Annotated in this window: 50 protein-coding genes (2 of these 50 only partly in view); 10 read left to right on the top strand and 40 right to left on the bottom strand. The window is 67.4% G+C overall.

Going from position 1 to position 57,671, the window contains the following annotated elements; translation table 11 throughout:
* On the bottom strand, positions 1-2,036 hold the 5' end (the start) of the coding sequence (locus AP428_RS05775) for a non-ribosomal peptide synthetase (protein ID WP_054927818.1). Its footprint begins 7,636 nt before the window's first position; only the first 2,036 of its 9,672 coding nucleotides appear in the window; its start codon is at positions 2,034-2,036; its stop codon lies beyond the left edge, outside the window.
* Positions 2,037-2,303: 267 nt separating this feature from the next.
* On the opposite strand from AP428_RS05775, the gene AP428_RS05770 reads away from it, so the two are divergent.
* Positions 2,304-4,049: a cyclic peptide export ABC transporter gene (locus AP428_RS05770; RefSeq protein ID WP_027812364.1), complete on the top strand. Its 1,746-nt coding sequence runs from the start codon at positions 2,304-2,306 to the stop codon at positions 4,047-4,049.
* A 183-nt stretch (positions 4,050-4,232) separates the two neighbouring features.
* Here AP428_RS05770 and AP428_RS05765 read toward each other — a convergent pair whose 3' ends face one another.
* The 7 genes from AP428_RS05765 to AP428_RS05735 all read right to left on the bottom strand — a co-directional run bounded on the left by AP428_RS05765 (position 4,233) and on the right by AP428_RS05735 (position 11,036).
* Positions 4,233-5,258, bottom strand: a complete 1,026-nt coding sequence (locus AP428_RS05765) for an ABC transporter substrate-binding protein (RefSeq protein ID WP_054927806.1) — start codon at positions 5,256-5,258, stop codon at positions 4,233-4,235.
* Positions 5,255-6,055, bottom strand: coding sequence for a siderophore-iron reductase FhuF (fhuF, locus tag AP428_RS05760; protein ID WP_054927805.1), 801 nt, complete (start codon positions 6,053-6,055; stop codon positions 5,255-5,257). Before fhuF ends, AP428_RS05765 begins: the two co-directional genes overlap by 4 nt.
* Positions 6,052-8,142 carry a Fe(3+)-hydroxamate ABC transporter permease FhuB gene (fhuB, locus tag AP428_RS05755; protein WP_054927804.1) on the bottom strand — a complete coding sequence of 697 codons (2,091 nt, stop codon included), beginning with the start codon at positions 8,140-8,142 and terminating at the stop codon, positions 6,052-6,054. Before fhuB ends, fhuF begins: the two co-directional genes overlap by 4 nt.
* Positions 8,139-8,987 carry an ABC transporter ATP-binding protein gene (locus AP428_RS05750; RefSeq protein ID WP_053526398.1) on the bottom strand — a complete coding sequence of 283 codons (849 nt, stop codon included), beginning with the start codon at positions 8,985-8,987 and terminating at the stop codon, positions 8,139-8,141. Before AP428_RS05750 ends, fhuB begins: the two co-directional genes overlap by 4 nt.
* Complete coding sequence (locus AP428_RS05745; RefSeq protein ID WP_054927803.1) at positions 8,987-9,994, bottom strand: TauD/TfdA family dioxygenase; 1,008 nt, start codon at positions 9,992-9,994, stop codon at positions 8,987-8,989. Before AP428_RS05745 ends, AP428_RS05750 begins: the two co-directional genes overlap by 1 nt.
* Before the next feature lie 45 nt (positions 9,995-10,039).
* A complete protein-coding gene (locus tag AP428_RS05740) occupies positions 10,040-10,282 on the bottom strand; it encodes an MbtH family NRPS accessory protein (RefSeq protein ID WP_006476052.1) in 243 nt (80 codons plus the stop codon).
* An 85-nt stretch (positions 10,283-10,367) separates the two neighbouring features.
* Positions 10,368-11,036, bottom strand: coding sequence for an RNA polymerase factor sigma-70 (locus AP428_RS05735; protein ID WP_027812956.1), 669 nt, complete (start codon positions 11,034-11,036; stop codon positions 10,368-10,370).
* Between the two features lie 293 nt (positions 11,037-11,329).
* On the opposite strand from AP428_RS05735, the gene AP428_RS05730 reads away from it, so the two are divergent.
* A complete protein-coding gene (locus AP428_RS05730) occupies positions 11,330-11,581 on the top strand; it encodes a hypothetical protein (RefSeq protein WP_054927802.1) in 252 nt (83 codons plus the stop codon).
* A gap of 46 nt (positions 11,582-11,627) precedes the next feature.
* Positions 11,628-11,765 carry an HHHH-motif protein gene (locus tag AP428_RS37120; protein ID WP_011545368.1) on the top strand — a complete coding sequence of 46 codons (138 nt, stop codon included), beginning with the start codon at positions 11,628-11,630 and terminating at the stop codon, positions 11,763-11,765.
* Positions 11,766-11,988: 223 nt separating this feature from the next.
* Here the strand turns inward: AP428_RS37120 and AP428_RS05725 are convergent, their stop codons facing one another.
* The 8 genes from AP428_RS05725 to AP428_RS05695 form a co-directional block, all read right to left on the bottom strand.
* Positions 11,989-13,014 carry a fimbrial protein gene (locus tag AP428_RS05725; protein ID WP_027812955.1) on the bottom strand — a complete coding sequence of 342 codons (1,026 nt, stop codon included), beginning with the start codon at positions 13,012-13,014 and terminating at the stop codon, positions 11,989-11,991.
* Entirely contained in the window at positions 13,011-13,757 is a 747-nt protein-coding gene (locus tag AP428_RS05720; RefSeq protein ID WP_054927817.1) for a molecular chaperone, read from the bottom strand. The genes AP428_RS05725 and AP428_RS05720 overlap by 4 nt, the downstream gene beginning before the upstream one ends.
* A gap of 16 nt (positions 13,758-13,773) precedes the next feature.
* On the bottom strand, positions 13,774-16,227 hold the full coding sequence (locus AP428_RS05715; RefSeq protein WP_054927801.1) for a fimbria/pilus outer membrane usher protein: 2,454 nt from the start codon (positions 16,225-16,227) through the stop codon (positions 13,774-13,776).
* A gap of 121 nt (positions 16,228-16,348) precedes the next feature.
* Positions 16,349-16,861, bottom strand: a complete 513-nt coding sequence (locus tag AP428_RS05710; protein ID WP_011545365.1) for a fimbrial protein — start codon at positions 16,859-16,861, stop codon at positions 16,349-16,351.
* 467 nt (positions 16,862-17,328) lie between these two features.
* A complete protein-coding gene (locus AP428_RS34740) occupies positions 17,329-17,628 on the bottom strand; it encodes a hypothetical protein (RefSeq protein WP_226133410.1) in 300 nt (99 codons plus the stop codon).
* A gap of 88 nt (positions 17,629-17,716) precedes the next feature.
* A complete protein-coding gene (locus tag AP428_RS05705; RefSeq protein WP_054927816.1) occupies positions 17,717-19,177 on the bottom strand; it encodes an efflux transporter outer membrane subunit in 1,461 nt (486 codons plus the stop codon).
* Entirely contained in the window at positions 19,177-22,317 is a 3,141-nt protein-coding gene (locus tag AP428_RS05700; RefSeq protein WP_054927800.1) for a multidrug efflux RND transporter permease subunit, read from the bottom strand. Before AP428_RS05700 ends, AP428_RS05705 begins: the two co-directional genes overlap by 1 nt.
* 15 nt (positions 22,318-22,332) lie before the next feature.
* On the bottom strand, positions 22,333-23,535 hold the full coding sequence (locus tag AP428_RS05695; protein WP_011545361.1) for a MexX/AxyX family multidrug efflux RND transporter periplasmic adaptor subunit: 1,203 nt from the start codon (positions 23,533-23,535) through the stop codon (positions 22,333-22,335).
* Positions 23,536-23,686: 151 nt separating this feature from the next.
* Between AP428_RS05695 and AP428_RS05690 the strand changes: the two genes are divergently transcribed.
* On the top strand, positions 23,687-24,334 hold the full coding sequence (locus AP428_RS05690; RefSeq protein WP_011694295.1) for a TetR family transcriptional regulator: 648 nt from the start codon (positions 23,687-23,689) through the stop codon (positions 24,332-24,334).
* Positions 24,335-24,672: 338 nt separating this feature from the next.
* Complete coding sequence (locus tag AP428_RS05685; RefSeq protein ID WP_011694294.1) at positions 24,673-25,938, top strand: M23 family metallopeptidase; 1,266 nt, start codon at positions 24,673-24,675, stop codon at positions 25,936-25,938.
* A 171-nt stretch (positions 25,939-26,109) separates the two neighbouring features.
* Here the strand turns inward: AP428_RS05685 and AP428_RS05680 are convergent, their stop codons facing one another.
* From AP428_RS05680 to AP428_RS05595, 19 genes are all read right to left on the bottom strand, one after another.
* Positions 26,110-26,835, bottom strand: a complete 726-nt coding sequence (locus AP428_RS05680; protein ID WP_011545358.1) for an amino acid ABC transporter permease — start codon at positions 26,833-26,835, stop codon at positions 26,110-26,112.
* A gap of 2 nt (positions 26,836-26,837) precedes the next feature.
* Positions 26,838-27,560 (bottom strand): amino acid ABC transporter permease, encoded by a 723-nt coding sequence (locus tag AP428_RS05675; RefSeq protein ID WP_011545357.1) that lies wholly within the window; start codon positions 27,558-27,560, stop codon positions 26,838-26,840.
* 94 nt (positions 27,561-27,654) lie between these two features.
* Positions 27,655-28,470: an ABC transporter substrate-binding protein gene (locus AP428_RS05670; RefSeq protein ID WP_006476062.1), complete on the bottom strand. Its 816-nt coding sequence runs from the start codon at positions 28,468-28,470 to the stop codon at positions 27,655-27,657.
* A gap of 457 nt (positions 28,471-28,927) precedes the next feature.
* Positions 28,928-30,232: an MFS family transporter gene (locus AP428_RS05665; protein WP_011545356.1), complete on the bottom strand. Its 1,305-nt coding sequence runs from the start codon at positions 30,230-30,232 to the stop codon at positions 28,928-28,930.
* Positions 30,233-30,466: 234 nt separating this feature from the next.
* Positions 30,467-32,146 carry a SpoVR family protein gene (locus AP428_RS05660; protein ID WP_011694280.1) on the bottom strand — a complete coding sequence of 560 codons (1,680 nt, stop codon included), beginning with the start codon at positions 32,144-32,146 and terminating at the stop codon, positions 30,467-30,469.
* The gene (locus AP428_RS05655) at positions 32,143-33,411 is read right to left on the bottom strand and encodes a YeaH/YhbH family protein (RefSeq protein WP_006476064.1); all 1,269 of its coding nucleotides are present in this window, start codon (positions 33,409-33,411) and stop codon (positions 32,143-32,145) included. Before AP428_RS05655 ends, AP428_RS05660 begins: the two co-directional genes overlap by 4 nt.
* Before the next feature lie 125 nt (positions 33,412-33,536).
* Positions 33,537-35,459 (bottom strand): PrkA family serine protein kinase, encoded by a 1,923-nt coding sequence (locus AP428_RS05650; protein WP_006476065.1) that lies wholly within the window; start codon positions 35,457-35,459, stop codon positions 33,537-33,539.
* 543 nt (positions 35,460-36,002) lie between these two features.
* Positions 36,003-37,769 carry a methyl-accepting chemotaxis protein gene (locus AP428_RS05645; RefSeq protein WP_054927815.1) on the bottom strand — a complete coding sequence of 589 codons (1,767 nt, stop codon included), beginning with the start codon at positions 37,767-37,769 and terminating at the stop codon, positions 36,003-36,005.
* 299 nt (positions 37,770-38,068) lie between these two features.
* Positions 38,069-39,004: a ribokinase gene (gene rbsK, locus AP428_RS05640; RefSeq protein WP_054927799.1), complete on the bottom strand. Its 936-nt coding sequence runs from the start codon at positions 39,002-39,004 to the stop codon at positions 38,069-38,071.
* Positions 39,001-40,032, bottom strand: a complete 1,032-nt coding sequence (locus tag AP428_RS05635; protein ID WP_011545351.1) for a LacI family DNA-binding transcriptional regulator — start codon at positions 40,030-40,032, stop codon at positions 39,001-39,003. The genes rbsK and AP428_RS05635 overlap by 4 nt, the downstream gene beginning before the upstream one ends.
* A gap of 35 nt (positions 40,033-40,067) precedes the next feature.
* Entirely contained in the window at positions 40,068-41,087 is a 1,020-nt protein-coding gene (locus AP428_RS05630; protein WP_006476069.1) for an ABC transporter permease, read from the bottom strand.
* Complete coding sequence (locus AP428_RS05625; protein WP_054927798.1) at positions 41,084-42,697, bottom strand: sugar ABC transporter ATP-binding protein; 1,614 nt, start codon at positions 42,695-42,697, stop codon at positions 41,084-41,086. The genes AP428_RS05630 and AP428_RS05625 overlap by 4 nt, the downstream gene beginning before the upstream one ends.
* 145 nt (positions 42,698-42,842) lie before the next feature.
* Positions 42,843-43,793 carry a sugar ABC transporter substrate-binding protein gene (locus tag AP428_RS05620; RefSeq protein ID WP_011545349.1) on the bottom strand — a complete coding sequence of 317 codons (951 nt, stop codon included), beginning with the start codon at positions 43,791-43,793 and terminating at the stop codon, positions 42,843-42,845.
* A gap of 252 nt (positions 43,794-44,045) precedes the next feature.
* Positions 44,046-44,357: a hypothetical protein gene (locus AP428_RS37375; protein ID WP_231691681.1), complete on the bottom strand. Its 312-nt coding sequence runs from the start codon at positions 44,355-44,357 to the stop codon at positions 44,046-44,048.
* Positions 44,358-44,533: 176 nt separating this feature from the next.
* Positions 44,534-45,460, bottom strand: a complete 927-nt coding sequence (locus tag AP428_RS05615; protein ID WP_027807388.1) for a CysB family HTH-type transcriptional regulator — start codon at positions 45,458-45,460, stop codon at positions 44,534-44,536.
* A gap of 75 nt (positions 45,461-45,535) precedes the next feature.
* Positions 45,536-46,594: a sulfate/molybdate ABC transporter ATP-binding protein gene (locus tag AP428_RS05610; protein ID WP_012328435.1), complete on the bottom strand. Its 1,059-nt coding sequence runs from the start codon at positions 46,592-46,594 to the stop codon at positions 45,536-45,538.
* Between the two features lie 13 nt (positions 46,595-46,607).
* Entirely contained in the window at positions 46,608-47,552 is a 945-nt protein-coding gene (gene cysW, locus AP428_RS05605) for a sulfate ABC transporter permease subunit CysW (RefSeq protein ID WP_054927797.1), read from the bottom strand.
* Complete coding sequence (gene cysT, locus AP428_RS05600) at positions 47,552-48,448, bottom strand: sulfate ABC transporter permease subunit CysT (protein ID WP_006476075.1); 897 nt, start codon at positions 48,446-48,448, stop codon at positions 47,552-47,554. Before cysT ends, cysW begins: the two co-directional genes overlap by 1 nt.
* Positions 48,449-48,571: 123 nt before the next feature.
* Positions 48,572-49,609: a sulfate ABC transporter substrate-binding protein gene (locus tag AP428_RS05595; RefSeq protein WP_011545345.1), complete on the bottom strand. Its 1,038-nt coding sequence runs from the start codon at positions 49,607-49,609 to the stop codon at positions 48,572-48,574.
* A gap of 264 nt (positions 49,610-49,873) precedes the next feature.
* Here AP428_RS05595 and lexA point away from each other — a divergent pair, with 264 nt between their 5' ends.
* The 3 genes from lexA to AP428_RS05580 are packed head-to-tail and all read left to right on the top strand — an operon-like array spanning position 49,874 to position 51,634.
* Positions 49,874-50,521, top strand: coding sequence for a transcriptional repressor LexA (gene lexA, locus AP428_RS05590; RefSeq protein WP_006476077.1), 648 nt, complete (start codon positions 49,874-49,876; stop codon positions 50,519-50,521).
* 25 nt (positions 50,522-50,546) lie between these two features.
* Entirely contained in the window at positions 50,547-50,882 is a 336-nt protein-coding gene (locus AP428_RS05585; RefSeq protein ID WP_006476078.1) for a hypothetical protein, read from the top strand.
* A gap of 29 nt (positions 50,883-50,911) precedes the next feature.
* Positions 50,912-51,634, top strand: coding sequence for a DUF2939 domain-containing protein (locus AP428_RS05580; RefSeq protein WP_054927796.1), 723 nt, complete (start codon positions 50,912-50,914; stop codon positions 51,632-51,634).
* 87 nt (positions 51,635-51,721) lie between these two features.
* Here AP428_RS05580 and AP428_RS05575 read toward each other — a convergent pair whose 3' ends face one another.
* The gene (locus AP428_RS05575; RefSeq protein ID WP_006476080.1) at positions 51,722-52,219 is read right to left on the bottom strand and encodes a universal stress protein; all 498 of its coding nucleotides are present in this window, start codon (positions 52,217-52,219) and stop codon (positions 51,722-51,724) included.
* A 331-nt stretch (positions 52,220-52,550) separates the two neighbouring features.
* On the opposite strand from AP428_RS05575, the gene nodI reads away from it, so the two are divergent.
* A complete protein-coding gene (gene nodI, locus AP428_RS05570) occupies positions 52,551-53,465 on the top strand; it encodes a nodulation factor ABC transporter ATP-binding protein NodI (protein WP_054927795.1) in 915 nt (304 codons plus the stop codon).
* 6 nt (positions 53,466-53,471) lie between these two features.
* On the top strand, positions 53,472-54,305 hold the full coding sequence (locus tag AP428_RS05565; RefSeq protein WP_054927794.1) for an ABC transporter permease: 834 nt from the start codon (positions 53,472-53,474) through the stop codon (positions 54,303-54,305).
* Between the two features lie 45 nt (positions 54,306-54,350).
* Here AP428_RS05565 and AP428_RS05560 read toward each other — a convergent pair whose 3' ends face one another.
* From AP428_RS05560 to AP428_RS05545, 4 genes are all read right to left on the bottom strand, one after another.
* A complete protein-coding gene (locus AP428_RS05560; RefSeq protein WP_006484198.1) occupies positions 54,351-54,773 on the bottom strand; it encodes a hypothetical protein in 423 nt (140 codons plus the stop codon).
* Positions 54,774-54,879: 106 nt separating this feature from the next.
* Positions 54,880-55,938, bottom strand: a complete 1,059-nt coding sequence (locus AP428_RS05555; protein ID WP_027809855.1) for a permease — start codon at positions 55,936-55,938, stop codon at positions 54,880-54,882.
* Positions 55,935-57,065, bottom strand: a complete 1,131-nt coding sequence (gene mnmH, locus AP428_RS05550; protein ID WP_053524145.1) for a tRNA 2-selenouridine(34) synthase MnmH — start codon at positions 57,063-57,065, stop codon at positions 55,935-55,937. Before mnmH ends, AP428_RS05555 begins: the two co-directional genes overlap by 4 nt.
* Before the next feature lie 64 nt (positions 57,066-57,129).
* A protein-coding gene (locus AP428_RS05545; protein WP_054927814.1) for a LysR family transcriptional regulator crosses the window boundary here: on the bottom strand, positions 57,130-57,671 show its 3' portion. It continues 412 nt past the right edge of the window; 542 of the gene's 954 nt are visible here — the last part of the coding sequence; its start codon lies beyond the right edge, outside the window; the stop codon is at positions 57,130-57,132.

Raw genomic sequence — 57,671 nt, 5'->3', positions numbered from 1 at the left:
CACGCTTCGTGACGGCCGATCACGTGATCGAGCGCTCGCTGCAGCGCGTCGCGGTCGAGCACGCCGTCGATCGTCCAGTGTGCGGCGATGTGATACGCGGCGCTGGCGTCGCGCGTTTGCGCGAGCACCCAGAAACGTTGCTGCGCGAGCGATGCCGCGCGATCGACGTACGGCGCGCCCGATGCGGCGGCATCGGCCGGTGCGCGGCGCGCGGCGATCGTGACCAGCGGTTCGCCGGTTTCGCGTTCCGCGCGATCGACCGTGTCGGCCAGCTCGGCGAGCGCCGGATCGGCGAACAGCGTATCGAGCCGCAGATTCACGCGCACGGCCGCACGGATCGCGGCCTGCAACTGCATCGCGGCGAGCGAATCGGCGCCCAGCGCGAAGAAACGATCGTCGCGCGACGGCATGACGTCGAGGCCGAGCAGCGTTTGCCAGAGGCCCGCGATCTGCTGTTCGGTCGGCGTGCGCGGCGCATCGCCGGCGGCTGGCGACGTGTCGCGCGCGGCGGCAATCCGCTCGCGCAGCGCGGCACGGTCGAGCTTGCCGTTCAGCGTGTACGGCAGCGCATCGCAACGCACGAACCGGTGCGGCTGCCACGCGGCCGGCAGTTGCGCGGCCACGTGCGCCTTCAACGCGGCATCGTCGGCCGCCGCGCGCAGCGCGACGCACGCGATCAGCCGCGTCGGCCCGTTGGCGGTGTCGGCGATCACGGCCGCATCGGCCACGGCCGGATGCGAGCGCAGGCACGCGGCGATTTCCGCCGGCTCCACGCGTACGCCGCGCACCTGGACCTGATCGTCGAGGCGGCCCAGATAATCGTATGCACCGTCGTCGCGCAAGCGTGCGAGGTCGCCGGTGCGATAGACGCGCGCGCCGGGCTCACCGTCCGCATCGGGAACGAAACGTTCGGCCGTGAGCGCCGGGCGGCCGTGATAACCGCGTGCGACGCACACACCGCCGAGCAGCAGTTCGCCCACTCCATCGGCTTCGGCGCCGTCGATGCGTGCGACCCGCGGGCCGATCACGCGGCCGATCGGCAGCGACGCATACGCGTCGTCCGCGGCCAGCACCGGCGTCTCGCCCGGTTCGACCGGCCACAGCATCGGCGAGATCACGGCTTCGGTCGGCCCGTAACCGTTGATCAGGCGCACCACCGGGAACGTGCGGCGCACGAATTCGAATGCCTGCTGCGGCAGCGCTTCGCCGCCGAACGCGAGCACGCGCAAGGCCGGCGGCACGCCGTCGCGCGCGGCGACGGCCGCGAATTCACGCAGGTATGCAGGCGGAAATGCGGCGACGTTCACGGCTTCGCGCACCATCAGCGTGTGAGCGTCGACCGGCGCGAACGGCTGCGGCGGCGCCACGACGATGCCGGCGCCGACCGCGAGCGGCGCGAGCCAGCATTCGTGCGCGGCGTCGAAGTTGACCGACGCGAAATGCAGCAGACGGTCGCCGGCCTCGATCGGCAGCGCGGCAGCAAGCGCGTCGCAATGCGCGGCGAGCGGCCCGTGCTCGACGACCACCGCCTTTGGCGTGCCGGTCGAGCCCGACGTATAGATCATGTAGGCGGCCGAACGCGGGTGCACATTCACAGTGTCGTCATCGAACCCGTGATCCTGCGCGACGCCCGATGCTTCGGCCGTCACGTCGAACGCGTGTTCGAATGGCGTGCCGAGCGCCGCGCGGCCGGCGGCGTCGACGATGCCGTGCCGCAGTTGCGCATCCTGCACGATCCAGTCGAGGCGCGCGGCCGGATGACGCGGATCGAGCGGCACGAATACGCCGCCGGCCTTGAGCACGGCCAGCAGCGCGACGAACAGTTCGCCCGAACGCTCGACGCACACGCCGACCCGCACTTCGGCGCCGACGCCGGCCGCGCGCAGTTGCCGGGCGAGCTGCGATGCACGTGCATCGAGCGCACCGCGCGACAGCCGCAGGTCGTTCTGGAAAGGCACCGCGATGGCGGGCGCGTCGGGCGCGACGCGCGCCAGTTCGCGGATTCGGTGATGCAGCGCAGTCGGGAAACTCGTCATGTGCATGAAGTCCTTCGGTCCGGCCGCTTCGGCCAAGTCTCGGGGCCGCTTGGGGCGGCTTCACTGGTGTGACGAACGGCGCGGCCGATTTTTTACCGTTTTGCGCGCAAAGTGCGTGCGGCCGCTTTTTTTGCCGATGGGACTAAATATTTGCGCGGCCCGTTCGTCTATCAGGGAGGAAAGCCGGAACGGGGCTCGCCCCGCCGCTTTCGCGTCAGATTTGCCGTTTCCGCGTTATTGCCTGCCTTCCCTTTACCGACGTTGCCGATGACAGCCGCCCACGAGCCTTCTTCCCCGCCGTCCCTCGACGCTTCCCCCGGCCGCCCCGCGGCGCGCCTGATCCTTGCGCTGCTGCGCGAAAGCCGCGTGTCGCTCACGCTGGCGCTCACCGCGTGCGTGCTGAACGGCGTCGCGAGCGTGCTGCTCGTCGCGACGCTGAACCGCGCGCTGTCGCAACCGGGCGCCGCCGACGCGGCGCTCGCGTGGCGCTTCGCGCTGTGCGCGGTGATCGCGCTCGTCACGCGGATCGTGTCGGGCACGCTGTTCGCCCGCCTGTCGCAGGACACGATGGCGCGCTTGCGCGTGCATCTGGCGCGGCGCGTCGGCGCGGCCGAGCTGCGCGACATCGAGCGGATCGGCGCGGCGCCCGTGCAGTCGGTGCTGACCGACGACGCGACCAACGTGTCGATGCTGTTCTTCGCGCTGCCGAACCTGGTCATGCACGGCTCGATCGTGTTCGGCTGCCTCGGCTACCTGGCGTGGCTGTCGTGGCCCGTGTGCCTGCTGGCGCTGGCCGCGATCATCGCCGGCTCGCTCGGCTATCACACCGGCGATCGCCGCGCGATCGCGGCGCTCGAAGCCGCCGGCCAGGCGCAGGACCGCCTGTTCGGCTATCTCGGCTCGCTGTTCTCCGGCGCGAAGGAGCTGAAGCTGCACGACGCGCGCGCCCGCCAGTTCGTCGACGGCCAGCTCGGCGCCGCGATCGGCGAAGTGCGCGACCACCGCCGCCGCGCGTTCAGCGCGTACGCGGTCGGGGTCGGCTGGATCATCTTCCTGTTCTACGTGTTCCTCGGCGTCGCATCGTTCTGGCCGCAGCTCGGCGTGCATGCCGATCCAGCCACGGCGGCCGGCTACGTCGTCGTGTTCCTGTTCATGCTCGTGCCGCTCGACGGTCTGCTGAACAACCTGCCGACCGTCAACGCGGCGCGCGTGTCGCTCGGGCGGATCGAAGGCGTGATGGCCGAATTCGGCGCGCTGCGCACGGTGCCGCCCGCGGCCGATGCGCCCGACGTGCCGCCGGCCGGCGCCGTCACGCTGCGCGGCGTCACGCACGCGTATTTCCACGAACGCGACGAACGGATGTTCAGCATCGGGCCGATCGACCTGACGATCAAGCCGGGCGAGCTCGTGTTCATCGTCGGCGGCAACGGCAGCGGCAAGACCACGCTCGCGAAGGTGCTGACCGGGTTGTACGAGCCCGAACAAGGCACGATCGAGGTCGACGGCCGCACGATCGGCTGGCGCGAGCGCGCGGCCTACCGGCAGCGCTTCAGCGCGGTGTTCAACGATTTCCACCTGTTCGATGCGCTGCTCGGCATCGTCGACCCCGACGATCCGTCGCGTGCGCAGGCCGATGCGCGGGCGAACGCGCTCGTCGCGAAACTCGCGCTCGATCACAAGGTGAAGGTGGTCGACGGCGCGTTCTCGACGCGCGCGCTGTCGACCGGGCAGCGCAAGCGGCTCGCGCTCGTCGTCGCGTACCTGGAAGATCGCCCGTTCTACCTGTTCGACGAATGGGCGGCCGACCAGGACCCGTCGTTCAAGGCCGTGTTCTACGAGCAACTGCTGCCGGAGCTGCGCGCGCGCGGCAAGGCCGTGATCGTGATCACGCACGACGACCGCTACTTCGATCTCGCCGATCGTCTGCTGAAGCTCGACAACGGGCGCATCGTCAGCGACACGCAACCGGCACGCCTGCGTGCACAGGATGGCGTCGATGCGCTGAGCGCGTAACCCGACAGTTGCTCAAAAAAATCGCCGGCACGCTGCATGGGCAGTGTGCCGGCGATTGTCGTTTCAGCGGGGAATGTGGCTGACGTGTGGCGAAAAGGAATGGCGGAAGCCACGCGTCGTCGGGCCGATCACGACGCCCTGCCCGTCAACGCGGCATCGCCTGCTGCTCGAAGCACGCCGCGCTCAACGCACGGCCGGCAGCTTCAACATCGTGTCGGTCATCACGTCGGCCAGCTTCAGCGCCGACATCGGACCGCCGAACCCCCAGATGTTGCGCTCGATCAGCGCGATCCGGTGTTCCTTCAGCGCGGGCACGAAGCGCCACACCGGCGAATCGAGTTTCGCCGACAACGGCACGTCCATCCCCGACGCGGTCACGAACAGCACGGCGAGGTCGCGCTGCCGCAGCAGATCGGCCGACGTCACGTACAACGTGCCTTCCCGCGTCGGCTTCTTCGGCCACGGCTCGAGCCCGAGCGCCCGCGCGAGGCCCGCCGACGTGCTGTTGCCCGTATAGGCCCAGTAACGATCGGGCAAGCCGAGATCCTGCAGCAGCGCGACACGCTCGCCGTGGCGGCCCGCGGCCGCGAGCCGCGCCGCATTGCGGGCGATGCCGGCGTCGAGTTGTGCTTCGACCGCCTGCGCGCGCGCGTCGCGCCCCGTCACCGCGCCGATCGTCCGGAAAATCTGCCGCATCCAGTCGAGCTGCGTGACCGGCACGCCGTCTTCCGACACGTTCGGGCTGAACTGGAACAGGATCGTCGGCGCGATCCGGTCGAGCGCGTCGAAGATCGGCGCGTGCCGGAAGCCGACGCCGATGATGAGATCCGGCTTGACCGCCGCGATCGCCTCGAGCCCCGGCTCCTGCCGCGAGCCGATGTCGGTCACGTGCGCGAGCTGCTCGCTCCGGTAGCCGAGCCAGCCCGGGTAGAACGCCGTATCGGCCATCCCGGCCGGCACGAGGTCGAGCGCGATCACGCTTTCCGCGAACATGAAGTCGAGCGCGACCACGCGCTGCGGCCGCACGGGCATTTTCGCGCTGGCCTGCGACACGACAGGGTTGCCGGCCAGCGACACGGCGCGTTGCGAACCGCCCGCGCCCCCGGCCACGGAGGCGGCCGCCGCCGATGCGGAAAACACACCGCAGCACGCGGCGCCGAACGCCGCCGCGAGTGCACCGAGCGCGTGCCGGCGGCCGGCGTGCGTCACCGGATCGCGTCCTGCTCGGCCAGCGCCGCGTCGTCCATCGTCAGTAGCAGGGGGCAGCTTCCACACAGTTGCGTTTCTCCAGGAATTTCGTAGCGCAGGCAGCACACGCGGCGCGCGCGAAACGGCGTCGGCAGCAGCGGCGAGCGCGGCACGGCATCGCGCACGGGCTGGCGCAGCGGATTCGATTCGCCGCGCACGCAGGTCGAACCGAACAGCCAGTTCGCGTCGCCCACGGGATCGGCCGCGCACGGCAGCGAGCGATACGTATCGAGCAGATAGTCGAGCAGGTTGCCCGCGTTGCTCCACAGCACGCGCGGCGTGACGCGGGCCATCGCCGCGAGCAGGTCGATCACCGCGCCGAGATGCGCGATGAGCCCCGCATAGCGCGGCTCAGGATCGTCGCACGGCGCGCCGAGCGCGTCGCTCGCGAAATACAGCGCGGCCGGCATACCGTCGTCGAGCGCGACGAACGTGCGCTCGGGCGTCATGTCGAGCGGCCGGCCGAGCGTCAGCGCGGCGACGACGCCGGCCGGCGCCGCGCGGCCGAAATAATATTTGCTCCATTGCGACATCAGCGCGCGCGCATGCTGCGCCGGATCGCCGCCGTAATGGTCGACCATCGCGCCGAGCACGGCGTCGCGATGCGCTGGCAACGCGCTGACGGGCACGACGACGCGGCCCGGCGCATGCGCATCGTCAGGCATGCCGAGCCAGACGACGTCGAGGTGCTCGGCGAACGGTTCCGGCGCGAACGCCGAAAAGCGCGTGGCGCGCGCGCCGTCGAGCGCCGGCGTCATCGCCCCGCGCGCCGGGCGCGGCGCCCCTCGAGAATCAGCAGACCGAGCAGGTACGGCGCGCCGATCAGCGCGGTCAGCACGCCGGCCGGCACTTCGCGCGGCGCGACGACGGTGCGCGCCGCGAGATCCGCAAACCCGAGGATCAGCGCGCCGCACGCCGCCGCGAGCCACAGCCGCGTGCGATGCCGGCGCGCGCCGAGCATCGTCGCGACGTGCGGCGCCATCAGCCCGATGAAGCCGACCGGCCCGACCGCTGCGACGGCCGCGCACGCGGCGAGCGTCGCGATCGTCAGCGCGAGCGGCCGCAGCGCGGCCACCGGCAGGCCGAGCGCAGCCGCCTGGTCGTCGCCGAGCGCGAGCATGTCGAGCGGTTTCGCGAGCCACGCGAACACCGGCACCGCGAGCACGCACCACGGCAGCAGCATCGACACCTCGCCCCAGCTGCGGCCATACGTGCCGCCGACGAGCCACACGACGAAGCGCGCGGGCTGCACGCTTTCCTGCGTGATCAGCCATTGCGCGAGCGTGGTCCACAACGCACCGATCACGATGCCGGTCAGCGCGACCGCGAGCGGCGCGTAGCGATGCCGGTGATTCAGCGCGAGCGTGATCGCGAGCGACAGCCCGCCGCCGATCAGCGCGGCGGCGGCCAGCGTCACGTGGCCCATCAGCGGCCACGTCGACAACGCGAACAGCGTGACGAGCCCCGCACCCTGCGTGACGCCGAGTACTTCGGGGCCCGCGAGCGGATTGCGCACGACGCTCTGCATCGCGACGCCGCTGACCGCCAGCAACGCGCCGGCGAGCAACGCGCACAGCAGGCGCGGCATGCGCAGGTCGATCAGCATCCGCGCGAGCGCATCGTGACCGGACAGCGCCGCCGACCAGCGCGCGGGCGACAGCCATTCGGGGCCGGCGGACACGCCGACGAAAACCACCAGCCCGCCCGCCACGACGAACAACGCGGTGCGCAGCGGCCAGCCGAGCCGTTCGAGCCAGCCGACGAGCCGCGTCGAGCCGCCACCCGCCGCGCGTTCGGCATCCGCATGCAGCACGCCCGACCACGCGGCGCCGCGCCGGATCATCGCGAGCATCAACGGCGTGCCGACCAGCGCGATCGCGACGCCGGTCGACAGCGTCGCGTCGAGGCCCGACGCGAGCACCGCGCTGTCGGTGACCAGCACGAGCGCGCCGCCGGCGAGCGCCGACAGCGGCACCAGCACGCCGAGCCGCGCCGCACGCGCGCCACGCACCTGGCGCAGCAGGTTCGGCGCGACGAGGCCGACGTACGACAGCGGGCCCGCGATGCTGACGGCCACGCTCGTGAACGCGACCGCGACGATCGTCGCGGCGAGCCGCGTCGCATCGACGCGCACGCCGGCCGCGGCCGCCGCATCGTCGCCGAGCGTGAGCGGATTCAGCGGCCGGATCACGAACGGCAGCGCGGCGAGCGGCACGACGAGCCAGCGCGCGGCGAGCGCGAGGCCCGTCGCGCCCGGCTGGTACAGGCTGCCGTTGGTCCACAGCGCGGCGCCCGCGATGTTCTGCTCGAAGAACGCGAGCACCAGTGTCGACAGCGCGGCGAACAGCAGCATGCATACGCTGCCCGCGAGCACGAGCCGCAACGGCGTCGCGCGCCAGCCGCCCGCCGCGACGATCGCGCACGCGGCCGCGACGAGCCCGCACACGAACAGCAGCGGCACCGTCGCGACGCCCGCCAGCGCCGGCACCAGCATCGCCGCGAGCAGGCCGAGCTGGGCGCCACCCGTCACGCCGAGCAGGTCGGGCGACGCGAGCGGATTGCGCGTGAGCGACTGGAACAGCGCGCCGGCGATGCCGAGGCAGCCGCCCGCGACGAGCGCGGCCGCCACGCGCGGCAGATTGAGGTCGAACAGGAACACGTGCGCGAGCGACGCGGCATCGCTGCCGGGCGCCGCGTCCCACCACACGCGCAGATCGGGGGCGATCCGCAGCGCCGCGAGCAGCGCGATCAACGCGACGAGGCCGAACGCGATCGCGCCGGCCCGCCCGCGGGTCGCCCCTCTGCCCGCCGCCGCGAGGCGCTTGCGCATCGCGAACGTCGTCATACGGCGAGATCCCGATCGAACACGCCGGCCGCCTGCGGCGCGCCGTCGGTCGACGGCCCGTAGGCCGGCACGCACATCGGCGCGCCCGTCTGCGGATGCGCGAGCTTCAGCATCTCGACGCCGAATGCCGCGCGCAGGCGCGCCGGGTCGAGCATCGCGTCGGGCGTGCCCTGCGCGACGAGGCGGCCCGCGCGCATCAGCACGATCTCGTCGCTGTACGCGGCCGCCTGGTTCAGGTCGTGCAGCACCCACACGATCGTCAGGCCGCGCGCGCGGTTCAGCGTACGCAGCGCATCGAGGATGTCGAGCTGGTGATGAATGTCGAGATAGGTCGTCGGTTCGTCGAGCAGCACGATCGGCGCCTGCTGCGCAAGCGCCATCGCGATCCACGCGCGCTGGCGTTCGCCGCCCGACAGCGCACCGACGTCGCGCTCCGCGTCGCCCGCGAGGCCGCTCGTGTCGAGCGCCTCGTCGATCGCCGCCTGATCGGCGCGCGACAGGCCGCGCAGGAAGCCTCCGTACGCATAGCGTCCGTACGCGACGAGCTCGCGCACGGTGAGGCCCGACGGAATCTGGTTGAACTGCGCGAGCATCGTCAGCTCGCGCGCGAGCGCGCGACGGCGAAACGACGCGAGCGGCTGGCCGTTCACTTCGACATGGCCGGCACGCGCGGGCTGCAGGCCCGCAAGCGTGCGCAGCAGCGTGCTCTTGCCGCAGCCGTTCGGTCCGCACAGCGCGGTTACGCGGCCGGCCGCGATCGACAGGTCCAGCCCGTCGATCACGACATGGTCGCGATATCCCACCGACAGCCCGCGCGCGGCAAGCGCGGCGGTACTACGCGTCATCAATCCTCCGTTCGGTCGCGCGGGACCGTGTAACTCTGCGCCATCGCGACGACGACCTTGCGCGGCCCCTCGAACGGGTCGCGGGCATGTGCGGTCAGCATGTTGTCGAGCATCAGCACGTCGCCGGTGCGCCACGGGAACACGATGCGCTGCTGGTCGAGCACGCCGCGGATCTGCGCGAGCGCATCGGCCTCCAGCGGCTCGCCATCGCCGTAATACACGTTGCGCGGCACGTTCTCGAGCCCGACCGCGTCGACCAGCGCTTCCTGCATGTCGTCGTCGAGCGCCGACAGGTGAAACAGGTTCGCCTGGTTGAACCACACGCGCTCGCCGGTGCGCGGATGACGTGCGACGGCCTGGCAGCGTTCGCGCGTGCGCAGCAGCAGTTCGCCGTCGTCGTCGGTGCGCCACGCGCATTCGATGCCGCGCGCCGCGCACATCCGCTCGACCTCGGCCGGCTCGTCGGTGCCGAACGACTGCTGCCACGGCAGATCGAGCCCCTGCCCGAAATTGCGCACGTACAGCAGCTCGCGTTTCTCGAAGCGCGCGACGAGCGCCGGATCGAGCGCGCGATACACGGCGCGGCTGTCCGCGATCGGCGTCGCCCCGCCCTTCGGCGCGGCCAGCGCGCAGTGGAACCAGATCCGCAGCGGCCATTCGCGCGTGTACGACTGCTCGTTGTGCAGCGGAATCGCGCGGTGCGGCGGGTATTCGGTCGACGTGTAGACCGCGCCTTCGACCTGGCTGCGCGGCGTCGACGCGTATTCATAGCCGATCAGCGGATCGCCGAACGAGGCCGCGAATTGCTGGAACGCGTCGATCGACGGCACGTGAAAGCCCGTGAACAGCACGCCGCCCGCCCGTTCGAGCGTGTCGGCCGCGATCTCGCGCGCCAGCGGCGCGACGTCGTCGATCGACATCCCGTCGCTGCCGCGCGGCGACACGACGGTGGGCAGCCCCGGCTCGATACGCAGGTCGTCGAGCGTCGGCAACGAAAGCAGGGTCATGCAACGTCCTCTTCAGGTGGTGCGCCGCACACGCGGCACAACGGGTCACGACGCGCGCGTCGCGCGCTCGCCGTCCATCGCGCGGCGCAGGCTCGCGGGGCGCATGTCGGTCCAGACGGTCTCGATGTGCGCGAGACAGTCGGCCTTCGGGCCGCTCACGCCGACCTCGCGCCAGCCGGCCGGCACGGGCCGGAACGTCGGCCAGATCGAATACTGTTCTTCGTCGTTGATGACGACCGTATAGACGAGATCGTCGGTGTCGGCGGAAGGCGTCGGGGCTTGCGTCATGATCGGAAATCGCTGGGCGGTTGAAGGAGGCGAAGCGGCGAATTCGGCCGCTCCTGTCTGATAGACGGTTGGCCGGCGCGTTTTTTTACCGCCGCCGCGCGCGGCCGCCCAGGAACACCGGGCACGCGACGCCGCGATGGCACGCATCGAGGCATTCCGCGCAGTGACGTTCCGCGTCGCGCACCATGAAATGCACGAGCGTCTGCGACACGTTCAGCGCGCGCGCCGCGGTCTGCAGCGTCTCCTCGCGCAGCCGCACCATCTCGAATGCCGCCCGGCTGCGCGCCGGCAGGTCGTCGAGCGCGGCCCACACGCGCCGCAGCGTATCGCGCGTCATCAGCGCGGCTTCCGGCGTCGGCTCGGGCGACGGCACGTCGTAGCCGTCGTCCTCTTCCGTGTGATAGACGTTTTCGAGGCTTTGCCGGCGGCACGCGTCGATCGACGCATTGCGCACCATCCGCGTCACGTACGCGACCGGCTGGCGCACCGCGTCCTGGTTCGGGAATTCGACGAGCTTCACGAACACGTCGTGCACGACGTCTTCCGCGCGGCTCGCGCAGCCGACGAAGCCGCGCGCGACGTTGACCAGCATCGCGCGATGCGAGATCAGCACGTCGAGCAGCGCGCCCTGCGCAGCGGGCTGGGACGCCCGGCGCGCACGCGGCGCGGCGCGCGGCGGCAGGTCCGGATAACTGCCGAGAAACGGGTTTGCCGCTGCCGCCGCCGGTCGGTCGAGCACTTCCGCCATGGCCATCGATCTGCTCCGTCAAATTCCGAGATAGCGCAATTTAACGTAAACGCAAATCATTCTCAATCCGATTACAGGATGTCCCTTTCGGTTGTCGGGATTTGTCTGAACAATTGCCGGAATCGTTGCCGGAGTGGACGCGTACGCGCCCGGGCCACGCGGACTGCCTTCACTTCGCCGACGCAGGCTTTCACGTTTTTGACGACGGGCTTGCACGTGTCATCGGCGGTAGCAACTTCTTACCACGTGAAATTTCGGGGGCTCGTACGATCGACTTGCCGTTTCCAAGGGAGAACAACATGAAATCCATCGTGTTATCCGCCGTCATGGTGGGCGCACTGTCGAGCGTGATGCTCACCGGCTGCGTCGCCTACCCTGGCCCGGCCGAAGTCACGATCGGCTGGCATGGCGATCGTTACTGGGACGGAAATCGCTACTGGGAGCGCCGCGACTGGGAAGCCCGGCATGCCGGCCCGCGTGACGACCGCCGCGACGATCGACGGGACGACTACCGGGACGACCGCCGCGACGAACCCCGGCCGCAGTGGTGATGCCGCTGCGCACCCTTGATCCATCATTGAACGACAGGACCTCGACATGAAGACGCTACTGAAAACCCTCACCGCCGCCGCCGTGGCCGCTGCCGTGCTCGTGCCGGCCATCGCCGAAGCGCATCCGCACCGCGTGTGTCACTTCGAGCATCACCATCACCGGGTGTGCCACTGGGTGCGTTGAGCATCGCGCGGCAGATGCGGGAAAGCGCCGGCACGCCGGCGCTTTTTCGTTTTGGCGGCTCGAATTGCGCGGGTGCCGCCGTATCGGGATTCACGCGCACGGCGTCGCGAGCGTCAGGCCGGTGCTGGTCGAAGCCAATCCTGCTTTCGCGAACGCGCAGCGCCATCCGTTCCCCGGATGGCGCGCCACGCGGATGGATGTGGCCCGGGCATCGCCCTCGATATCAATAGATGAACAACCGGATCGTCGCCGTCGCGTCGAACCGGCCGATCTTCGGCGGCCCGAACGACTTCAGCACCGCGTCCATCAATACGCTCTGGTTCATGACGTTGGACGGGAATTGCGCGAGGTTGAACTGTTCGTTGAACGGAATCGCCTTGCCCTGGCTGTCCTCGATGCCGATACCGAAATTGCTGTCCTTCGCGGGAACCAGCAAGCCGTTCTGAACCGGATAGCTCGTTTCGAAGTACCCGTCCACCCGCACCGCGACGTTGCACTTCTTGGTCAGCGACAGCGAAAAGCGCTTGCGCGGCACCGCCGGCAGGAAGCCGTTGCCGACCGCCTGCACCTGCCCGAAATTGACGATGCCCGGTTCGGGCGTCACGAGCACGTCGACGAAGCACGGCGTCGGCTTGAGGTTGCGCAGGCCGCTCAGGCGGTACTGGAAGCTCGTGCCGAACGCATTCAGCCCGAACTCGCCGTCGAACTGGAACACCGTATAGATATCGCTCGGCGGCTGGACCCAGTTGCCTCTTTTGCGCACGACGACCTGATAGTCGATGCTGATGCTTGTCCGCTGGCAACGCCCGCGGTCGAAGTCGTACCTGCTGCACGGCGGCACCGAATATCCGGTAAACACCCCGCCGCCGCGATTGCTGGTCTTGTCGAAATAATCGACGCCCTTGTAGCGGATGCCGATCTCGAGCCCCCATGCGGCCGGGTCCGTGCGATTCGGATTCGCGTAGAAGTAAATGTTGTCGACGACCTTCAGGCTGCCGGCATCACCCAGATCCTTGTAGCAATACCCCGACGTCGTGCGTACCGGCGACACCCAGATCACATAGCCGTCCGGCGCGTCGGTCGGATACGACGCCACGCCGCCGATCGGCTCGGTCAACGAGGTCGCGCCGCTGTTGGTCAGGCAGCGCAGCGCCCATGCGGGCTGCACCGCCGCGATCAGCACCGCGAGCACGACCCAGCGCAGCCACGCCGCGAGCGGCGACACGCGTTGTCTCGCGACCCCGCTCATTTCTTCACGCTCTTGCACGCACCGGCCTCGCACGCATACTCGACCGCCACCTGGCCGCCGTAGTCGTCGATATGCGTGACGAACAGCGTCGACGGCGTCGCGGCCTTGAACGGCACGTCGGCCGTGCTCATCGGGCTCACCATGACCGGCTCGATCGGCACCGGCGTCTTCTGCGCGCCCGCGCTCACGTCGACCACCGTCACGTGGTAAGGCGTCGGATTGTCGAACACCAGCTTGTGCGCGGCCGCATCCACCCGCAGCGTCATCGGCAGCGTCCAATCCTCGTCGCGCGCGGGCTGCACGGCCTTCGGCCGGTAGAACAGCTTCATCTGCGTGTGCAGCGCGATCTGCAGCGTGTTCGGCGTGTCGGTCTTCGGCGGCACTTCGCGGATGTTCAGGTAGAACACCGTTTCGCGATCGGCCGGCAGTTGCGTACCGGGCAGCTTCGCGATCCGCAGCACGTTGCGCTCGTTCGCCTCGACCCGCTGCAGCGGCGGCACGACCATCAGCGGCGACGTGATCTTGTTGCCGTTCGCATCTTCGAGCCACGACTGCACGAGATACGGATACGTCGTGCTCTTGTTGGTGATCGTCACGATCGCGGCCTGTTCGCCTTCGTTGAAGATCACGCGCGTGCGATCGGGCACGATCGCCGCATGGGCGGCGCCGGCAAGCAGCGCGCCGGCGGTGGCGAACGCACACAGCGCGCGCCGCGGGAGGGAAAGGGAAAAGGAATGCTTCATCGCTGGGTCCGTGAAATCATCGTTCGCCCCGCGCGGCCGCTGCATGCGACTCGCCGGGCGGCTGGCACGTCACCGGGATCGGCGTGCCTTCGAGTTGAAGCTGGTTCGGCAATGCGTCGATCGTGCAGAGCGTCCGTTCGCCCGCCCGCACCGCCAGCGTGGATTTCGGCTGAACCTGAGTCAGGAACGCCGCACCGCCCTCGCCGACGATGCCGAGTTCCTTGCCGTTCGCCGCGTCCTGCACCGACGCCCCGAACGGCAGCGGCTTGCCGGCCGCATCGGTCAGCGTCAGGTACAGGTTGCTGCCGCGCGCGGCGGAAAACTTCACGAAGCCGATCGCGCCGTCGGTCAGCACCATGCGCTGGATCGGGTTCGTCACCTGCACTTCGAGCGGCAGCTTCTCGACGTTGACGGTCGCGTCGTACACGTTGTACGGCGAGATACCGTCGAGCACCGCGTAGCCGCGCGAATCGGTATGCGTGAGCGTGCCGGACAGCGGCACGTCGGGCACGCCGTCGGTCGACACCAGCAACCGTGTATCGCCCGCATTGCCGTTCGCGTGCGCGGACACGCCGTACTGCGTCGCGACGAACGAGCCGTCGACTTCGAGCGACGCGGCCGCATACGCATTGGCGAGCGTCGACGCCTGCGCGTTGAGCTGGTACGCCGACGTGCGCTGGCGGAAGCTCGCGTTCGCCGACGCGCGGCCGTCGGTCGCGCCCGCGTTGACCTGGTAGGTACGGCCGGCCGAATCGTCGTAGATGTAGCCGGCGTTCGCGCTGGTGCTACCGCTGCCCGTCGTCAGGTTCGACGTGACGGTGTGACGGCCGCCGATCGGCAGCGTCGCGGTGACCGAGAACTGGTTGCCGCTCGCGCCCGCGCTCTGCGTGCGGAATGCCGACACGCTCACGTTCAGGTTGCGCAGCGTGCCGATCGAGAACGCGCGCGTGAGCGTCAGGCCGACCCGCTGCTCGGACGAACGCGCCCAGTAGGTCGTCTGGTCGTACGAGAAATAGGTCGACGTGTCGCCGAAGCGCTTCGACAGCGTCGCCGAATAGCGCTGCTTGCTGTTGGCGAGGCCGTATGACGTCGGGTCGCCGGAGAACTGCGCGAAGTTCGTATATTCGCGCTCGGAGAAGCGGTAGCCGAAGAAGCGCACGTCGGCATCAAGCCCGTCGAAGTGCTTCGAATAGTTGATGCGGTACGAGTTGCCGTTGCGCGTCGCGCCGCTCCACCACAGCTTCGCCCGCGCGTGCGTCACGTCGGCCGACACCGCGCCGAACGCGCCGAAATCGCGGCCGACGCCGAGTGCGACCGACGTGTAGCCCGACGCGGCGATGAAGCCGCCATAGGCCGTGATGTCGAACGGCAGGCCGTACGCGATTTCGCCGAAGCCGAAGAACGGCGTGATGCCGCCGCCACCGAACAGGCGCGGCTTGCCGACCGCCGCCTTGTAGCGCAACTGGCCGGTACGCGCGAGGAACGGCACGGCGGCCGTCGTCACCTGGAAGCGCTGCACGCTGCCGTCTTCTTCCTCGACCGCCACGTCGAGCGTGCCCTGCACGCTCGTGTTGATGTTCTGCAGCGCGAACGCGCCCGGCGACACGCGCGTCACGTACAGCACGCGGCCGGCCTGCGACACGGTCACGGTCGCGTTGGTGCGCGCGACGCCCGAGATCAGCGGCGCATAGCCGCGCAGCGACGGCGGCAGCATGCGGTCGTCGCTGCGGATCGACGCGCCCGTCAGCGCGAACGTATCGAAGATGTCGGAGGTCAGGTAGTCGTCGCCGAACGTCACCGTCGACTGGATCGACGGCAGCGCGCGAAACGCATAAAGCCGGCTGAAGCGGAACGTGCGATCCGCGTACGCCGTATTGCCCACGTTCGATTGCGCCTGGTAGTCGCCGCGAAAACGCCACGCATCCCAGTTCGCGCCAATCGTCCCGTAGGCCTGGATCGAATTCGTCTGCCCGCCGCCCGCCCCGAAGTTGCGGTTCGTGTTCGCGATCACGCGATAGTCGAGCATCGCGCCCGGAATGCCTTCGGACCACCGCGACGGCGGCAGGTAGGTCGAATCGGTGAACTCGAGCGCGGCCTGCGGAATCGTAATCTTGAGCCGCCCGTCGCTTTTCAGGTAACGCACGGTCGCGCCCTCGATCGCGCCGAGATCGACGCACCGCCCGCCCTGGAAGCGCGGCAGGTCCTTCGCGAGCGACGGCTTCAGCCCGAACTGGGCGACGAGTTCCGGCCGCAGGCACGGCTTGCCCGCGCCCGATGCATCGAGCGCAATGAACTCGATCGCTTGCAGCCCGTAGAACAGGTCGTTGACCTGCACGTCGAGCATGTACTCGCCGGGCAACGTGAAGTCCGGCTGCGAGAACTGCGACAGGTCGACGTTGCTCGTTCCGTCGATGTCGAGGAACGACGAATTGAATTCCGTCGCCTGGCTCTGGCTGCCGACGACCAGCACGGAGACGCAAAGGAAGGAATGTCTGATTCGCACGCGGCGCTACCGGGAGTCCAGGGAGAAGGAAACGGGAGGAAAGAGGCAGGAGGAAGGGATGCACGCATCCCTCCTCCGGTACGGACGCTTACTGGTAGCGGACCGTGAAGTTCGCGACGCCGTCGGCGGTACCCGGCGTCACGCCGGCTGCCGTCGCTTCGTACATCGCGGCGAAGCGCGCGGTGTTCGTGCCGTTCTGCAGCAGCGTCGGGGCCTTCTGCTCGGCGCCGTTGTCGAGGTATTCGCCCGACGCGGCTTGCAGGCGGATGCCGACGTTGGTGGCCGAACCGATCGTGGCGAGCAGCTTCGGCTGGCCGGCGCTCGACGTGCCCGTGAACGTGAAGTACGCGTTCTGCGCGATGCTGGTGTCGCAGTCGGTCAGCTTGATGTCGAACGACACCGGGTCCGACTTGTCGCCGGCTTGCTTGAACTTGTTGGTCGGCACCTTGCCGAGCTGCACGGTCTGGTTGACCGAGTTCGAGTCGATGCCGCATGCGCCCGCGACGATTTCGCCCGTGAAGTTGATCGTGCCGGTGCCCGCTGCGAAGGCCGAGGTGGACAGGGCCGCGAGTGCGACGGCGGACAGGATGGATTTTTTCATGACGTTTCCCGTAAGGAGTGCGATTGGAATGGACGACGTGGCGGACACAAACGGCAGCGCATGGTGGCTCCCGTCCGACACGAGGCGGCATTATCGAGATAACCGTGAAAGATTTCTGTAAATCATTGTCAAATGATTCTGACAATGTTCGATTCAGCCCTCTAAAACCTCATTCCTTCCCTTTAATTTTCAATCCAGGAATTTTTGTCCGCAGTCCTTTTTTATTTTCCGGAACCAATTGAAGATTAAGGGAATTTCTTGCCGATAATCGCCGCCATCCCGCTCTCCCTTGCCGGTATTGGCTTGTGCAGCCCCGCCACTCAAAAGACAAAACATTGTCCAACGCCGCCATCGTTGTCCGATTACAACGTGGATATCGATTCATTTTCAACTGACAGGAAATGAACGGCGACATTCATTCGATACGGATTTATCGCGCAAACGATTGCGAAAAGCATACAAACGTTTTACCGCGACATTTTGCCGCCGCCATTAATTCCAATACATTGATTAATTAGATCGTCAATTGCAGATATGCAGGCGCGGCCTCTGGAACGCGGCTGACATGCCGGATCGGGCGAGATGAAAAAGCGGAAGAAGTGCGGCACACGTTTGCGCCGACGGGCGGCACGATCGGTTTGCGGATGTGGATGCGGGTGCGGCGAAAGCCACCCTTTCGCGGTGCTGCTGGATGGGAACGCGACGAGCGGATGCGCTGAACAGCGAAAGGAAGCGCCGATGACGATCGGCGGTACGACGGGCAGCATGCCCTGTCGAAGCGGCGGTCGCACGTCGACGCGCGCGACCGCCGTCATGCCACCCGACACGCCGCGGCGTCGGGCGACGCATCGGCCGTCACGCGGAAGCCGCGGCCTCCGCCGTGGCCGGCGCCCAGCCGCCGCCGAGCGCGCGATACAGCGCGATCGCATTCGCCAGCCTGAGCTGCCTGAGCCGGATCAGCTCCTGCCCCGACTCGTACGTGCTGCGCTGCGCGTCGAGCAGTTCGAGATAGGTCGCGACACCACCCGCATAACGACGCTCCGCGAGCTTCAGCCGCGCGCCGTCCGCCGCATACACGTCCTGCTGCGCGGTCAGCTGCCGGTCGATCCAGTCGCGCGCGGCGAACGCATCGGCCACTTCGCGAAACGCGGTCTGCACTGCCTTCTCGTATTCGGCGACCGCAATGTCCTTGCGCGCGTGCGCAACGTCGAGGTTCGCGCGATTGCGTCCGCCCGCGAAGATCGGCAGCGTGATGCGCGGTGCGAACGTCCATACGCTCGTGCCGGCCGCGAACAGGTTCGAGAACGCGTCGCTCACCGAGCCGTAGTCGGTCGTCAACGCGATGCGCGGGAAGAACGCCGCGCGCGCCGCGCCGATGTTCGCGTTCGCGGCCTTCAGCCGCCCCTCGGCCTGCCGGATGTCCGGCCGCCGTTCGAGCAACTGGCTCGGCGCACCCGGCGCCACGGGCGCGATCGACAGCGTGTCAAGCGCGGTCGCGTCGTCGGGCACGTTGCGCGCGAAATCGCCCGCCAGCAGTTGCAGCGCGCGGACGGCCTGCGCATGCTCGCGCTGCAGCGCGGCTTGCGACGCGCGCGCGGACGCCACCAGCATCTCGGCCGAACGCAGCTCGATCGCGTCGCTCGTGCCGGCGGCATAGCGGCGTTGCGTGAGCGCGGCCATCCGCTCGCGCGCATCGAGCGTGCGCTGGGCGAGCGCCAGTTGCTCGTGCAACGATCGTTCGGAAACGTATGCGCCCGCCACTTCGGCGATCACGCCGATGCGGACCGTGCGCTGCGCATCGGCCGTCGCGAAATAATCGGCGAGCGCCGCCTCGGACAGGCTGCGCACGCGGCCGAACAGGTCGAGCTCGTACGTGCTGACGCCGACACCCGCGCGATACAGCCCGCTGATCGCGCTTTCGCGCACGACCGGGTCGTACTGGCGCGCGCGTTCATAGCCGAGATTCGCATCGACCGACGGCATCCGGTCCGCGCGCTGCACGCCGTACAGCGCACGTGCCTCCTCGAGCCGGCCGGCGGCGATCCGTAGGTCGCGGTTGTTCGCGAGCGCCGCGTCGATCCACGCCTGCAGCGCCGGATCGGTGAAATACGCATGCCAGTCGTCGAGCAGCGCGGCATCCTGCGCGGTGGCCGGTTCGGCGGCCGGCGTCGTGCCGCCGTCGACCGGCGTATAGGTCGCCGGCACCGGCGCGGCCGGACGCTCGTAACGCGGCGCGAGCGAACACCCGGCGAGCGCGAGCGCGGCGGCCAGCGCGAGCGGTGCCCGCAGCGCGCCACGTGCATTCAGCGCAAACATCATGGTTGCGAACCCTCCATCGTCGTCGGCTGCGCCCCACCGCGCCGGCGCGGGCCGACGTCGAACAGGCGGCCGACGATCACGAAAAACAGCGGGACGAGGAACACCGCGAGCACGGTCGCCGTGATCACGCCGCCGAGCACGCCGGTGCCGATCGCCATCTGCGCGCCGGACGCGGCGCCCGACGCGAACGCGAGCGGCAGCACGCCGACGCCGAACGCGAGCGACGTCATCACGATCGGCCGCAGCCGCAGGCGCGCGGCCTCGAGCGCGGCGTCGACGAGCGACATGCGCTGCGCGACGAGATCCTTCGCGACCTCGACGATCAGGATCGCGTTCTTCGCGGACAGCCCGATCGTCGCGATCAGTCCCACCTTGAAATAGATGTCGTTCGGCATCGCGCGCAGCGTCACGCCGAGCACCGCGCCGATCACGCCGAGCGGGACGACCAGCATCACCGCGAACGGAATCGACCAGCTCTCGTAGAGCGCCGCGAGCGCGAGGAACACGACGAGCACCGACAGCGCGAACAGCATCGGCGCCTGCGCGCCCGACAGCAGCTCCTCGAACGACTGCCCCGACCACGCATAGCCGATGCCGGCCGGCAGCTTCGCGGCGATCCGCTCGATCGCGCTCATCGCCTCGCCGCTGCTGTGGCCGGCCGCGGCCGAGCCGTTGATCGTGAACGACGGATAGCCGTTGTAGCGCGTGAGCTGCGGCGGCCCGAGCGTCCAGTGCAGCGTCGTGAACGCCGCGAGCGGCACCATCTCGCCGCGCGCGTTGCGCACGCGCAGCTTCTTCACGTCGTCCGGATCAAGCCGGTGCCGCCCGTCGGCCTGCACCATCACGCGCCGCACCTGCGTGCCGTGCATGAAGTCGCCGATATAGTCGGAGCCGAACATCACCGCGAGCGTCGTGTTGATCTCGTCCATCGACACGCCGAGCGCGGACGCCTTCGCGCGATCGATGTCGAGCTTCAGTTGCGGCGCGTCCTGCGTGCCCGCGAACATCAGGTCGGTGAGCGCGCGATCCTTGCCGCCCGCCGCGAGCAGTTGCTCGCGCGCGGCGCTGAACGTCGCGTAGTCGAGCCCGCCGCGGTTCTGCAGCCGGAAGTCGAAGCCGCTCGACGAACCGAGATCGGGCAGCGCCGGCGAGTTCATCGCGAACACCGTCGTGTTCGGCGTGCCCGCGAAGCGCTCGTTGATGCGCGCGACGATCGACTGCACGTGATCGCGCGTGGCCTTGCGTTCCTTCCAGTTCTTCAGCGTGACGAAGATCATCCCGCCGTTCGGCCCTTCGCCGTACAGGTTGAAGCCGCCGAGCGCATACGTATAGGCGGTCGGCTCGTCGCGACGGATGGCCGACTCGACCGCGCGCACGCTCTGCATCGTCTCCGCGAGCGGCGTGCCTTGCGGGCGAATCACCATCACCATGAAGTTGCCCTGGTCCTCGTCCGGCAGGAACGCGGTCGGCAGTTGCGTGAGCATCAGCGCGGCCGCCGCGGTCAGCGCGCCGTACACGACGAGCCAGCGCACCGGCTTCTTCAGCATCGCGCCGACCCGCGTCGCGTAGCGCTGCGTCGCCCGCGCGACGAAGCGGTTGAACCCGCCGAAGAAGCCGCGCTTCTCGTGATGGTCGCCCGACACCGGCTTGAGCAGCGTCGCGCACAGCGCGGGCGTCAGCGACAGCGCGAGGAACGCCGAGAAGCCGATCGACACCGCGAGCGACAGCGCGAACTGCCGGTAGATGTTGCCCACCGCGCCGCCGAAGAACGCCATCGGCACGAACACCGACGTCAGCACCACGGTGATCCCGACGATCGCGCCGCTGATCTGCTTCATCGCCTTGACGGTCGCGTCGTATGGCGCGAGCCCTTCCTCGACCATCAGCCGCTCGACGTTCTCGACGACGACGATCGCGTCGTCGACGAGGATGCCGATCGCGAGCACCATCCCGAACATCGTCAGCACGTTGATCGAGAAGCCGGCCGCATACATCACGCCGAACGTGCCCGCGAGCGCGACCGGCACGACGAGCGTCGGAATCAGCGTCGCGCGCAGGTTCTGCATGAACAGGAACATCACGAGGAACACCAGCACGCCGGCCTCGATCAGCGTCGTGACGACCTTGTTCATCGACACGCGCACGAACGACGACGTCTCGTACGGGATCTGGTATTTCACGCCGGGCGGGAAGTACCTGGACAACTCGTCCATCGTGGCGCGCACGCGCTTCTCGGTGGACACCGCGTTCGAGCCCGGCGCGAGCTTGATGCCCATCCCGGTCGCGACCTTGCCGTTCACGTACGACGGATAGTTGTAGTCGTTGCCGCCGAACTCGATGCGCGCGACGTCGCGCAGGAACAATGCGGAGCCGTCGGGTTGCGCACGCAGCGCGATCGCCCCGAAATCGGCCGGCGTCTTCAGCGGTGCGTCCGCGAACACCGTCGCCGCGATCGGCGCGCTGTCCGGCACCGCGCTGCGGCCGATGTCGCCTATCGTCACGCGCGCGTTGTGCGCACGCACGGCCGATGCGATGTCCGACGCGGTGAGGCCGTGCCCGGCCAGCTTCACGGGGTCCGGCCAGATCCGCATCGCATATTCGGCGCCCCAGAACTGCACCTTGCCGACACCCTCGACGCGGCGCAGCGCCTGCACCACGTTCGCCGACGCGTATTCGCCGAGCTGCACGTCGGTCATCCGGCCGTCGTCGGAGGTCAGCGACACGACGAGCTGGATGTTGTCGGCGGCCTTCTCGACCTGGATGCCGTCGCGGCGCACCGGCTCGGGCAGGCGCGCATCGACCGTCTTCAGCCGGTTCTGCACTTCGACGGCCGCGAGATCGGCGTTCACGCCCTGCTTGAACGTCAGGTACAGCGATGCAGCCCCCGCGCTGCTCGTCGCGGACGTATACAGCAGCCCCGGCGCGCCGTTCATCTCGCGCTCGATCAGCGCGGTCACCGATTCCTCGACGACTTGCGCGGACGCGCCCGGATACGTCGCATAGATGCTGACGACGGGCGGCGCGATGTCCGGGTACTGCGCGACGGGCAGCGCGCGGATCGCGAACAGGCCGCCCAGCATGATGAAGATGGCGATCACCCACGCGAAGACGGGGCGATCGATGAAGAAACGTGCCATGTTGGTTTGAACCGGTCAGGTTTGACGGGCGGCCGCCTGCGAAGCGGCCGCTGCCGGCGCCGCCTTCGACGGCGGCGCTTTTTCGACGGGCTTGACGGCCGTATCGGGCGCGAACTGCGCGGCGTCGTCGACGATCACGCGCTCGCCGCCCGCGAGGCCGCGCGTGATGCGCCAGTCACGGCCGCTCATCTGGTCGGCCGTGACCTCGACGTCCTTGACCTTGCCGTTCGCGCCGACGACCCGCACCGACGTCCGGTCGGCGGTGCGCAGCAGCGCGTCGCGCGGCACCAGGATCGCCCGCTGGTCGACCGCCGTGTCGAGCGCGATCCGCACGTACGCGCCCGGCAGCAGCTCGCGCTCCGGATTGGGGAACAGCGCGCGCATCGCGACGGTGTCGGTGGTCGGATCGACCGCGAGATCGCTGAACAGCAGCTTGCCCTTCAGCGGATACGCGGTGCCGTCGGCGCGCAGCAGCGTCACCGCGACGTCGTGCTGCGCGATGCCCGTCGCGCGCCCGCTCTTCACCGCGCGACGCAAGGCGTCGACGTCGGCGGCCGGCTGCGAGAAGTTCACGTAGATCGGATCGAGCTGCTCGACGGTCGTGAGCGGCGTCGCCTGGTCCTGGCCGACGAGCGCGCCCTCGGTCACGAGCGCGCGCCGTGCGCGGCCCGCGATCGGCGCGGTGACGGTCGCGTAATCGAGCTGCAACTGCGCGCGCGCGAGTTCGGCCTTCGCGGATGCCACCTCGGCCTTCGCCTGCGTATCGGCCGCGACGGCTTCGGTATGGTCGCGCTCGCTCACCGCGCGGTCGCGCACGAGATCGTCGTAACGGCGGCGCTTGTCGGTCGCCGCGAGCGCGGCGGCCTGCGCCTTCGCGAGCGCGCCCTGCGCGGCGTCGCGTGCGGCCTTCAGCGGCGCAGGATCGATGCGGAACAGCACCGCGCCCTGCTTCACTTCCTGGCCTTCCTCGTAGGTGCGTGCGATGACGATGCCCGCGACCCGCGCGCGGACTTCCGCCTGCCGGTAGGCGTCGAGCCGGCCCGGCAGTTCGACAGTCATCGGCACGGCCGTCGGGCGCACCGTCACGACGGTGGCCTGCTTCGCGGTCTCCGGCGCGGCATCCTTGTCGCCCTTTCCGCATCCGGCCACGGCCAACAGGGCCGCGAGCGCGAACGGCGCCAGCCGCATGCGGCGCCACTGGGTGCGTTTGTTATTCATGTTCTGACCTCGGATCATTCGCCGCCGATACAATGCGGCGGCTCAGGGTGGCCGATTATAATCAGTCACGACTGATTAAATACGCGCGCTTTCAATCTGGCTGACACACTGTCTCAATAAAACGACAGCGAACTGTAAGGAATTTCACGACATGGCCCGCAAGACCCGGGAAGAATCGCTCGCCATCAAGCACCGGATCCTCGACGCCGCCGAGCTCGTGCTGCTCGAAAGAGGCGTCGCGCAAACCGCGATGGCGGACCTCGCCGAGGCCGCCGGGATGTCGCGGGGCGCCGTCTACGGCCACTACCGCAACAAGATGGAAGTGTGTCTGGCGATGTGCGACCGCGCGTTCGCGCGCACGTCGGAAGGGTTCGACGCGGGCGACGGCCTGCCGCCGTTCGCGACGCTGCGGCGTGCCGCGTCGCACTATCTGCAGGAATGCGGCGAGCCTGGCCCGATGCAGCGCGTGCTCGTGATTCTCTATACGAAGTGCGAGCAAAGCGAGGAGAACGGCGCGCTGCAGCGGCGCCGCATGCTGCTCGAGCTGCAGATGCTGCGGATCACGAAGGCGCTGCTGCGTCGCGCGATCGCCGCCGGCGAACTTGCCGTCGATCTCGACGTGCACCTCGCCGCCGTCTATCTCGTGTCGCTGCTCGAAGGCGTGTTCGCGTCGATGATCTGGACCAACCGGTTGCGCGGCAACCTGTGGAACGACGCCGAGGCGATGCTCGACGCCGGCTTCGACGCCGTGCGCACCTCCGCCGCTCTGCGCCGACGCGCGCAAAAATTGCCGGACTGACGAGAATCGTCGTAACAAATGCTGATTTAACCCGACTTACCGCACTGCGAAACGAACGAGCTGACCCTCTTTAAAATTTTTAACGTTTCGCGGAACATCGGTAGACTGACGCTGTCATCTTTCTTTAGCGTCTTCGTGATAACCGGGTTCGACCCGGTATGCACGCCGCCGTTCGAAGCGGGCACTGCCCCGCAGGTTGGGTCGAACGGAAACGACACAGGCCCCTGGCGGGGCCTGTTTTGTTGCACGCCCGCCGCCCGCCCCGTCGCCGTTTGACGGTGCGCCGCCGGCGGCCCCCGCCCACACCCCTTTGAACCGCTTTCCTGGATGTGGACACCTTGGTCAAGTCCGTCGCAACCCCTGATGCCGTCGCACCCGGTCGCGCGCAGCGCGTCGTGCGCACGCTCGTGCCGGCCGCCGTGCTCGGCGCCCTCGCCGCATTCGGCCTCGCCGCCGCGTTGCCGGCCGTGTCGCAACTGCCGGGCGCCGTCGATTCAGGCACGGCCGCGCTGCCGCAGCGCGTGCTGTCCGATACGCCGTTTCCCACCGCGCAGCATTTCGTGACGAGCGAGCTCGCCCGCACGATCGGCGAGCGCAACGAACACCTCGATCGCAATGACCGCAGTGTGCAGCCGGGCCTGTTCGCGCCGCTCAGCGCGCATCGCAACGACATGCTCGGCTATACGAGCCTGTTTCAGTTCGCGGCGCCCGACCACCAGCAAGGCATGCGCGCGGGCGACATCGAACTCACGCTGTCCGATACGCTGAACCGTCTCGACGTGCCGCCCGAAGTGCGCATCCAGCTCGGCGATCTCGTCACCGGCAAGGTCGCGATGCGCGCGAGTGCGCAGCGCGGCGACTATTACCGCGTCGCGTTCGACACGAACGACGGCACGCCGCGCCTCACCGCGCTCGAGCTGCGCGTCGCCGGCCGCACGTTCGGCGCGATCTGGTTCCGCGCGCCGGGCGCCGAGCACGGTGCGTACTACGCGCTCGACGGCTCGCCGCTCGAAGCCGCCGCATTCACGATGCCGGTCAAGTGGACGCGTATCAGTTCGTTCTTCGGCGAGCGCATCCATCCGCTGTCGCAGGCGATGGCGTTTCATACGGGCGTCGATCTCGCCGCACCGAGCGGCACGCCGGTCGATGCGGCCGCCGACGGCGTCGTGTCGTTCGTCGGCACCGATCCGGGCGGCTATGGGCGCTATGTGATCGTCGATCATGCGGATGGCTATTCGACCTACTACGCGCACCTGTCCGCGTTCGCTCGCGGGCTCAAGACCGGCGAAACGGTGAAGCAGGGGCAACGTATCGGCTCGGTCGGGATGACGGGCGCGGCGACCGGCCCGCACCTGCATTTCGAGGTGCGGGTCGCGAACGATCCGGTCGACCCGCTCGTCACGCTGGCCAGCGCGCAGAGGGCGCTGTCGGACATGCAGCTCACCGCGTTCCGCCAGGAAGCCGCGCAATGGCGCTTGCACCTCGCATCGATCAGCACCACGCCGTTCGCGTTCGCGCAGAACGACGGCCCGCTGTGGGGCGATTTCGCGACCGGCCCGTCGACGCTGCGCGCGGTGTTCGATACGCACTACAGCGCGTCCTGACGCTGACGTCCTGAAGCGTCCGGGCACCTCAGCCTCATCGGCACCACCGCACGCGTCGCCGCTCGAATGACGGCGACGCAGCCCGCTGCGGATGGTCGCACATCATCCATCTTCATCACTGAAGCACACGCACGCCTCGCACGCCTCGCACGCGTGCTCGCCGGCCCACCGTTACCGCGCGGGTTCCGTGCGCTCGGCCGTCGCCTGCGCCGCACGTTGCGTGCGCGGCCCCCGCGACAGCAACCACCGCGCTCCTCCATCGAGCGACGTGCACAGCACCAGATAGATCAGCGCGACGAACAGGAAGATCGGCGCCGGATACACCATCAGCCGGTTGTTCACCTGCGTTGCGATGAACGACAGCTCCGGCACGCCGACGATATACGCGAGCGACGTGTCCTTCACGAGCGCGACCCACTGGTTGACGAACGACGGCGTCATGATCCGGATCGCCTGCGGCAGCAGCACGTAGCGCACCGTCTGCCAGCGCGTGAGCCCGAGCGACAGCCCGGCCTGCCATTGACCGTCGCCCGCCGCGACGATCCCCGCATGCACCGCATGCGCGAGATACGCGCCGCCGATCAGCGCCAGCGCGCACACGACCGTCGCGAGCCCCGGCACATCCATGTGCAACAGCACGGGCATCAGGAAATACGTCCAGAAGATCAGCATCAGCACCGGAATCGCGCGGAAGAAGCCGATGAACGCGAGCAGCAGCACACGCGCCGGGCCGCGCGCCAGCGCCATCGCGATGCCGAGCGCCACGCCGAGCACGGCCGACGCGATCGCGGATGCAAGCGCCAGCACCAGCGACAGCGCGGCGCCGCCGAGCGGGCCGTCCGGAAACGCGCCGACGAGCAGGTACGGCAGGTTCGAAAGCAGCAGCGAAAGGTCCATCGTCAGCGCCCTGCTCCGAGCCGGTCGCGCCATTGCGTGGCTGCATACGCACCGGCCTCGATCGCGGCCACCGCCGCGATATATAGCAGGGTCGCGACGCCGAACGCGGCGAACGTCTGGAACGTCTCCGTCTCGACCTGCCGCGACGCATACGACAGCTCGGCGACGCCGATCGCCATCGCGAGCGACGAGTTCTTCACGAGATTCATGTATTGGCCGAACAGCGGCGGCAGCGCGATGCGCACGGCCTGCGGCAGCACCACGTAGCGCAGCGACTGCATCGGCGTGAGGCCGAGCGCGGCCGCCGCATCGTGTTGCGCGCGCCGCACGCCGCGCAGGCCGGCTTCGCATTCCTCGGCGACGAAGGCAGCCGTATAGGCGCTCAAGCCGACCCAACCCGCCACGAATTCGAACGACGGCCACGCGAGCGTGAACGGGCCCACGCTCACCGCATGGCGCGCATTGAGCCACGCGATCCACGTTTCGGGCAGCAACGACGCGACACCGAAATACCAGAACAGCAACTGCACGAGCAGCGGCGTGTTGCGAAACGCGACGACGTACGCGGCGGCGGCCGCGCGCGGCGTCTTGCCGCGCGCATGCCGCATCACGGCGAGCAGCAGCCCGCCGACGGTCGCGGCGACGGCCGACGCGGCCGCGAGGCCGAGTGTCAGCAGGAAGCCCTGCCAGAGCCAGGACAGATATTTGGGAGCCAACCCGAGCATGCTGGGGAGCGCGCACGACGCGCGCGGTCGGATGAAAACGAAAAGCGCCGCGCGGCCGAGGTTCCGGCCAAACGCGGCGCGCGTGCGGCAGCGATCAGGTCTTGTCGCCGATCCGGAAAATGCGCGTGAGCGGCGTTTTCGTCGTCGGCCCGAACCATGCGTCGTAGATCTGCGTCGCGCGGCCGTTCGCCTCGAGCCCCTTCAGCGTGTCGTTGACGAAGCCGAGCAGGCGCGTCTCGCCCTTCGGCACGCCGACGCCCATGTAGTCGTTCGAGATCGTGAACGCCGGGATCTCGTAGTTCTGCTTGTCGGGCACGTTCGCGAGCAGGCCGATCAGCTTCGGGCCGTCCTGCGTGATGGCCTGCACGTTGCCGGCGCGCAGCGCGGCGAACGCGAACGGCGTGTCGTCGTACGCGACGATCGTGGCCTTCGGGAATTTCTCGCGCAGCGTGATCTCGTTGGTCGTGCCCTTGTCCGCGCCGACGCGCAGGCCGTTCAGCTGGTCGGCCGATTTCAGCACGCCCTTCTTCGCGAGAAACTGCTGGCCCGACGAGAAATACGGGATGCTGAAGTCGACCTGTTTCGCGCGCTCATCGGTGATCGTGAAGTTCGCGAGCACGAGGTCGACCTTGCCGGAGGTGAGGAACGGGATGCGGTTCGCGGGGTTGGTCGGTTGGAGCTGCAGCTTCACGCCGAGCTTGTCCGCGAGCGCCTTCGCGTAATCGACGTCGAGACCGACGATGTGGTTGCTTTTCGCGTCGACATAACCGAACGGCGGATTGCTGTCGAACGTCGCGACGCGCAGCACCCCGGCCTTCTTGATGTCGTCGAGACGGTCCGCATGGGCGACGGTGCCTGCGGTAACGAGCGCGACCCCGACGAGCCACGTAGCGAGCGTGTTGATTTTCATGAGCACGACCTGATTTGTTATGGAGGCCGCCGCGGATCGCGCGGCGGCACGGTTCGAAGAACATCGTGACGAAGTGTGTCGTCGCGAAGCCGCTAACGTATCAGTGCGTGCGGCGAATCCGAACCAACAATTGGTGCTTTGCTCAGCGGGTTTCGTGATGAGGCAGGCGGGCTGCGGGCACGCATTGCCGCCGCGCAAAAAAAGACGCCCGCTGCAAGCAGCGGGCGCGAATCCCAGTCAAGGAGGTGTCACACGAACTACGCAGTCAGATTAAGGAAATCGCGCGCCACGGACAACGAATCGATTTCCATATCGATATGACGCGGCGCGCTCATGCCGGCACTTCGCGGGTCGAACAGTGGATGCCGCCGCGCACGTCATCGCACGCCGCAAAAAAAACGTCCCGCCAACCGGCGGGACGTTCGTCATGATGCGAGTACGCGCCACGCGCGACCGATCACGGCTCGTGGCGCAGGTACCCTTCCTTGCTCGGATCGCGCATCCGCCACGACACGATCAGCGAGATCGCGCACAGCACGGTCACGTACCAGTAGAACGTTTCCTCGCTGCCGATCGACTTGAACCACAGCGCGACGTACTCGGCCGAACCGCCGAAGATCGCGTTCGCGACCGCATACGACAGGCCCACGCCCATCGCGCGCACTTCCGGCGGAAACATCTCGGCCTTGATCAGGCCGCTGATCGACGTGTAGAAGCTGACGATCGCCAGCGCAACCGTGATCAGCACGAACGCGGCCACCGGGCTCGTCACGCCCTTCAGCGCATGCATCAGCGGCACCGTGCCGATCACCGCGAACGAACCGAACAGGATCATCGACGTGCGGCGGCCGATCTTGTCCGACAGCGCGCCGAACACCGGCTGCATCAGCATGTAGACGAGCAGCGCGACGGTCATCACGTTGCTGGCCGTCTTCGCGTGCATGCCGGCCGTGTTCACGAGGTACTTCTGCATGTACGTCGTGAACGTGTAGAAGATCAGCGAGCCGCCGGCCGTGAAGCCGACCACCGTGAAGAACGCGCCCTTGTGCTGCCACACGCCGCGGATCGTGCCGGCGTCCTTCTTGTCGCGCGATGCGCTCGTCGACGTCTCGTCGAGCGATTTGCGCAGGTACAGCGAAATCAGCGCGGCCGCCGCGCCGACCACGAACGGAATGCGCCAGCCCCACGCTTTCAGCTCGCCGGCCGACAGCGTCTGCTGCAGGATCACGAGCACCAGCAGCGCGCACAGCTGGCCGCCGATCAGCGTCACGTACTGGAACGACGCGAAGAAGCCGCGACGGCCCTTCAATGCCACTTCACTCATGTAGGTCGCGCTCGTCCCGTATTCGCCGCCCACCGACAGGCCCTGGAACAGGCGCGCGACCAGCAGCAGCGCCGGCGCGAGCGCGCCGATCTGCGCATAGGTCGGCAGCACCGCGATCACGAGCGACCCGCCGCACATCATCAGCACCGAGATCATCATCGCCGCGCGACGGCCGTGCCGGTCGGCGATGCGGCCGAACAGCCAGCCGCCGATCGGACGCATCAGGAAGCCGGCCGCGAACACGCCGGCCGTGTTCAGCAGCTGCGTCGTCGTGTTGCCGCTCGGGAAGAATGCCGGCGCGAAGTACAGCGCGCAGAACGAGTAGATGTAGAAGTCGAACCACTCGACGAGGTTGCCCGATGAGGCGCCGACGATGGCGAACACGCGCCGCCGGGTGTCTTGCGCGGACAGCGCAGCTTGGTCGGTCTGGACGTCCATGGGTTGGTCTGTTCCTTTTAGTGCTTTCTGGGCGAGACGGCTGGGGCCGCCGCGTGCGGTCGCACGTGGCACCGGTTCCGGCGCACGGCGCTACGGGATTTTAGCGAAATGTAAAGTAACAAGCGCCCCGGGTTCGTCCCGATGTAGAAAATTTTTCTCCCGGCGCGCGTTCGTCATATGAAAACGCCAGCCCGCAGGCTGGCGTCCGATGCAAACATTTCCGGCGTGCGGCGATCACACGCGCACTTCCGGCGGCACGTAGCGGCACTCGTAGCGCTTGCGCACGGTGCCGGCCTCGTCGACGCTTTCCAGGTACACGTCGAACTGCCAGAGCCGCGCCATGTGCTTGAGCACTTCCTCGCTGTCGTTCGACAGGTGGCGGTTGTCGGTCATGAAGTGGCGCAGCGTGAGGCTGCGGTCGCCGCGGGTGTTGACGGCCCACACCTGGATGTTCGGCTCGCGGTGATGGATGTCGTACTGCCGCGACAACGCCTGCCGCACGTACTGGTAGCCGGAATCGTCGTGGATCGCCGATACCTCGAGCGAATCGCGCATGTCGTCGTCGAGCACCGAGAAGAGCCGCATTTCGCGAATCAGGTTCGGCGACAGGTACTGCGCGATGAAGCTCTCGTCCTTGAAGTTGCGCATCGCGTAGTGCATCGCCGGCAGCCACGGCGTGCCCGCGATCTCCGGAAACCACTTGTAGTCTTCCTCCGTCGGCGCTTCGCAGATCCTTCGGATGTCGCTCATCATCGAGAAACCGAGCGCATACGGGTTGATCCCGCTGTAGTACGGCTTCGTGACGGGCGGCTGGTAGACCACGTTGCTGTGCGAATGCAGGAACTCCATCATGAAGCCGTCTTCCAGCTTGCCCTGGTTGTACAGCGTATTGAGCAGTGTGTAGTGCCAGAACGTCGCCCAGCCTTCGTTCATCACCTGCGTCTGCCGCTGCGGATAGAAATACTGGCCGATCTTGCGCACGATGCGGATCACTTCCCGCTCCCACGGTTCGAGCAGCGGCGCATTCTTTTCCGCGAAATACAGCAGGTTCTCCTGCGGCTCGGACGGATAGCGGTCGTCCTGCTCCTCCGTCAGCTCGGGCTTCTTGCCCGGCAGCGTACGCCAGAGTTCGTTCACCTGCGACTGCAGGTACGCCTCGCGCTCGCGCCGCAGCGCCGCTTCCTTCGACAGCGACGGTTTCTGCGGCCGCTTGTAGCGGTCGACGCCGTAGTTCATCAACGCATGGCACGAGTCGAGCAGTTCCTCGACGCGATCGAGGCCGTAGCGCTCCTCGCATTCCGCGACGTAGTTCTTCGCGTACACGAGGTAATCGATGATCGCGTGCGCGTCGGTCCACAGCCGGAACAGGTAGTTGCCCTTGAAGAACGAGTTGTGCCCGTACGCCGCGTGCGCGATGACGAGCGCCTGCATCGTCATCGTGTTCTCTTCCATCAGATACGCGATGCACGGATTCGAATTGATGACGATTTCGTAGGCGAGGCCCATCTGGCCGCGACGATAGCTCTTCTCGGTCGCGAGAAAGTGCTTGCCGAACGACCAGTGACGGTAGTTGACGGGCATCCCGACCGACGCATACGCATCCATCATCTGCTCGGCGCTGATCAGTTCGAGCTGGATCGGGTAGATGTCGAGCTCGTATTGTTCGGCGACCTGCGAGATGTGCGTGTCGTATTCCTCGAGCAATTCGAACGTCCAGTCGGACGGGCACGGCAACGGCTTGCGTTCGGCAACGTTCATACGCGCTTCCTTTTGCCCGGAACCGGGCAAGTCGGCGGCCGGCGGCGGCGGTTCGGCCTGCCCGCGTTGCTGCGGTGCGGCAGGGCCGGCCGTGTCGTCGCCGGAAGGGCGCGGCGCGTAGCCGCGCGACTCGTTGTGCAGATGGCGGGTCGTCATGACATTTCCACCTGCTTTTCGAACAATTCGCGAAACACCGGGTAAATGTCCGCAGCCGATTCCACTTTTTTCATCGCGAGATGCGGTTGCGACAAGGCCAGTTGCGCGTATTCCAGCCACAGATTCTGCTCTTCCGGCGCGACCTGGATATACGCGAAGTAACGCGTCTTGGTGAGGATATCCTCTTCCAGGATTTTGCGACACTTGGGCGAATCGTCAGTCCAGTTGTCGCCGTCGGACGCCTGCGCGCCGTAGATGTTCCACTCGGTCGGCGAGTAGCGCTCGTCCATCACCTTGCGCATCAGTTCGAGCGCGCTCGACACCACCGTGCCGCCGCTTTCGGTCGAATGGAAGAAGGTGTCCTCGTCGACTTCCTCGGCACGCGTGTGGTGGCGAATGAACACCACTTCGATGCGCTCGTAGTTGCGCTTGAGGAACAGATAAAGCAGGATGAAGAAGCGCTTCGCGAGATCCTTGCGCTGCTCGTCCATCGAGCCCGACACGTCCATCAGGCAGAACATCACGGCCTGGCTCGACGGTTGCGGCTGCTTCACGCGGTTGATGTAGCGCAGGTCGAACGGATCGATGAACGGAATCCGCCAGATGCGCCCTTTCAGGTGATGAATCTCGGCCTCGAGCGTCGCGATTTCCGCGCGGCGGTCCTCGGGGTCGCTCTTCAGCGCTTCGAGCTGGGCCTCGAGCTCGCGCAGCTCGTTGACGAGCGGCGAGCCGAGCGCGATGCGCCGGCCGAGCGCGCTGCGCAGCGAACGCACGACGTCGATGTTGTTCGGCGTGCCTTCCGCCGACCAGCCCGCGCGCACGTTCTTCCAGCTCGGCACCGTCAGCAGGTGCGTCTTCACGAGGCGCGGCAGTTCGAGATCGTCGAAGAAATACTGCATGAACTCGTCGCGCGACAGCTCGAACACGAAGTCGTCCTGCCCTTCGCCCTCGTTGCTCGCCTGACTGCCGCCGCCGCCCGAGCCGCCCTGCGGGCGCGGGATCTTGTCGCCGCGCACGTAGTCCTCGTTGCCGGGGTGCACGTATTCGCGACGTCCGCCCGGCGCGTGCCGGAAATTCGGCTCCGCGATGTCCTTGCGCGGGATCGTGATGCTCTGCGTGCTCTGGATATCCTTGATGCTACGGTCGCGCACCGCGTCGGACACGGCACGACGAATGTAGTTCTTGACGCGACGCAGAAAGCGTTCGCGATTGGCGATGCTCTTGTTCTTGCCGGCCAGCCTGCGGTCGATGATTTGATGAAGCACTCCCGGTCTCCCGCTCGAAAGTCGATCTGCCGGGGCACTCGCCGCGCATGCCGTCTGCCGTCATGCGGGCGGCGCCTCTGAAAGCGCCCGCACGGACTCGCCGTACGGGCGCGATACCGCGCGTGTCATGACGACTTGCGCACGCGCAGGTACCAGTCGCAAAGGAGCCTCACTTGCTTCGGCGTATAGCCCTTCGCGACCATCCGGTTCACAAAGTCCTCATGCTTGCGCTGCTCCTCCGCCGAACCCTTCGCGTTGAACGAAATGACCGGCAACAGTTCCTCGGTATTCGAGAACATCTTCTTCTCGATCACGACGCGCAACTTCTCGTAGCTCGTCCACACGGGGTTCTTGCCGGCGTTCGCCGCCCGTGCGCGCAACACGAAGTTCACGATTTCGTTGCGGAAATCCTTCGGATTGCTGATCCCGGCCGGCTTCTCGATCTTCTCCAGCTCCGCGTTCAGCGCGGCGCGATCGAAGCTCTCGCCGGTATCGTGATCGCGGAATTCCTGATCCTGGATCCAGAAGTCCGCATACGTGACGTAGCGATCGAAGATGTTCTGCCCGTATTCCGAATACGACTCGAGATACGCGGTCTGAATCTCCTTGCCGATGAACTCCGCGTACCGCGACGCGAGCACGTCCTTCACGAACGACAGGTACTTCTGCTCCGTTTCCGGCGGGAACTGCTCGCGTTCGATCTGCTGTTCGAGCACGTACATCAGGTGCACCGGGTTCGCCGCGACCTCGCTCGTATCGAAGTTGAACACGCGCGACAGGATCTTGAACGCGAAGCGGGTCGACACGCCGGTCATCCCTTCGTCCACGCCCGCGTAGTCGCGATACTCCTGGTACGACTTCGCCTTCGGATCGGTGTCCTTCAGGTTTTCGCCGTCGTACACCTGCATCTTCGAGAACAGGCTCGAATTCTCCGGCTCGTGCAGACGCGACAGCACCGAGAACTGCGACATCATCTTCAGCGTGCCCGGCGCGCAGACGGCCTCGGCGAGCGACGAATTGCGGATCAGCTTCTCGTAGATCTTGATCTCTTCCGACACGCGCAGGCAGTACGGCACCTTCACGACGAAGATCCGGTCGAGCAGTGCCTCGTTGTTGCGGTTGTTGCGGAACGCCTTCCACTCCGACTCGTTCGAGTGCGCGAGAATCACGCCGTCGAACGGAATCGCGCCGAAACCTTCGGTGCCCTTGAAGTTGCCTTCCTGCGTGGCGGTCAGCAGCGGGTGCAGCACCTTGATCGGCGCCTTGAACATTTCGACGAATTCGAGCAGGCCCTGGTTCGCCAGGCACAGGCCGCCCGAGTAGCTGTACGCGTCGGCATCGTCCTGCGCATACTGTTCGAGCTTGCGGATATCGACCTTGCCGACCAGCGACGAGATGTCCTGATTGTTCTCGTCGCCCGGCTCCGTCTTCGCGATGCCGACCTGCCGCAGGATCGACGGAAAGCGGCGCACCACGCGGAACTGGCGGATGTCGCCGTTGTATTCGTGCAGGCGCTTGACGGCCCACGGACTCAGGATGCTCTTCAGGTAGCGGCGCGGAATGCCGTACTGTTCCTCGAGGATCGGACCATCCTCGTCGTAGTCGAACAGCCCGAGCGGCGATTCGTTGACGGGCGAACCCTTCAGCGAATAGAACGGCACGCGCTCCATCAGTTGCTTCAGGCGCTCGGCGATCGACGACTTGCCGCCGCCCACCGGGCCCAGCAGATAGAGGATCTGCTTCTTCTCTTCAAGACCTTGCGCAGCGTGGCGGAAATATGCGACCACCTGCTCGATCACCTCCTCCATTCCGTAGAACTCACGGAATGCCGGATACACCTTGATGACCTTGTTCGCGAAGATCCGCGACAGGCGCGGGTCGTTGCGGGTATCGATCTGTTCAGGTTCCCCGATTGCTTCCAGCATGCGTTCACCAGCCGTCGCGTACGCGGATGGATCGTTCTTGCAGAGCGCGAGATACTCCTCCAGCGAGAGCTCTTCCTCTCGCGTTTTTTCGAAGCGGTTCGCGAAGCTGCTGTAAATATCCATGCTACCTCCCTCGCCTGAGTCTGAAGACGTGCCTGCCTTCGTATGACTGCGCAGAAGCAAGCGCGTTCGAATTCATCCTAAACCCTTTCTTATTTTTTTTCACGAACTCTTCGTATGAAGTTCGTCATTCTCGACAACACCGCTTGGACAACGCATTTCGTCGTTTTACAATCGACCTCCCGAGCCGCAGAAACTGCATCCGCCGCGTCTCGTCGAACATCGAAACGTCTCGTGCGTTGGACATCTCCGACGTCGCCACTTCCTCCCCTCATCCCTATACGTTCGAGCGGTCGCGCGCGATGACACACCGCGCGCACCGTTACAAATTTTTTTCGCAGTCCCTTACGGACATACCCGTACGACGAACGCGGGAACGTGACGTGCACGCAGCGCGTCGCCGCGTATGCGTCGGTGCGCGACGCAGGTGACGATGCACGATCGATCGTCCGTGCTGTCACATTTGCCCATCGCGGAAACGACGACGCCCGCGGATCGCGGGCGTCGTTCGTCACCAAATGGGGATAGATACGCAGTGCCTGAAGATCAGAACGTCTCCCAGTCGTCGCCGCCGGCGGTCGCGACTGCCGGCGCGGGAGCGGCGGATGCGGCGGCGGGCTTGCGCGCCGGCGTCGCGGCGGGTGCGCGTTTCGGCGCGGCGTCGCGTTCGACGCGCGCCGCAGCCGGTGCTGCGGGCGCCGCAGCCGGCGCGGAAGGTGCACGCGGCGCTTGACGCGCCACCGCAACGACGGTGCCCGCGCGTGCTGCTTCGTCGTCGAGCTGGAATACCGCCGCCGTTTCGCGCAGGCGGGCCGCCTGTTCCTCGAGCGACTGCGCGGCGGCCGCCGCTTCCTCGACGAGCGCGGCATTCTGCTGCGTGACCTCGTCCATCTGCGCGACCGCGCGCGCCACCTGGTCGATTCCGCTGCTCTGCTCCTCGGAGGCCGCCGCGATCTCGCCCATGATGTCCGTCACGCGCTGGACCGCGCCGATCACGTCGCTCATCGTGCGCCCGGCTTCGTCGACCAGCGTCGAGCCCGTCCGGATACGCTCCACCGACGCGTCGATCAGCGCCTTGATTTCCTTCGCCGCGCTCGACGAACGCTGCGCGAGGCTGCGCACTTCGCCGGCGACCACCGCGAAGCCGCGGCCTTCCTCGCCCGCCCGCGCGGCTTCGACGGCCGCATTCAGCGCAAGAATGTTGGTCTGGAACGCGATTCCCTCGATGATCGCGATGATGTCGGCGATTTTGGCCGAGCTGTCGTTGATTTCGCCCATCGTGCCGACCACCTGGCCGACCACCGTATTGCCCTTGTTTGCAATGTCGGACGCATTCGCGGCCAGCGAGCTTGCCTGGCGCGCATTGTCGGCATTCTGCTTCACCGTGCCCGTCAGTTGCTCCATGCTCGACGCGGTTTCCTGCAGCGCAGCGGCCTGTTCCTCGGTGCGCGACGACAGGTCGGTGTTGCCGGCCGCGATCTGGCGGGCTGCGGTCGCGATCGACTCGCTACCGCCGCGCACGGTGCGCACCGTGTCGACGAGCCCGCGCTGCATCCTCGCGAGGCCTTCCAGCATCTGGCCCATCTCGTCGCGCCGGTCGACGACGATCGGCCGGCGCAAGTCGCCTGCGGCGATCGCGTCGAAATGCGACAGCGCGTCGGCGATCGGGCGGCCGATCGCGCGGCTCAGCGTCAGCCACGACAGCACCGCGGCGCCGATGCCGGCCAGCAGCACCACGATCGACAGCACGCGCATCGTCTCGAATACCGATTCCGCCTGATCGAAGCGCGCCTGCGCATTGGTGAACTGGAAGCTGCGCAGCGCTTCACCGGCCACGGCCAGATCGTTATAGCGGGCCTGGAGCTGCTTCGCGCCGCCGCCGATCTGGTCGTGATCGCCCGTCCCGATCGCCATCGCGAACGCGTCGCAACTGTCCTGCAGCGCCTTGCGCCGGGCGGCGACGTCCTGTGCGAGCCGGTCTTCCTCCGTGCCACGCGGCAGCGCGAGGTATTTCTGCCACCATGCGTCGGACTGCCCACGCATCGCACGGCTGCGCTCGATGGCGGCCGTGGAATCCGGCGTGCCGACCAGCAGCGCCGCCCGGTCGAGTGCGAGACGCTCGCGTGCGGCGAACACCTCCGCAACCGCCACGTTGACCGCGCTCGGCATCTGGTTCGTGAAAATCTCGCGCGTCGAATCGTTCGCACGCGTCATCCCGTACAGACCGAGCACGCCGGTGACACCCAGCAGTACCGCCAGAAACGCCATCGTCAAACCGATGCGCGCACGAATCGTCAGGTTCCTGAACACCATCATCCATCCTGTGTTGCGTCGTCATGAACGGGCCGGGCCCGTTGGCTCGAAGCATTGCTTCGCTTGATTTATTTACGACCGCGCGACGCACAACTTGACGGATTTCAGACCATTTTTTCGAATTATTAGTCTGAACATTACAAATCGCTGAACAAAATGGCGTAAATTCGGGCCAGTTCGACAACGGAAGGAAAAAGACCGGCGAGGCATCGGCACGTTCAGGCAGGTGTGGCCGGCGAGTTGCGGCCGGCCGTCTCGTGCGACGAACCGGCCACGAGACGGAACCGCGATCCTGGGGGTCAGGCCTGCTCGGCCAGTTCGGAGCGCGTCGGAATCGACGGCTGAGCGCCCGCGCGCGTGACCGACAGCGCCGCCGCGCGTTGCGCGAAGCGGACGGCCGTGTCGACGTCCGCGCCGGCCGCGAGCCGTGCGGAAAAGCCGCCGATGAAGGTGTCGCCGGCGGCCGTCGTGTCGACGGCCTGCACGGCCGGCGCCGGATAGTGCCGCGCGGTGCCGTCGGCCGTCAACGCGAGCACGCCGCGTGCGCCGAGCGTCACCAGCACGTTGCGCGCGCCGCCGGCCTGGAGCGCCCGCGCGGCGACTTCGGCTTCTGCCGGATCGCGCACGCGCAGCCCCGTCAGCGCGGCCGCCTCGACCTCGTTCGGGATCAGGTAATCGACGAGCGGCAGCCAGCCGTCCGGCAGCGGCGCGACGGCCGGGGCCGGATTGAGCACCACCGTGCGGCCGAGCCGGCGTCCGGCCGACAGTGCCGCGAACACCGTGTCCGGCGGCGTCTCGAGCTGGCAGATCAGCACGTCAGCCGCCGCCAGCGCGGCCTCGTGCCGCGCGATCGTATCGGTCGTGACCTCGCCGTTGCCGCCCGCGACGATCACGATCGCGTTCTGGCTCCCATCGTCGACGACGATCAGCGCGACGCCGGTCGACGCCGACGCGCTCGTCGCGAGCCCCGCGCAGTCGATGCCCTCGGCCTCGAGGCCCGCGCGCAGTGCCGCGCCGTGCGCATCCGCGCCGACGCAGCCGATCATCGCGACCTGCGCGCCGAGCCGGGCGGCGGCGACGGCCTGGTTGCCGCCCTTGCCGCCCGCGGCCTGCGCGAAGGCGTGCCCGGCGAGCGTTTCGCCCGGCAGCGGCAGTCGCGGCGCCCGCACGACGAGATCCATGTTGAGGCTGCCGACCACCGTCACGCGGCCGGCGCCCGTTACGGTCGCCGTCATGCGCGAGCGCCCGGCGCGGCCGGCTCGCGGTAGATTGCCGTCGATTCGCGCAGCACGAGGCGCGGCGACACGACGCGACGGCGGCTCGGCACGGCGCTCGAACCGCCGCCGATCCGTTCGATCAGCGTCTGCGCCGCCATTTCGCCGAGCGCGCGCACCGACTGGCCGACCGTCGACAGCGCCGGATACGTGTAGCGGGAAAATTCGATGTCGTCGAAGCCGATGATCGAGCAGTCGTCGGGCACGCGCATCCCGCGCTCGGCCGCCGCGCGCAGCGCGCCGACGCCCATCAGGTCGTTGCCCGCGAAAATCGCGCTCGGCCGCACCGATTCGAACAGCCGCGACGCCGCGTGATAGCCGCCCAGGCACGAGAAATCGCTTTCGGCGATCGCGCCCGGCACGATGTCGACGCCGCGCTCGGCCATCGCGCGGATGAAGCCGTGCACGCGCATCGCGCTGACGGCGGTGTCGGTCGGCCCCGTGATGCAGCCGATCTTCGCGTGCCCGAGTTCGAGCAGGTGGCGCGTCGCCAGATACGCACCGCGCTCGTGGTCGATCTGCACCAGATCGGCCGCGAGCCCCTCGATGTTGCGGTCGACCACGACGAGCGGCGCATGGATATCCGCGAGCGTCTGCGCGAGCACCGCGTCCTCGCCCGCCGACGCGACGATCAGCCCGTCGATGCGCTTTTCCTGCAGCACGCGCAGGTAGTTGCGCTGCTTCACGGGATCGTCGTCCGAATTGCAGAAGAACACGCAATAGCCGTTGGCCGCGCACTGATCCTCGATGCCGCGCGCAAGCTCGGCGAAGTACGGATTCGTGCTGTTCGGCACGACGAGGCCGATCGTCGCCGTCGCCCGCGCCTTCAGCGAGCGCGCCACGGCCGACGGCACGTAATTCAGCTCGCGGATCGCGCCCTCGACCTTCGCACGCACATCCGCGGACACCGGCCGCGAATTGTTCACCACGTGCGAGACGGTCGTAAACGACACGCCCGCCATGGCCGCCACATCCTTGATCGTCGCCATTTCCCGTTTCTCTCTGGTCTGTTCTGTCTGTCTTTTTACCGCACGCGCGTACGCCGGCTGCGATACGTATCGAGCACGACCGCCACCACGATCACCGCACCCGTGATGATCCGCTTCGTCGGCTCGTTCGCCCCGATCTGCGCCAGCCCCGCGGCCAGCACGGAGATGATCAACACGCCGAAGAACGTGCTGATCACCGAGCCGCGCCCGCCCATCAGGCTCGTGCCGCCGATCACGACGGCGGCGATCACCTGCAGTTCGAGGCCCGCGCCCGCGTTCGGATCGGCCGCCTCGAGCCGCGAAATCTGGAACAGCGACGCGAGCCCCGCGAGCGCGCCCATTAGCGCGAATACGAGGATTTTATACGGCCTCGGGTTAACCCCGGCAAGCCGCACCGCTTCCTCGTTCGTGCCGATGCCGACCAGATAGCGCCCGAATACCGTGCGCGTGAGCACGAACTGGGCCGCGATCATCACCGCGACCGCGATCAGGAACGCCGGCGAAATGCCCAGCGCGATCGGGTTCGACAGGAAATCGAACGCGTCGCCGATATACGCGGTGCGCGAATTCGTCAGTTGGTACGCGAGGCCGCGCGCGGCCTCCAGCACGCCGAGCGACACGATGAACGACGGAATCCGCCAGCCCACCGTGACCGCGCCCGTCAGCGCGCCCGTCGCGGTCGCGACCGCGATCCCGATCAGCGCGGCCGGCAGCGGCCCCCACTGCCATTTCAGCGCGGCGACGCTGACCATCGACGCGGCGAGCGCGAGCACCGAGCCGACCGAGAGGTCGATCCCGGCAATGATCAGCACGAAGGTCATCCCGACCGACATCACGACGAGATCGGGAATCTGGTTCGCGATCGTGCTGAACGTGTCGTAGGTCAGGAAATGCGAGCTCAGCACCGAGAACAGCGCGATCATCGCGGCCAGCGCGCCGGCCAGCCCGAGATAGTTCGACAGGCCGAGCCGCGTGCCGGACAGCGTGCGCGCGCGGCGCCCCGTCACGTCCTGCTGCGCGCCTGCGTCGGTCGGGGATACGGGAGGCTGGGTCATTGCTGTGGTCCTGTCGTCGAAGTGCCCGGAGCGGCGCCGCGCGCCTGCCCCGCGTCCGGATGCTGCATGGCGGCCGCCGGCGTCTCGCGGCCGAAGCCGGCGAACGCCGCGGCCAGCAGCGCATCCTGGGTCCAGTTGCCGCGCTCGAACACGGCGGTCATGCGCCCGGCCGACATCACGCCGATCCGGTCGCAGATCAGCATCAGCTCGCGCAGGTCGCTCGATACGACCACCAGCGCGCGGCCTTCGCGCGCGAGCGCGCCCATCAAAGTGTAGATCTCGAATTTGGCGCCGACGTCGATCCCGCGCGTCGGCTCGTCGAACAGCAGCACGCCCATGTCGCGCGCGAGCCAGCGGCCGATCACGACCTTCTGCTGGTTGCCGCCCGACAGTTCGCCGACGGGCTGCGCCGCGCCGTGCGTACGGATTCGCAGCGCATCGATCTGCTGCTCGGCGAGCGCCGTTTCACGTGCGGCATCGACGATGCCGCCGCGCGCGAGCCGCTCGAGCTGGCCGAGCGACACGTTCGCGGTGATCGACTGCGACAGCAGCAGTCCTTCGCCCTTGCGATCCTCGGTGATCAGTGCGATGCCCAGCTTCACCGCGTCGACCGGCGACGCGATGCGCGCCGGCTTCAGCGGCTGGCCGACCGCGATCGTTCCGGCATCCGGCGTATCGGCGCCGTAGATCAGCCGCAGCAGCTCGGTGCGTCCCGCGCCGATCAGCCCCGAGATGCCGAAGATCTCGCCCGCGCGCACCTCGAGCGACACGTCGCGCACCGCCGTGCCGCGCGTGAGGCCCGAGACCGCGAGCCGCGGCGCGCCGAAGCGGCGCTCGCCGAGATCGATGTGTTCGCCGACCTCGCGCCCGACCATCAGCGTGACGAGCCCGTCGGACGTCGTCGCCGCCATGTCGCCCGCATGCACGAGCCGGCCGTCGCGCAGCACCGCGACGCGCTCGGCGACGCGCGCAAGCTCTTCGAGCCGGTGCGAGATGTAGACGATCGCGACGCCGCGCGCCTTCAGCCGGTCGATCTGCTCGAACAGCAGCTCGACTTCGCGTGCGGTCAGCATCGCGGTCGGCTCGTCGAGAATCAGCACGCGGCAGTCGCCGATCAGGTTGCGCGCGATCTCGACCATCTGCTGGTGGCCGATGCCGAGCGCGCCGACTGGCGTATCGGGGTCGACCGCGTCGAGCCCGACCTGCGCCATCGCGGCACGCGCGTCGTCGCGCAGCCGCGCACGATCGATGATCCCGAAGCGCCGAGGCAGGCGGTTCAGGAACAGGTTTTCGGCGACGCTCAGCGTCGGCAGCAGGTTCAGCTCCTGCATCACCATGCGCACGCCGAGCGCCTCGGCCTGCGTGCGGCTCGCCGGCGCGTACGCCTCACCGCCGAGTTGCATCGTGCCGGTGGTCGGGTCGACGAGCCCGCCGATGATTTTCGACAGCGTGCTCTTGCCGGCGCCGTTCTCGCCCGTCAGCGCGAGCGCCTGGCCCGCGTCGAGCGTCAGCGTGACGTCGGCGAGCACGGGTTCGGCATAGGTCTTGCCGATGCCGGATACGGACAGCACGGGATGGGCTGAACGGGAGGGTTGGAAGGTCGGTTCCATCGCGATCCTGGTTGCGGCCGCGCGCACGGGGCGCGCGGGTATGACGCTCACTAGTGCATGTGCATGCAGTGGCCGTGATCGCGCTCACACCGGATAACGGCCGCCGCGCCGGATTCTTGAGGGCGGCGGCCGGATCGGCGCGGCGTTACTTCGTCACGAGATCCACCGGCGTCTCGACCACGCCGGACATGTCGGCCTGCTTGCGATGCTCGGCGATCGCCTTGAGCGCGGTGTCGATGCCGAACACGGCCTGCTTCGCCGCGTACTGGTCGGCGGTCGCGAGCACGCGGCCGTCCTTCAGCATCGGCTTGATCGCGTTGATGTTGTCGTAGCCGACCACGAGCACCTTGCCCTGCTTGCCGGCCGCGCGCACGGCCGACACGGCGCCGATCGCCATGTTGTCGTTGCCGCACAGCAGCGCCTTCAGGTTCGGATATTCGTTGAGCATCGCGGCGGCCACCGCATTGCCCTTGTCGATCTCCCATTCGCCCGACTGCACCGACACGACCTTCATCCCGCCCGCCTTCATCGCGTCCTGGAAGCCGGCCGTGCGCTGCTGCGCGTTGGTCGTCGTCGACACGCCTTCGACGATGCCGACCTGGTCGCCCGCCTTCAGCCGCTTCGCGAGGTAATCGCCGATCTTGCGCGCGCCCTTGCGGTTGTCCGGACCGACGAACGGCACGTTCAGGTTTTTCGACTTCAGCACGTCGGGATCGAGCCGGTTGTCGATGTTCACGACGACGATGCCGGCGTCCACGGCCTTCTTCACGACCGGCACGAGCGCCTTCGAATCGGCCGGCGCGAGCACGATCGCATCGACCTTCGAGACGATCATCTGCTCGACGATGCGGATCTGGTTCGCGGTGTCGGTCTCGTCCTTGATGCCGTTGGTGATCAGGTCGAACTGGTTCGCGTTGTGCTTCTGGTATTCCTTCGCGCCCGTTTCCATGGTCAGGAAGAACTCGTTGGCGAGCGACTTCATCACGAGCGCGACCTTTGGCTTGGCCGCGGATTGCGCGTGGACGGCCGGTGCGGCGGCCACCGCGACGGCGGCGAGCGCGGCGGTCAGGAAGCGACGGCGAAAGCGGACATTCATACACATCTCCTGGCGACTGGCCCGAAGGCCGGATTGTTATTCGACTGTTGTTTTAATGTGAGCAAACGTTTGCGCCACACTACCCGGGCAATGGCCATCGATGCTGCTGTCGGTACCACGGAATGGAAGCGAGGCAGACGGCCGACTGCCTGGCGCGTGCTGTCGTCGACGCGCCACCGCCGGCGGGACGCCGGCGGAGTGAAGGCTATGCTGTACCGATTCGCTTCGGCGCGCAACCTGTCTGATCAATATTTAAGGGTTTATTCGGAGCGCGCGAGCGCGCTTCACGACGCGCAAATACGACACTCGCGATGCCGGCGGCGGATCGTCGAAATGCTTCGCAGGCGGCTTGCCGGTGATGATGCGGGTCGTTCCGAACAGCGTGATCGCGTCGACGATCGGCACGAAGCGCGGCCGCGTTCGCCGTCGCGATATGTCGTCGACTGAGACGGAACCGGTGATTTGAACGCGCAGCCTTGTGAACGAGGACGACTGCCGATTGTGCGTTCCGCGCCGAGGTTCGGCGTCGCAGGTTGTTCTTGTTTTTCTGTTGGCTGAAAGCATCGGCGATCGTCACCTGACGCGACGCACCTTGCGTGTTATCGCATCGGCGGATGCTTCAGCCGTGATGGCGGCAATCCCCTGCCGCCGCCCGGTGCCGTATGCGGCAACGCACACGTGGTGCAAGTCGCGCCATCCGCGGCAATGGCCCGGACGGCGAGCGACACGCTCGGGTCAAATCAAACGGCTTCGCGCAACAGCCCCGCGATTTCCGCTTCGTTCAGGTGCGGCGCGAACATTTCGATCAGCCGGTACGCATACGCACGCAGGAACGCGCCCTTGCGCAGCCCGACCCGCGTCGTGCTCGCCTCGAACAGGTGTTGCGTATCGAGCGCGACGAGCCCCGTGTCGCGCTGCGGATCGTAGGCCATCGCCGCGACCACGCCGATCCCCATCCCGAGTTCGACGTAGGTCTTGATCACGTCCGCGTCGATCGCGGTCAGCACGACGTCGGGCACGGCGCCCGCCTGCGTGAACGCCTGGTCGATGTGCGAGCGGCCCGTGAAGTCCTGGTCGTACGTGATGATCGGGTACTCGGCGATTTCCTCGAGCGTCAGGTTCGCGCGGCCGACGAGCGGATGGCCCTTCGGCACGACGACCGTGTGGTGCCACGAATAGCACGGGAACGTCACGATGTCCGGATAGCGGTCGAGCGCCTCGGTCGAGATGCCGAGATCGGCCTCGCCGTTCAGGATCATCTGCGCGATCTGCTGCGGGCTGCCCTGGCGCAGCGCGAGATGCACCTTCGGGAACACCTCGGTGAACTGCCGGATCACCTTCGGCAACGCGTAGCGCGCCTGCGTGTGCGTCGTCGCGACGACGAGATGGCCGCTGTCCTGATCGGCGAACTGGCGCGCGACGCGGCGCAGGTTCTCGGCGTCGAGCAGCATCCGCTCGATCAGCTGGTGCACCGCCTTGCCGGGCTCCGTGAGCCCCGTCAGCCGCTTGCCGCGCCGAATGAAGATGTCGACGCCCAGCTCATCTTCCAGATCCTTGATCTGTTTCGACACGCCCGACTGCGACGTGTACAGCACGTTCGCGACTTCCGTCAGGTTCATGTTCTGGCGCACCGCTTCGCGCACGAACCGCAATTGCTGAAAATTCATGGGTATGCCTCTTAGGCTGTCGTTGTTTGATTGTTCAATCGGAGCGAAACCCGCCCTCTGCCCTGCTTTGTCTCGTCAACGCGCGGGAAATACCCGCACGGCGCGCGGCACGGCCGTCGCGCCGTCGCCGACCTGCAGCGACAGCGCCCGCCATGCGTCGCGATCGAGTTCCGCCTCGAGCGCGCCGCCCGCGCGCGCCTCGAGCTCCACGCGCACCGAACCGCCGAGCGGAATCACGCGCCGCACGTCCACCGCGATGCCGTCGCGGTGCCCTTCGCCCGCCGGCCACAGCTGCAGATCGTGCGGCCGTACGTAAGCGTTCGCGGGGCCCGCGAAATCGGCGTCGACCTCGATCGGCGCAGCCGCGCCCTCGGCGACGAAGCCGCGTCCGGCAACCGTGCCCGGCAACCGGTTCGCCGCGCCGAGGAACTCGTACACGAACGCGCTTTGCGGATGATCGTAGACGTCCTGCGGGCTGCCGACCTGCTCGACGTGGCCGCGATTCAGCACGACGATGCGATCGGCCACTTCGAGCGCCTCTTCCTGGTCGTGCGTGACGAAGATCGTCGAGATGTGCAGGTCGTCGTGCAGGCGACGCAGCCAGCCGCGCAATTCCTTGCGGACCTTCGCGTCGAGCGCGCCGAACGGTTCGTCGAGCAACAGCACCTTCGGCTCGACCGCGAGCGCGCGGGCGAGCGCGATGCGCTGGCGCTGGCCGCCCGACAGCTCGGACGGATAGCGCTGCGCGAGCCAGTCGAGCTGCACGAGCTTGAGCAACTCGTGCACCTTCTCGCGAATCGCGGCTTCCGACGGCCGCTCGCGGCGCGGCTTCACGCGCAGGCCGAACGCGACGTTCTCGAACACCGTCATGTGGCGGAACAGCGCGTAGTGCTGGAACACGAAGCCGACTTGGCGATCGCGCGCGCCGACCGACGCGACGTCGAGCCCCTGCAGCACGACCTGGCCGGCGTCCGCGTGCTCGAGGCCCGCGATCACGCGCAACAGCGTGGTCTTGCCGCAGCCGGACGGCCCGAGCAGCGCGACCAGTTCGCCGGGCGGGAAGTCGAGCGAGACGTTGTCGAGCGCCGTGAAATCGCCGAAGCGCTTCTGAAGGTTACGGACGGTGATACCCATTCTGGTTGCCTCTTTACGATTTCGACGAAACGGCGCCGACAGGGCCGGCATGTGCGGGAACGGCGTCATGCACGTCGGCCAGTTCGGCCGCCAGATGACGCTCGGCGATCAGCTTCAGCGCGAGCGTGACGAGCGCGAGCAGCGCCAGCACCGACGCCACCGCGAACGCCGCCGCGAAGTTGTATTCGTTGTACAGGATCTCCACGTGCAGCGGCATCGTGTCGGTCACGCCGCGGATGTGGCCGGACACGACCGACACCGCGCCGAACTCGCCCATCGCGCGCGCATTGCACAGGATCACGCCGTACAGCAGGCCCCACCTCACGTTCGGCAGCGTCACGCGGCGGAAGATCTGCCAGCCCGACGCGCCGAGCACGCGCGCGGCTTCTTCCTCGTCGGTGCCTTGCGCCTGCATCAGCGGGATCAGCTCGCGCGCGACGAACGGGAACGTGACGAAGATCGTCGCGAGCACGATGCCCGGCACCGCGAAGATGATCTGCACGTCGTGATCCTGCAGCCACGGCCCGAACCAGCCCTGCGCGCCGAACAGAAGCACGTACACGAGGCCCGAGATCACCGGCGACACCGAGAACGGCAGATCGATCAGCGTCGTCAGCAGCGCCTTGCCGCGGAATTCGAACTTCGCGATCGCCCACGATGCGCACACGCCGAACACGAGGTTCAGCGGCACGGCGATCACGGCGACGGTCAGCGTCAGCTTGATCGCCGACCACGCGTCGGGATCAGCCAGTGATTCGAGATAGAAGCCGATGCCCTTGCGCAGCGCCTCGACGAATACCGCGGCGAGCGGCACGACGAGGAAGAACGCGAGGAACGCCAGCGCGATGCCCGTGAGCAGCCAGCGCACGACGCGCGACTCGCTGACGGGGTCGAGCCGCTTCGCGGCACGCGCGGCCGGCGACGGGGTTTTCAGCACGACGGTGGCCTCCTGGGTCATTACTGGCCTCCTGCGGCGGCAGCAGCGGCGGTGACGGTGGCGGGCGCCGGACCGCTCGCGCCCTTGCTCGTACGACGCTGCAGATACCACTGCAGCGTGTTGATCAGCAGCAGCATCAGGAACGACACGACCAGCATCACGACCGCCAGCGCGGTCGCGCCCGCGTAGTCGTACTGCTCGAGCTTCGTGATGATCAATAGCGACGTGATCTCGGATTTCATCGGCACGTTGCCGGCGATGAAGATCACCGAGCCGTATTCGCCGAGCGCGCGCGCGAACGCGAGCGCGAAACCGGTGAGCAGCGCCGGCAGCACGGCCGGCAGCACGACGCGGCGGAACGTCAGCCAGCGCGACGCGCCGAGGCACGCGGCGGCTTCTTCCTGCTCGCGCTCGAAATCCTCGAGCACCGGCTGCACGGTGCGCACGACGAACGGCAGCCCGATGAAGGTCAGCGCGACCAGCACGCCGGCCGGCGTGAACGCGATCTTGATGCCGAGCGGCGCCAGATACTGGCCGACCCAGCCGTTGGTCGCGTAGACGGCCGCGAGCGAGATGCCGGCCACCGACGTCGGCAGCGCGAACGGCAGGTCGACGACCGCATCGACGAGGCGCTTGAACGGGAACGTGTAGCGCACCAGCACCCATGCGACGAGGAAGCCGAACACGGCATTGATCAACGCGCCGCCGAGCGCGGCCGAGAACGTCAGCCGGTACGACGCGAGCACGCGCGGCGACGTGACGGCGGTGACGAACTGGTCCCACGACAGCGTCGCGGTCTTCAGGAACGTGGCGGCGAGCGGAATCAGCACCACGAGGCTCAAATAGGCCACCGTGATGCCGAGTGTCACGCCGAAACCGGGCAGCGCGCTCGGCTTGCGAAAGGTGTACGTCGTCATCGGATGCTCTTGCTGGGTCGATGCTGCTCACGGGTCCGACGCAAACGCCGGCGCAGTGAATCGCGCCGGCGGCCCGTCGGGGATGCGGCGCGCTGTCGTGGCGCGCCGCTTGTCGTTATGGCGTTACTGCGGCTTGTAGATCGAATCAAACACGCCGCCGTCCGCGAAATGCGTCTTCTGCGCATTCGTCCAGCCGCCGAACGTGTCGTCGACCGTGTACAGCTTCAGCTTCGGGAACTGCTTGGTCAGCTCCGCCGGCACGTTCTTCGAACGCGGCCGGTAGTAGTTGCGCGCCGCGATTTCCTGGCCCTGCGGGCTGTACAGGTAGTTCAGGTAGGCCTCGGCCAGCTTGCGCGTGCCCTTCTTGTCGACCACCTTGTCGACCACCGCGACGGGCGGCTCGGCCAGGATGCTCACCGACGGCACGACGATCTCGAACTTGTCGGTACCGAATTCCTTGACCGACAGGAACGCCTCGTTTTCCCAGGCGATCAGCACGTCGCCGATCCCGCGCTGCACGAAGCTGGTCGTCGCGCCCCGCGCGCCCGAATCGAGCACGCCTGCGTTCTTGTAGAGCTTCGTGACGAATTCCTTCGCCGTCTGCTCGTTGCCGCCCGGCTTGTGCTGCGCGTAGGCCCATGCGGCCAGGTAGTTCCAGCGTGCGCCGCCCGAGGTCTTCGGGTTCGGCGTGACGATCGAGATGCCCGGCTTGGTCAGGTCGTCCCAGTCCTTGATCCCCTTCGGGTTGCCCTTGCGCACCAGGAACACGATCGTCGACGTGTACGGCGATGCGTTGTCGGGCAGGCGCTTCTGCCAATCCTTGTTCACGAGCCCCTTGTTCGCGAGCGCGTCGATGTCGTACGCCAGCGCCAGCGTGACGACGTCCGCCTGCAGGCCGTCGAGCACCGAGCGCGCCTGCGCGCCCGAGCCGCCGTGCGACTGCTTGAAGTTGACGGTTTCGCCCGTCTTCGCCTTCCACTCCTTGCCGAACGCCTGGTTGAAATCCTGATACAGCTCGCGCGTCGGGTCGTACGACACGTTCAGGAAGGTCGTATCGGCCTGGGCATGCGTCGCGACGCCCAGCGCCGCCGCCGCGCCCAGCGCGAGTGTTGCGATCAGGCGGCCCACTCCGCCCACCAGCCCCGTATTGCGCTTCGCCATCCTTGGTTCTCCAGTGTTGTCGGTATTGCGATGTCGGGCCAGTCTATCGAACGGGTTACATGATTAAAAATAATCGTTCCTTATTTTTTAATACTCAAAAGTGCTAACGCAGACGGGATGGACGGTTGCGGCGGACGAACCGGCGTCCGGGCGTCGCGAAATCACGCCGGAACCGCCGCGATCGCGTCGAACCTCAAGTAACACTTGAAATTCGCCAAGTACTGTATAAAAATACAGCTCACTGTCTATCCATACAGTTGAGCCATGACCAAACTCACCGCCCGTCAGCAGCAAGTGTTCGACTTGATCCGTCGCGCGATCGAGCGCTCCGGATTCCCGCCCACCCGTGCCGAGATCGCGGCCGAACTGGGCTTCAGCTCGCCGAATGCGGCCGAGGAGCACCTGCGCGCGCTGGCTCGCAAGGGCGTGATCGAGCTCGCCGCCGGCGCATCGCGCGGCATCCGGCTGCTCGGCATCGACGACGCCCCGCACCAGTTCACGCTGCCGCATGCCGGCCTGATGCAACTGTCGCTGCCGCTCGTCGGCCGCGTCGCGGCCGGTAGCCCGATCCTTGCGCAGGAGCACATCTCGCAGCACTACGCGTGCGATCCCGCGCTGTTCACCAGCAAGCCCGACTACCTGTTGAAGGTGCGCGGCCTGTCGATGCGCGACGCCGGCATTCTCGACGGCGACCTCCTCGCCGTGCAGAAGCGCACGGAAGCGAAGGACGGCCAGATCATCGTCGCGCGTCTCGGCGACGACGTCACGGTCAAGCGGCTGATGCGCCGGCCCGGCGGCCTCGAGCTGATCGCGGAGAACCCGGATTACGAAAACATCTTCGTCAAGGCCGGCAGCGCGGATTTCGCGCTGGAAGGCATCGCCGTCGGGCTGATCCGCTCGGGCGAACTCTGACATTCCGTCTCTCCAGGAGAACATCATGGAACGCCTTGCCCGCCTGCTGCCTTTCCGTCAATTTGGTCGCCTGCGTCATCTGCGCGGCCGCACGCCCTGCGCACCGCTGTCCGCGGCGGCGCCTGTGCAAGAAGAAGTCGCAGTCGAACGGCAGGCGTCCCTGCTGCCGTCAGCGCTCCCCGCGTTCGCGCGGGTATCGCTGAACGCCGGTCTCAATCACGCGGAACCCGCGCGCCGTGCGCCGGTGCGCGTCTATCACGGCCGTTCGCGCCTGATCATGGTCGGCACGATCGACGCCGTGTGCCGGATGATCGATCGTTGCATCGCAGAGGAACGATCGGCCACGCCGGGCGGTCTCTGATTGCGGAACCTTCCCGCACCGGAGGCAACGTGACTGGATCGTCGCGCCGCGCATGGCGACTCAAGCCCTTCCTGATCGTCGCGCTGGTCGTCGCCGTCATTGCGACGCTCGGCTATGCGTACGCGTCGCCGTATGTCGCGCTCGGTCGCCTGAAATCGGCGATCGATGCGCGCGACGCGCAGGTGATCAGCGAGTACGTCGACTTTCCGTCGCTGCGCATCAGCCTGAAGCAGCAGGTCACGGAAGAGTTGATGCGCCGGATCGACGCAGTGAAGAAGGACAATCCGTTCGCGGTGATCGGCGCGCTGATCGGGTCCGCGCTGATTGGCCCGCTGGTCGATGCGTACGCGACCCCGGAAGGCGTCGCTGCGCTGATGAGCGGATTGCCGCCACGCGGCAATCCGGGCGAGCGTCCGCCTGAGTGGTCGAATCGGCCACCAGCAGGTAATGCCCCCGGCAACACGCCTGCCGCGCCGCCGGCCGCCAATCCTGCTCCGGCCAGTACTGCCGTACCGGGCAGCAACGCGGCCGCTCCGGCGGCATCGTCGCCGGCACCCGTGTCCGCCGCACCGGCCAGCCCGAGCGAAGCAACCCAGGCGCCGCACCAGCAGCAAACCAGCGCGGGCTATCGAAATATCGACGAATTCGTCGTGACGTACCAGCGCAGTGCCGACGGCACGCGCTATGCGGCGATCTTCCACCGCTTCGGGCTGTTCTCGTGGAAATTGTCGGGGATCGACCTGCATGCATAGCAAGCCGCGTTCGATGCCCGCACTGCTGATGCAGCGCGCCGCCTGACCGGCCCGCATCGCCGGTCAGGCAGTCATCGAGCCTTTAGATCATTTGCCGTTCGCCGTAGCCGCTTCACGCTCGCGCGCGATTTCGGCCTTCTGCTCTTCCGCCGACGAACACGCTACCAGGATGCTGCAGTTCACGCGATCGAGCAGTTGCGTATTGCCCGACCCCATCCACCATCTCGACAATCCGCTGCGGCACCGGTGGCCGACGACGACGAGATCGACCTTCAATTCCGACGCGAGATTCGCGATTTCGTCGATCGGATAGCCGAATGCGAAATGGCCTTCGGCCTGCACGCCGCGCTCGCGCAGCCAGTTCACGCCTTCCTGCAGGATTTCGCGCGCGGTTTCCTCGAAGCGGCCGCATGCGACATCAGTCAGCAAACCTGCACTTTGCGCAATGCTCGAACGCATGTCGACGACCGACAGCAAATGCGTTTCGGCCTTCAGGTCCATTGCGAGATTGGCCCCGTAACGCAGCGCCTTGCGCCCTTCGAGCGTGCCGTCGTAACACAGCAAAATCTTGTTGTAGCTAGCCATGAAGCCTCCCTATCGCGACAACGAGCCTACGCATTCATCATGGTGCGCCGCAATTCAAGACGCAAGGGATGGAAAACGCTGATTCGCCCCGCACGGCGCGTGCGCGATGATGCGGCGCACGATCGGTGCGCAATTGCATCACACCGGGCAGACATGCCCTGAAGCGATACGGCCAATGCACTAGAATGGCCCGCTCGACCTCCAGCGGGCCACCGCGCGCCGGCGTCGTGCGCTTCGGTCATGCCCGTGTGACACCCCTGCGCCCGATCCGTTCGCAAACCGGCCACGCACCGGGCAGCAGAATGCGCCCGCTTGAAACGACAACACGCCCATGTCCGTCGCACCGATCGATTTCCGCAACGTCGAAAAGCGCTATGGCGACAAGCTCGTCGTCAACGGCCTGTCCTTCAACGTGAAGGCCGGCGAATGCTATGGCCTGCTCGGGCCGAACGGCGCCGGCAAGACCACGACGCTGAAGATGCTGCTCGGCCTCGCGCATCCCGATGCAGGCGCCATTTCGCTGTGCGGCGAACCGGTTCCATCGCGGGCGCGACACGCACGCCAGCGGGTCGGCGTCGTCCCGCAGTTCGACAATCTCGACCCCGACTTCACCGTGCGCGAGAACCTGCTCGTGTTCAGCCGCTATTTCGGGATGTCGGCGCAGGCGGCACGCGCGCTCGTGCCGCCGCTACTCGAATTCGCGAAGCTGGAAAACAAGGCCGATGCGAAGGTCGGCGAGTTGTCGGGCGGCATGAAACGCCGCCTCACGCTCGCCCGCGCGCTCGTCAACGATCCCGATGTGCTGGTGCTCGACGAGCCTACGACCGGCCTCGATCCGCAGGCGCGGCATCTGATGTGGGAACGGCTGCGTTCGCTGCTCGCCCGCGGCAAGACAATCCTGATCACCACGCATTTCATGGAGGAAGCCGAGCGCCTGTGCGATCGGCTGTGCGTGATCGAGGAAGGCCGCAAGATTGCCGAAGGCGCGCCGCACGCCCTGATCGAATCGGAGATCGGCTGCGACGTGATCGAGATCTACGGGCCCGATCCGGCCGCGCTGCGCGACGAATTGTCGGCATTCGCGAAGCACACCGAGATCAGCGGCGAGACACTGTTCTGCTATGTGATCGATCCCGAACCGCTCACCGCACGACTCAAGGGCCGCCCGGGGTTGCGCTATCTGCATCGCCCGGCCAATCTGGAGGATGTGTTCCTGCGGCTCACGGGCCGCGAGATGCAGGACTGATCGACCATGGACGTTCGCAACTATTCCGCCACCACGCCGTCGGCGCTGCCGCGCGAGTCGCGCTTCGCGATCGCGATGCCGGCCAACGCAAGCAACTGGATCGCCGTCTGGCGGCGCAACTATCTCGTGTGGCGCAAGCTCGCGCTCGCATCGATGTTCGGCAATCTCGCCGATCCGATGATCTATCTGTTCGGGCTGGGTTTCGGGCTCGGGCTGATGCTCGGCCATGTCGACGGCGTGTCGTATATCGCGTTCCTCGCGGCCGGCACGGTCGGCTCGAGCGTGATGATGTCCGCGAGCTTCGAGTCGATGTATTCGGGTTTCTCGCGGATGCACGTGCAGCGCACGTGGGAAGCGATCATGCATACGCCGCTCGCGCTCGGCGACATCGTGCTCGGCGAGATCGTGTGGGCGGCCAGCAAGGCACTGCTGTCGGGCGGCGCGATCATGCTCGTCGCGGGCGGGCTCGGCTATGCGCAGTTTCCGTCGATGCTCGCCGCGCTGCCGGTGATCGCGCTGGCCGGCCTCGCGTTCGCCAGCATCGCGATGATCGTCACGGCGCTCGCGCCGTCCTACGACTTCTTCATGTTTTATCAGACGCTCGTGCTGACGCCGATGCTGCTGCTGTCGGGCGTGTTCTTCCCGATCACGCAGTTGCCGCCGCTTGCGCAGCACGCGGCGCAGGCGCTGCCGCTCGCGAATGCGGTCGAACTGATCCGGCCCGCGATGCTCGGCCGGCCGGCGACCGACATCGCGCTGCACGTCGCGGTGCTCGCCGGCTACGCGGTCGGCGGATTCCTGCTGTCCGCGTGGCTGTTCCGGCGGCGGATGATGCGCTGACGGCCGGGCGCGCCGGACACCGGGCGCCGGCTTCATGCGACGACGTTACTCGTCGTCGTCGCTCCACGGAATTTCAACGTCGGTCAGGAACGCCACGGTCGCGAGCGGACCACCTTCCTGGCGGCCGAGCTTGCCGTCCGCGCGATGCCATTCCACGCGGAATTGCGTACCCGGATCGTCGGCCACCAGATAGACCGTGCGCAGTTCTTCCTTGTCGGCTTCGTCCACCGGGCCGTCGAACGACACCAGCATCTTCTGCGGCCACAGTCCGTTGACCGGATCGTAAATGCGATCGCCTTGCGGAATGTCGATGCTGGCCTCGACACCGATCGTTGCGGAGGCCTCGATGATCATCGTGCCGAGTGCTTGCAGCACGGCAGTCGCCCGCGCGGAATTGGCCTGGCGGATCGCGAGATCGCCGCGCGTCAGCGCCTTTTCGAGTCGAGGATGAATCTTCGGTTGGGTCATGCGTTTTCCTGTTTGCTTCTTGTAAAGGGCGCCGCACGCGTGAAGCGGCGGCGCCGGATGAATACGAATGCGACGATTGCGCCGGGCCGGCGTGTCGCCCGCGTCGTCAGAACCCGAACGCGATCGCGAGCAAGCCGCTCACGATCCCGAATACGACGACGAGCGTCGCGACGATCGCCAGCATGTAAGGCTTGAACGAACGCGCGAGCATCGCGAGCGACGGCACGCTGATCGGCGGCAGCGTCATCAGCAGCGCGGCGGCCGGACCGACGCCCATGCCGAGCGACAGCATCGCCTGGATGATCGGCACCTCGCCGGCCGTCGGGATCACGAACAGCATGCCTGCGACCGCGAACGCGACGATCCAGCCGAGGTGATTGCCGATGTCCGGGCCGATATGCGGGAACAGCCACGCGCGCGCGGCGCCGAGCAGCAGCACGAGCACGATGTATTCGGGCACGAGCCGCACGGCCATGCGCGCGAGCAGCTTCATCCAGCGGACGAACGGATTGCCGGCCGCGGCCTGCTCGGCTGCCAGCGCGGCGAGCTGCGCATCATCGATGCTGCGGTCTTCGGGACGCGCGATGCGGTTCAGCAGGTAGCCGATCCCGAACACCATCGCGATGCCGAGCACGAGGCGCAGCGCGCTCCAGTGCCAGCCGAGTACGAAGCCCATGAACACCAGCGCCGCCGGGTTCAGCACCGTGTTGCCGAGCCAGAACGCGACCGCGCCGCCCGGCGACGCGTGGCGCGCCCGCAGGCCCGCGACGACCGGCGCCGCGCAGCACGTGCACATCATCCCGGGCAGCGACAGCAGCCCGCCCGCGGCGACGCTGCCGAACCCCGTGCGGCCGAGCACGCGCGCCACCCAGTGCGCGGGCAGCAGCGCCTGCACGGCCGAGCCGAGCAGCAGGCCGAGCACCATCGCCTGCCAGATCGCCTTGCCGTATGCCCACGCGTAGTCGAGGGCCGCCTTCAGCGACGGCTCGGGTGCGGCCGCCGACGTGCCCATCAGGATCGACTGGCCGATCGAATGGTGCTCGGCGGCAACGAATGCCTTGTTGTAGTACGGGAACCATTTCACATAGAACAGTCCCGCGACCGCGATCAGCAGGAAGGTCATCCAGCCGAGGGCCGGATTCGGTTGAGTGCGTGTGGTCGTCATCGTGTGGTGGTCGTTGATGGATCTTTGTCGGTTTCGGATGTCGTGCCGGCGGCGAGCGCGGCCGATGCGGGCAACCCGGCTTGCGCGAGTTCGGCCAGCAGCAGGCGCGCCTGCTCGCGCACGTCGGCCGCGTTGGGCCGGAACGTGAAAGTCAGCGCCCGGTTCGGCTTGTTGTACGTCGCGCGATAAGTGCGCGCGTAGGCGGGATCGTAATGCCTGTCGATCAGTTCGGCGAACAAATCGGCCCGCGCACCGGCATCGATCAGCCCCTTCCAGCGCGTCACCTCTTCGCGGCTGTGCAGGCCGATCAGCCGATGAAGCTGTGCCTTGAACGCATCCGGCTCGTCGAACAGGTGCGCGTAATCGTCGAGCAGGAACGCGATCCGCTCGTCGTGAGCCGCTTCGACCTGCACCCATGGGCCCGCGTGAAACGCTTCGATCAGCGCGATCGGCAGCTGCACGAGCCCGATCCTGCGGCTTTCCGACTCCACGAATACCGGCCATTCGGGGTCGAAACGACTAAGCGCCTCCACGAGCCCCGAATCGAACCCCTTCTGCGCCGGTTGCGGCTTGCCCGGCAGCGCGCCGAGCAGCGAGCCGCGATGGCACGCGAGCGCTTCCAGATCGAGCGTCTGGGCACCCACGTCGCGCAGCGCATTCAGCAGGCGCGTCTTGCCGCAGCCCGTATGGCCGACGAGCGCGATGTAGCGAAAGCGTGTCGGCAGCGAGTCGAGCGTCGCGCATACCGACTGGCGGTACGCCTTGTAGCCGCCGTCGAGCTGGCGCGCCTTCCAGCCGATCAGGTTGAACCAGGTCGTCATCGAGCCCGAGCGCTTGCCGCCGCGCCAGCAGTAGATCAGCGGCCGCCAGTTGCGCGGCCGGTCGGCGAACGTCGTGTCGAGATGGCGCGCGATGTTGCGCGCGACGATCGCCGCGCCGACGCGCGTCGCCTCGTACGGCGACACCTGGCGATACATCGTACCGACGAGCACGCGCTCTTCGTTGCTGAGCACGGGCGCGTTCAGCGCGCCGGGGATATGGTCCTCGGCGAACTCGAGCGGCGTGCGCACGTCGATGATCTCGTCGAACTCGCCGGCGCGATCGAGGGTGACAATCAGGTTCTTCAATTTGGCGTCGAACAGGGGCGATGCGGCTCGAGGAGCCGCATGGGCACGGAAGGCGGATTGACGATTATCTCACGGGCCGGCGTCCCGGGCCTCGCGCGGCGGTCGGCGGCGGCGAGGCGGCCTGCATCGCGTCGATCAGGTGGTCGCGAAATGCGCGCACCGACGCGGGCAGATCGCGCCCCGCCATCGTCTGCACCTGGATGCTGCGTTCGCGCAGTTGCGGGTTCGTCATGGGCACGACGACGAACCCGTCCGCATCGGCACGGTCGCGCACCGACAGCAGCCCCGTGAACATCACCGCGCCCGTGCGCCGTGCGTAGCCGTACATCGCCGCGGTGTTGTTGCTCGTCAGCTCGGGCTCGAGCAGCAGCCCGTCGAGCGCGCACGCGATGTCGATCAGCTGGCGCACCGTCGTGCCGGCCTCGGGCAGCAAATGCGCGTGCCGCGCGACATCGGCGAGCGACACCGCGTCGCGCGCCGCGAGCGGGTGATCCTGGCGGACCAGCGCAAAGACCGGCGCGCGCTCCGTGTGGTCGACACGCACGCCCTTCTCCGGCGCGAGGCTGAAGGTCAACGCGATGTCCGCATCGCCGTCGCGCACGCGCC

Source organism: Burkholderia sp. E168m22 (assembly GCF_001319805.1).
Taxonomy (GTDB): Bacteria; Pseudomonadota; Gammaproteobacteria; order Burkholderiales; family Burkholderiaceae; genus Burkholderia; species Burkholderia orbicola.
The sequence above is the reverse complement of the archived record's forward strand: the minus strand, read 5'-3'. Positions and strand labels throughout refer to the sequence as shown.

Coding starts and splice junctions, on each gene's coding strand:
- AP428_RS05770 (WP_027812364.1), top strand. CDS start 2,304: ATGACAGCCGCCCACGAGCCTTCTTCCCCGCCGTCCCTCGACGCTTCC.
- fhuF (WP_054927805.1), bottom strand. CDS start 6,055: ATGACGCCGGCGCTCGACGGCGCGCGCGCCACGCGCTTTTCGGCGTTC.
- fhuB (WP_054927804.1), bottom strand. CDS start 8,142: ATGACGACGTTCGCGATGCGCAAGCGCCTCGCGGCGGCGGGCAGAGGG.
- AP428_RS05750 (WP_053526398.1), bottom strand. CDS start 8,987: ATGACGCGTAGTACCGCCGCGCTTGCCGCGCGCGGGCTGTCGGTGGGA.
- AP428_RS05745 (WP_054927803.1), bottom strand. CDS start 9,994: ATGACCCTGCTTTCGTTGCCGACGCTCGACGACCTGCGTATCGAGCCG.
- AP428_RS05740 (WP_006476052.1), bottom strand. CDS start 10,282: ATGACGCAAGCCCCGACGCCTTCCGCCGACACCGACGATCTCGTCTAT.
- AP428_RS05735 (WP_027812956.1), bottom strand. CDS start 11,036: ATGGCCATGGCGGAAGTGCTCGACCGACCGGCGGCGGCAGCGGCAAAC.
- AP428_RS05730 (WP_054927802.1), top strand. CDS start 11,330: ATGAAATCCATCGTGTTATCCGCCGTCATGGTGGGCGCACTGTCGAGC.
- AP428_RS37120 (WP_011545368.1), top strand. CDS start 11,628: ATGAAGACGCTACTGAAAACCCTCACCGCCGCCGCCGTGGCCGCTGCC.
- AP428_RS05725 (WP_027812955.1), bottom strand. CDS start 13,014: ATGAGCGGGGTCGCGAGACAACGCGTGTCGCCGCTCGCGGCGTGGCTG.
- AP428_RS05720 (WP_054927817.1), bottom strand. CDS start 13,757: ATGAAGCATTCCTTTTCCCTTTCCCTCCCGCGGCGCGCGCTGTGTGCG.
- AP428_RS05710 (WP_011545365.1), bottom strand. CDS start 16,861: ATGAAAAAATCCATCCTGTCCGCCGTCGCACTCGCGGCCCTGTCCACC.
- AP428_RS34740 (WP_226133410.1), bottom strand. CDS start 17,628: ATGCTGCCCGTCGTACCGCCGATCGTCATCGGCGCTTCCTTTCGCTGT.
- AP428_RS05705 (WP_054927816.1), bottom strand. CDS start 19,177: ATGTTTGCGCTGAATGCACGTGGCGCGCTGCGGGCACCGCTCGCGCTG.
- AP428_RS05700 (WP_054927800.1), bottom strand. CDS start 22,317: ATGGCACGTTTCTTCATCGATCGCCCCGTCTTCGCGTGGGTGATCGCC.
- AP428_RS05695 (WP_011545361.1), bottom strand. CDS start 23,535: ATGAATAACAAACGCACCCAGTGGCGCCGCATGCGGCTGGCGCCGTTC.
- AP428_RS05690 (WP_011694295.1), top strand. CDS start 23,687: ATGGCCCGCAAGACCCGGGAAGAATCGCTCGCCATCAAGCACCGGATC.
- AP428_RS05680 (WP_011545358.1), bottom strand. CDS start 26,835: ATGGACCTTTCGCTGCTGCTTTCGAACCTGCCGTACCTGCTCGTCGGC.
- AP428_RS05675 (WP_011545357.1), bottom strand. CDS start 27,560: ATGCTCGGGTTGGCTCCCAAATATCTGTCCTGGCTCTGGCAGGGCTTC.
- AP428_RS05670 (WP_006476062.1), bottom strand. CDS start 28,470: ATGAAAATCAACACGCTCGCTACGTGGCTCGTCGGGGTCGCGCTCGTT.
- AP428_RS05665 (WP_011545356.1), bottom strand. CDS start 30,232: ATGGACGTCCAGACCGACCAAGCTGCGCTGTCCGCGCAAGACACCCGG.
- AP428_RS05660 (WP_011694280.1), bottom strand. CDS start 32,146: ATGACGACCCGCCATCTGCACAACGAGTCGCGCGGCTACGCGCCGCGC.
- AP428_RS05650 (WP_006476065.1), bottom strand. CDS start 35,459: ATGGATATTTACAGCAGCTTCGCGAACCGCTTCGAAAAAACGCGAGAG.
- AP428_RS05645 (WP_054927815.1), bottom strand. CDS start 37,769: ATGGTGTTCAGGAACCTGACGATTCGTGCGCGCATCGGTTTGACGATG.
- rbsK (WP_054927799.1), bottom strand. CDS start 39,004: ATGACGGCGACCGTAACGGGCGCCGGCCGCGTGACGGTGGTCGGCAGC.
- AP428_RS05635 (WP_011545351.1), bottom strand. CDS start 40,032: ATGGCGACGATCAAGGATGTGGCGGCCATGGCGGGCGTGTCGTTTACG.
- AP428_RS05630 (WP_006476069.1), bottom strand. CDS start 41,087: ATGACCCAGCCTCCCGTATCCCCGACCGACGCAGGCGCGCAGCAGGAC.
- AP428_RS05625 (WP_054927798.1), bottom strand. CDS start 42,697: ATGGAACCGACCTTCCAACCCTCCCGTTCAGCCCATCCCGTGCTGTCC.
- AP428_RS05620 (WP_011545349.1), bottom strand. CDS start 43,793: ATGAATGTCCGCTTTCGCCGTCGCTTCCTGACCGCCGCGCTCGCCGCC.
- AP428_RS37375 (WP_231691681.1), bottom strand. CDS start 44,357: ATGCTTTCAGCCAACAGAAAAACAAGAACAACCTGCGACGCCGAACCT.
- AP428_RS05615 (WP_027807388.1), bottom strand. CDS start 45,460: ATGAATTTTCAGCAATTGCGGTTCGTGCGCGAAGCGGTGCGCCAGAAC.
- AP428_RS05610 (WP_012328435.1), bottom strand. CDS start 46,594: ATGGGTATCACCGTCCGTAACCTTCAGAAGCGCTTCGGCGATTTCACG.
- cysW (WP_054927797.1), bottom strand. CDS start 47,552: ATGACCCAGGAGGCCACCGTCGTGCTGAAAACCCCGTCGCCGGCCGCG.
- cysT (WP_006476075.1), bottom strand. CDS start 48,448: ATGACGACGTACACCTTTCGCAAGCCGAGCGCGCTGCCCGGTTTCGGC.
- AP428_RS05595 (WP_011545345.1), bottom strand. CDS start 49,609: ATGGCGAAGCGCAATACGGGGCTGGTGGGCGGAGTGGGCCGCCTGATC.
- lexA (WP_006476077.1), top strand. CDS start 49,874: ATGACCAAACTCACCGCCCGTCAGCAGCAAGTGTTCGACTTGATCCGT.
- AP428_RS05585 (WP_006476078.1), top strand. CDS start 50,547: ATGGAACGCCTTGCCCGCCTGCTGCCTTTCCGTCAATTTGGTCGCCTG.
- AP428_RS05575 (WP_006476080.1), bottom strand. CDS start 52,219: ATGGCTAGCTACAACAAGATTTTGCTGTGTTACGACGGCACGCTCGAA.
- nodI (WP_054927795.1), top strand. CDS start 52,551: ATGTCCGTCGCACCGATCGATTTCCGCAACGTCGAAAAGCGCTATGGC.
- AP428_RS05565 (WP_054927794.1), top strand. CDS start 53,472: ATGGACGTTCGCAACTATTCCGCCACCACGCCGTCGGCGCTGCCGCGC.
- AP428_RS05560 (WP_006484198.1), bottom strand. CDS start 54,773: ATGACCCAACCGAAGATTCATCCTCGACTCGAAAAGGCGCTGACGCGC.
- AP428_RS05555 (WP_027809855.1), bottom strand. CDS start 55,938: ATGACGACCACACGCACTCAACCGAATCCGGCCCTCGGCTGGATGACC.